This window comes from Syntrophobacterales bacterium (assembly GCA_019429105.1).
In the GTDB taxonomy this organism is placed as follows: domain Bacteria; phylum Desulfobacterota; class Syntrophia; order Syntrophales; family UBA5619; genus DYTH01.
On the sequence record JAHYJE010000027.1, the window covers coordinates 1 to 47,198 of the forward strand.

At 55.0% G+C, this 47,198-nt stretch carries 48 protein-coding genes, 1 tRNA gene, 1 other RNA gene and 1 riboswitch; of the genes, 9 read left to right on the forward strand and 41 right to left on the reverse strand.

The window, feature by feature from the left end; genetic code table 11:
* The 11 genes from K0B01_10015 to K0B01_10065 all read right to left on the reverse strand — a co-directional run.
* Nucleotides 1–419, reverse strand: a 419-nt coding sequence (locus K0B01_10015; GenBank protein MBW6486470.1) for an AAA family ATPase, incomplete at its 3' end; no start/stop codon positions are given.
* A 4-nt stretch (nucleotides 420–423) separates the two neighbouring features.
* On the reverse strand, nucleotides 424–2,406 hold the full coding sequence (locus K0B01_10020; GenBank protein ID MBW6486471.1) for a DUF4445 domain-containing protein: 1,983 nt from the start codon (nucleotides 2,404–2,406) through the stop codon (nucleotides 424–426).
* Between the two features lie 63 nt (nucleotides 2,407–2,469).
* The gene (locus K0B01_10025) at nucleotides 2,470–4,242 is read right to left on the reverse strand and encodes a formate--tetrahydrofolate ligase (GenBank protein ID MBW6486472.1); all 1,773 of its coding nucleotides are present in this window, start codon (nucleotides 4,240–4,242) and stop codon (nucleotides 2,470–2,472) included.
* 548 nt (nucleotides 4,243–4,790) lie between these two features.
* On the reverse strand, nucleotides 4,791–5,579 hold the full coding sequence (modA, locus tag K0B01_10030; GenBank protein ID MBW6486473.1) for a molybdate ABC transporter substrate-binding protein: 789 nt from the start codon (nucleotides 5,577–5,579) through the stop codon (nucleotides 4,791–4,793).
* 91 nt (nucleotides 5,580–5,670) lie between these two features.
* Nucleotides 5,671–7,170 (reverse strand): tripartite tricarboxylate transporter permease, encoded by a 1,500-nt coding sequence (locus K0B01_10035; GenBank protein ID MBW6486474.1) that lies wholly within the window; start codon nucleotides 7,168–7,170, stop codon nucleotides 5,671–5,673.
* A gap of 46 nt (nucleotides 7,171–7,216) precedes the next feature.
* Entirely contained in the window at nucleotides 7,217–7,732 is a 516-nt protein-coding gene (locus K0B01_10040) for a tripartite tricarboxylate transporter TctB family protein (protein ID MBW6486475.1), read from the reverse strand.
* Between the two features lie 93 nt (nucleotides 7,733–7,825).
* A complete protein-coding gene (locus tag K0B01_10045) occupies nucleotides 7,826–8,842 on the reverse strand; it encodes a tripartite tricarboxylate transporter substrate binding protein (GenBank protein MBW6486476.1) in 1,017 nt (338 codons plus the stop codon).
* Nucleotides 8,843–8,897: 55 nt separating this feature from the next.
* Complete coding sequence (locus K0B01_10050; GenBank protein MBW6486477.1) at nucleotides 8,898–10,064, reverse strand: aminotransferase class V-fold PLP-dependent enzyme; 1,167 nt, start codon at nucleotides 10,062–10,064, stop codon at nucleotides 8,898–8,900.
* Nucleotides 10,065–10,137: 73 nt separating this feature from the next.
* Nucleotides 10,138–10,824, reverse strand: a complete 687-nt coding sequence (locus tag K0B01_10055) for a GntR family transcriptional regulator (protein ID MBW6486478.1) — start codon at nucleotides 10,822–10,824, stop codon at nucleotides 10,138–10,140.
* A 234-nt stretch (nucleotides 10,825–11,058) separates the two neighbouring features.
* Complete coding sequence (locus K0B01_10060; GenBank protein MBW6486479.1) at nucleotides 11,059–11,325, reverse strand: MoaD/ThiS family protein; 267 nt, start codon at nucleotides 11,323–11,325, stop codon at nucleotides 11,059–11,061.
* Nucleotides 11,322–12,086: a HesA/MoeB/ThiF family protein gene (locus tag K0B01_10065; GenBank protein MBW6486480.1), complete on the reverse strand. Its 765-nt coding sequence runs from the start codon at nucleotides 12,084–12,086 to the stop codon at nucleotides 11,322–11,324. The genes K0B01_10060 and K0B01_10065 overlap by 4 nt, the downstream gene beginning before the upstream one ends.
* 221 nt (nucleotides 12,087–12,307) lie before the next feature.
* On the opposite strand from K0B01_10065, the gene K0B01_10070 reads away from it, so the two are divergent.
* The 5 genes from K0B01_10070 to K0B01_10090 all read left to right on the forward strand — a co-directional run bounded on the left by K0B01_10070 (nucleotide 12,308) and on the right by K0B01_10090 (nucleotide 17,465).
* The gene (locus tag K0B01_10070; GenBank protein ID MBW6486481.1) at nucleotides 12,308–13,276 is read left to right on the forward strand and encodes a polyprenyl synthetase family protein; all 969 of its coding nucleotides are present in this window, start codon (nucleotides 12,308–12,310) and stop codon (nucleotides 13,274–13,276) included.
* 54 nt (nucleotides 13,277–13,330) lie between these two features.
* A complete protein-coding gene (locus K0B01_10075; GenBank protein ID MBW6486482.1) occupies nucleotides 13,331–14,041 on the forward strand; it encodes a DsbC family protein in 711 nt (236 codons plus the stop codon).
* Nucleotides 14,042–14,060: 19 nt separating this feature from the next.
* Nucleotides 14,061–15,278, forward strand: a complete 1,218-nt coding sequence (locus K0B01_10080) for an aminopeptidase (protein MBW6486483.1) — start codon at nucleotides 14,061–14,063, stop codon at nucleotides 15,276–15,278.
* Nucleotides 15,279–15,360: 82 nt separating this feature from the next.
* Nucleotides 15,361–16,128: an undecaprenyl-diphosphatase UppP gene (gene uppP / locus K0B01_10085; protein MBW6486484.1), complete on the forward strand. Its 768-nt coding sequence runs from the start codon at nucleotides 15,361–15,363 to the stop codon at nucleotides 16,126–16,128.
* A 173-nt stretch (nucleotides 16,129–16,301) separates the two neighbouring features.
* On the forward strand, nucleotides 16,302–17,465 hold the full coding sequence (locus K0B01_10090; protein ID MBW6486485.1) for an RtcB family protein: 1,164 nt from the start codon (nucleotides 16,302–16,304) through the stop codon (nucleotides 17,463–17,465).
* Nucleotides 17,466–17,635: 170 nt separating this feature from the next.
* Here the strand turns inward: K0B01_10090 and K0B01_10095 are convergent, their stop codons facing one another.
* Together K0B01_10095 and K0B01_10100 are read right to left on the reverse strand one after the other, a co-directional pair.
* Nucleotides 17,636–19,261 (reverse strand): NAD(P)H-hydrate dehydratase, encoded by a 1,626-nt coding sequence (locus K0B01_10095; protein ID MBW6486486.1) that lies wholly within the window; start codon nucleotides 19,259–19,261, stop codon nucleotides 17,636–17,638.
* A 38-nt stretch (nucleotides 19,262–19,299) separates the two neighbouring features.
* Nucleotides 19,300–20,079 (reverse strand): SDR family oxidoreductase, encoded by a 780-nt coding sequence (locus tag K0B01_10100; protein MBW6486487.1) that lies wholly within the window; start codon nucleotides 20,077–20,079, stop codon nucleotides 19,300–19,302.
* Between the two features lie 345 nt (nucleotides 20,080–20,424).
* Here K0B01_10100 and K0B01_10105 point away from each other — a divergent pair, with 345 nt between their 5' ends.
* Complete coding sequence (locus tag K0B01_10105) at nucleotides 20,425–21,636, forward strand: NADP-dependent isocitrate dehydrogenase (protein MBW6486488.1); 1,212 nt, start codon at nucleotides 20,425–20,427, stop codon at nucleotides 21,634–21,636.
* Between the two features lie 142 nt (nucleotides 21,637–21,778).
* Here K0B01_10105 and thiE read toward each other — a convergent pair whose 3' ends face one another.
* The 13 genes from thiE to K0B01_10170 all read right to left on the reverse strand — a co-directional run bounded on the left by thiE (nucleotide 21,779) and on the right by K0B01_10170 (nucleotide 32,425).
* A complete protein-coding gene (gene thiE, locus K0B01_10110) occupies nucleotides 21,779–22,444 on the reverse strand; it encodes a thiamine phosphate synthase (protein ID MBW6486489.1) in 666 nt (221 codons plus the stop codon).
* A gap of 57 nt (nucleotides 22,445–22,501) precedes the next feature.
* Nucleotides 22,502–22,603: riboswitch (TPP riboswitch) on the reverse strand.
* A 61-nt stretch (nucleotides 22,604–22,664) separates the two neighbouring features.
* A complete protein-coding gene (locus K0B01_10115; GenBank protein ID MBW6486490.1) occupies nucleotides 22,665–23,384 on the reverse strand; it encodes a (2Fe-2S)-binding protein in 720 nt (239 codons plus the stop codon).
* Nucleotides 23,385–23,395: 11 nt separating this feature from the next.
* Nucleotides 23,396–25,249 (reverse strand): NADH-quinone oxidoreductase subunit NuoF, encoded by a 1,854-nt coding sequence (locus K0B01_10120; GenBank protein ID MBW6486491.1) that lies wholly within the window; start codon nucleotides 25,247–25,249, stop codon nucleotides 23,396–23,398.
* A 5-nt stretch (nucleotides 25,250–25,254) separates the two neighbouring features.
* Nucleotides 25,255–25,716 (reverse strand): NADH-quinone oxidoreductase subunit NuoE, encoded by a 462-nt coding sequence (nuoE, locus tag K0B01_10125; protein ID MBW6486492.1) that lies wholly within the window; start codon nucleotides 25,714–25,716, stop codon nucleotides 25,255–25,257.
* Nucleotides 25,717–25,836: 120 nt separating this feature from the next.
* Entirely contained in the window at nucleotides 25,837–26,832 is a 996-nt protein-coding gene (locus tag K0B01_10130) for a pyruvate synthase subunit beta (GenBank protein ID MBW6486493.1), read from the reverse strand.
* A complete protein-coding gene (porA, locus tag K0B01_10135; protein ID MBW6486494.1) occupies nucleotides 26,832–27,998 on the reverse strand; it encodes a pyruvate ferredoxin oxidoreductase in 1,167 nt (388 codons plus the stop codon). Before porA ends, K0B01_10130 begins: the two co-directional genes overlap by 1 nt.
* A gap of 3 nt (nucleotides 27,999–28,001) precedes the next feature.
* Complete coding sequence (locus K0B01_10140) at nucleotides 28,002–28,295, reverse strand: 4Fe-4S binding protein (protein ID MBW6486495.1); 294 nt, start codon at nucleotides 28,293–28,295, stop codon at nucleotides 28,002–28,004.
* 22 nt (nucleotides 28,296–28,317) lie between these two features.
* Entirely contained in the window at nucleotides 28,318–28,872 is a 555-nt protein-coding gene (locus K0B01_10145) for a 2-oxoacid:acceptor oxidoreductase family protein (GenBank protein MBW6486496.1), read from the reverse strand.
* A 466-nt stretch (nucleotides 28,873–29,338) separates the two neighbouring features.
* Entirely contained in the window at nucleotides 29,339–29,938 is a 600-nt protein-coding gene (recR, locus tag K0B01_10150) for a recombination mediator RecR (protein ID MBW6486497.1), read from the reverse strand.
* Nucleotides 29,939–29,946: 8 nt separating this feature from the next.
* Nucleotides 29,947–30,237: a YbaB/EbfC family nucleoid-associated protein gene (locus tag K0B01_10155; GenBank protein MBW6486498.1), complete on the reverse strand. Its 291-nt coding sequence runs from the start codon at nucleotides 30,235–30,237 to the stop codon at nucleotides 29,947–29,949.
* Nucleotides 30,238–30,348: 111 nt separating this feature from the next.
* Entirely contained in the window at nucleotides 30,349–32,160 is a 1,812-nt protein-coding gene (dnaX, locus tag K0B01_10160) for a DNA polymerase III subunit gamma/tau (GenBank protein ID MBW6486499.1), read from the reverse strand.
* 30 nt (nucleotides 32,161–32,190) lie between these two features.
* Nucleotides 32,191–32,289, reverse strand: an RNA gene (gene ffs, locus K0B01_10165) — signal recognition particle sRNA small type.
* A 42-nt stretch (nucleotides 32,290–32,331) separates the two neighbouring features.
* Nucleotides 32,332–32,425, reverse strand: a tRNA-Ser gene (locus K0B01_10170).
* A gap of 338 nt (nucleotides 32,426–32,763) precedes the next feature.
* On the opposite strand from K0B01_10170, the gene K0B01_10175 reads away from it, so the two are divergent.
* Together K0B01_10175 and rpsT are read left to right on the forward strand one after the other, a co-directional pair.
* A complete protein-coding gene (locus tag K0B01_10175; protein MBW6486500.1) occupies nucleotides 32,764–34,107 on the forward strand; it encodes a hypothetical protein in 1,344 nt (447 codons plus the stop codon).
* A gap of 94 nt (nucleotides 34,108–34,201) precedes the next feature.
* Entirely contained in the window at nucleotides 34,202–34,468 is a 267-nt protein-coding gene (gene rpsT, locus K0B01_10180) for a 30S ribosomal protein S20 (protein ID MBW6486501.1), read from the forward strand.
* Between the two features lie 3 nt (nucleotides 34,469–34,471).
* Here rpsT and K0B01_10185 read toward each other — a convergent pair whose 3' ends face one another.
* From K0B01_10185 to K0B01_10255, 15 genes are all read right to left on the reverse strand, one after another.
* Nucleotides 34,472–35,017, reverse strand: coding sequence for a hypothetical protein (locus K0B01_10185; GenBank protein MBW6486502.1), 546 nt, complete (start codon nucleotides 35,015–35,017; stop codon nucleotides 34,472–34,474).
* 12 nt (nucleotides 35,018–35,029) lie between these two features.
* Nucleotides 35,030–37,615, reverse strand: a complete 2,586-nt coding sequence (leuS, locus tag K0B01_10190) for a leucine--tRNA ligase (GenBank protein ID MBW6486503.1) — start codon at nucleotides 37,613–37,615, stop codon at nucleotides 35,030–35,032.
* 21 nt (nucleotides 37,616–37,636) lie between these two features.
* Nucleotides 37,637–38,092: a transcription antitermination factor NusB gene (nusB, locus tag K0B01_10195; protein ID MBW6486504.1), complete on the reverse strand. Its 456-nt coding sequence runs from the start codon at nucleotides 38,090–38,092 to the stop codon at nucleotides 37,637–37,639.
* Between the two features lie 49 nt (nucleotides 38,093–38,141).
* Complete coding sequence (ribE, locus tag K0B01_10200; GenBank protein ID MBW6486505.1) at nucleotides 38,142–38,612, reverse strand: 6,7-dimethyl-8-ribityllumazine synthase; 471 nt, start codon at nucleotides 38,610–38,612, stop codon at nucleotides 38,142–38,144.
* Between the two features lie 33 nt (nucleotides 38,613–38,645).
* Nucleotides 38,646–39,848, reverse strand: a complete 1,203-nt coding sequence (locus tag K0B01_10205) for a bifunctional 3,4-dihydroxy-2-butanone-4-phosphate synthase/GTP cyclohydrolase II (GenBank protein MBW6486506.1) — start codon at nucleotides 39,846–39,848, stop codon at nucleotides 38,646–38,648.
* Nucleotides 39,849–39,924: 76 nt separating this feature from the next.
* A complete protein-coding gene (locus K0B01_10210) occupies nucleotides 39,925–40,599 on the reverse strand; it encodes a riboflavin synthase (protein ID MBW6486507.1) in 675 nt (224 codons plus the stop codon).
* 5 nt (nucleotides 40,600–40,604) lie between these two features.
* On the reverse strand, nucleotides 40,605–41,129 hold the full coding sequence (nrdR, locus tag K0B01_10215; protein ID MBW6486508.1) for a transcriptional regulator NrdR: 525 nt from the start codon (nucleotides 41,127–41,129) through the stop codon (nucleotides 40,605–40,607).
* Entirely contained in the window at nucleotides 41,126–41,584 is a 459-nt protein-coding gene (locus K0B01_10220; protein ID MBW6486509.1) for a cytidine/deoxycytidylate deaminase family protein, read from the reverse strand. The genes nrdR and K0B01_10220 overlap by 4 nt, the downstream gene beginning before the upstream one ends.
* Nucleotides 41,585–41,627: 43 nt before the next feature.
* On the reverse strand, nucleotides 41,628–42,884 hold the full coding sequence (locus K0B01_10225; GenBank protein ID MBW6486510.1) for a serine hydroxymethyltransferase: 1,257 nt from the start codon (nucleotides 42,882–42,884) through the stop codon (nucleotides 41,628–41,630).
* Between the two features lie 93 nt (nucleotides 42,885–42,977).
* Nucleotides 42,978–43,418: a ribose 5-phosphate isomerase B gene (gene rpiB, locus K0B01_10230; GenBank protein MBW6486511.1), complete on the reverse strand. Its 441-nt coding sequence runs from the start codon at nucleotides 43,416–43,418 to the stop codon at nucleotides 42,978–42,980.
* 2 nt (nucleotides 43,419–43,420) lie between these two features.
* Nucleotides 43,421–44,662, reverse strand: coding sequence for a beta-ketoacyl-ACP synthase II (gene fabF / locus K0B01_10235; GenBank protein MBW6486512.1), 1,242 nt, complete (start codon nucleotides 44,660–44,662; stop codon nucleotides 43,421–43,423).
* Between the two features lie 45 nt (nucleotides 44,663–44,707).
* Complete coding sequence (gene acpP, locus K0B01_10240) at nucleotides 44,708–44,953, reverse strand: acyl carrier protein (GenBank protein MBW6486513.1); 246 nt, start codon at nucleotides 44,951–44,953, stop codon at nucleotides 44,708–44,710.
* 45 nt (nucleotides 44,954–44,998) lie between these two features.
* Nucleotides 44,999–45,946 (reverse strand): ACP S-malonyltransferase, encoded by a 948-nt coding sequence (fabD, locus tag K0B01_10245; GenBank protein ID MBW6486514.1) that lies wholly within the window; start codon nucleotides 45,944–45,946, stop codon nucleotides 44,999–45,001.
* Nucleotides 45,947–45,969: 23 nt separating this feature from the next.
* Nucleotides 45,970–46,155, reverse strand: coding sequence for a 50S ribosomal protein L32 (gene rpmF / locus K0B01_10250; protein MBW6486515.1), 186 nt, complete (start codon nucleotides 46,153–46,155; stop codon nucleotides 45,970–45,972).
* 20 nt (nucleotides 46,156–46,175) lie between these two features.
* Nucleotides 46,176–46,715: a DUF177 domain-containing protein gene (locus tag K0B01_10255; GenBank protein MBW6486516.1), complete on the reverse strand. Its 540-nt coding sequence runs from the start codon at nucleotides 46,713–46,715 to the stop codon at nucleotides 46,176–46,178.
* A gap of 191 nt (nucleotides 46,716–46,906) precedes the next feature.
* On the opposite strand from K0B01_10255, the gene K0B01_10260 reads away from it, so the two are divergent.
* A partial coding sequence (locus tag K0B01_10260) for a DUF2088 domain-containing protein (protein ID MBW6486517.1) occupies nucleotides 46,907–47,198 on the forward strand: 292 nt, incomplete at its 3' end.

The following is a 47,198-nucleotide window of genomic DNA, read 5'->3' on the forward strand; positions in this document are numbered from 1 at the left end:
CGGCTGAAATGCTCCATGCCGGCTTCGTTGTCGATAACGATATAGGCGTAGTTTTTCGTCAGCACATCAACGCACATCCTGGCCACGCTGTTCGCAGCGCAATAGCAGCCGGAGCCCTCCGGACGTCCCATCGCGAGCAGGTCAAAACCCTTGGCTTCAGTCAGGGATTTCTGAATCTGATATTCGAACCAGACGTCCTTCGTCATGCCAACGGGGACATCTGTTCTCATCATTTCGCGCATGTCGCCGATCGTCGTCCGGACATCAACGCCCAGTACCTCGTTAAGGTTGGTGTTGGCATCCGCATCTACCGCCAAAACAGCTCCTTTTTTGTTTTCGAGAATATATCTCAGAATCATCCCGGCAAAGGTAGTCTTGCCCGTCCCCCCCTTGCCGGAAACCGCAATTGTAAAACTCATTTACTTACTTCCCCCTTCTTGCCGGCAGACGTTTCATGACATTCGGGAAGGCATTGACATCCGTGTGCGGCAGAAACAAGGCGGCTACAAATTCATCCATATAGCTGGGATAATTGCTCAACTCTATATTGGTCATCATCAGGGCTATCCGCTCGGTCTCCTTGAGCAGCTCCTGGGAAAAGGAAAGCAGCCGGGCGCCCAGCAGGGAACCGTTCCCGACAAAGGTAAACTTGTCCATTTCCATTTCCGGCAGCAGGCCGATGAAAATAGCCTTCTCCAGATTCAGATGACGACCGAATCCGCCGGCGATAATGACCCGGTCAAGATCCTTGAAACCAAGCCCCACGCTTTGCAGCAGCACCTTGCAGCCGGCGTAGATCGATCCCTTCGTCCGGATCAGGTTCTCAACATCTATCTCCGTAACCACGATATCATCGTTCAGACGGGTGTCCTTCTGAAAGGCCAGCACATATTCGTACCCATCCGGCCCTTTTCTCACCCGCTCCGTTTTAAGGTCCCGATAGAATTTCCCCGCCTGATCGATCACACCCGCCTTAATCAGCTGGGCAACAGCGTCTATTAACCCTGATCCGCAGATTCCGATCGGCTTGACCCGGCCAATCGTAAGAATCATCGGTTCGTAGGTGACGGGGTTGATGCTCACCTCTTCAATGGCGCCGCGCGTGGCCCGCATGCCGAACTTTATGCCCCCGCCCTCAAAGGCGGGCCCGGCTGAACAGGAATCACTGGCAAGCCAGTCCTTGTTGCCGACCACGATCTCGCCGTTTGTGCCGATATCCATATAAAGGGTCAGGTCTTCCCGCTGGAAAATGCCGGAGCCAAGCACCCCGGCTACGATGTCGCCGCCGACGTAGCTTGCGACACAGGGAAAAATATAAACATGCACGTGATCCCCAAGCTTTATGCCCAGATGCACGGCCCGCATGGGCGGGATAAGATTCGCCGTCGGCACGTAGGGCGCAAGGCGAAGGTACTTGGGGTCCAGCCCGAGAAAAAGCTGCGTCATGGTGGTGTTGCCGGCAATAACGAGGTGGGAGACCAGCGATACATCCACGCCGCTTGTTGTCAACAACTCGTCGATGATATTGTTTATCGATTCAACCACCACCTCCTGCAGCTTCTGGAGCCCGCCCGGCTTCTGGGAATAGACGATGCGGGTTATCACATCCTCACCATAGCTTATCTGCGGGTTGTAGTCGGACCCCTCCGCCAGCGCAAAAAGCTTCGCCCCGTCGCAGGCGCCTTCGGCGCACGCCGTCTTGACATCCTGATTGAGATCGAGAAGCTGACCGAAGATCGTCGTTGTGCCAATATCGACAACTATTGAATAATTATGCTGGGTGCGGTCCCCCTGCTCGGCGTTGATCAATTTATATCCCTTGCGGGTCTGCACAAGGGTTACGGTAACCTTCCAGTTGGCATCGCGCAGCAACTGGCTGAGCTTCATAATTAGTCGAAAATCTGTAGAGACGCCTCTAATATTATGCTGTTGTTTTATGGCATTGATCAGGCGCGTCAGGTCGCTGGCATTATCGTTCTTGGTCGGGGGCTCCATTGTCACATAGCGTTTGAAAACGGTCGGTTCAACCTCCCAGCCCTGAACAAGCTGAAACAGATCCTTGGGCGACAGGAGATAGGGATGATCAAATTTCTGTCCTTCCTTCAGCAGAACCGATTTATCAACCTGGGAGTCGAGCGGGATTTCGATCTCGACGTCTTCGCGGATTGTGGTGAGGCAGGCAAGGCGATAACCGGCATTGTAATCTTCCTGGGGGAGCATGGAACTCAACGGGGAGTCAACCTTGCCGTTGATGATTTTGACCCGGCATTTTCCGCAAGTCCCGTTGCCGCCGCAGGAGGCGTTGATATGGATGCCGGCTTCCATCGCCGCCTGGAGCAGGTTTTCTCCATCGTCAACCTTCAGTCTGACACCGCTGGGGCTGAATGTAACGCTGTGCTTCTCCATCACTTACGCTTTCCCATGCTAAACAATAAGCGGGGCGCAATCGCTTGCGCCCCGCTATCTCAATCAGAACAACCCCTTGACCTTGCCTGTTTCTACATCGACATCAACCCGCCTATAGGCCGGGTCGGAGCTGGTGCCCGGCATCAGACTGATCGTGCCGGCCATCGGGCAGAGGAACTTGGCGCCGGCGAAGATCAGGACGTCGCGGATCGGCAGCGTCCAACCCTTGGGCACGCCTTTCTTCGTCGGGTCATGGGTAAGACTTAGATGGGTTTTTACCATCATCGTGCTGTAATCCTTAAGCGCAGGATCGGCCTCGAACTTCTTCGCCTTCGCCTCGGCCTCCGGCGCCCAGGAAACCCCGTCGGCCCCGTAAACCTCGCGGGCGATCAAATCAACCCTCTGGCGGAGCGGCATCTCCAGCGGATAGAGGTATTTGAAATCGACCTTGTCCTTGCAGGCATCGATCACCGCGTCGGCCAATTCCAGCGCGCCGTCCCCGCCTTTGAGCCAGTGTTCGGAAAGGGCGCAGCGGGCGCCGGCCTTCTCCGCGAACTTGCGCACCAGCGCAACCTCCTCCTTGGTATCCGTATGGAATGAATTTATGCAGACCACCGGGTTGATTCCCGATTTCTTGATAACCCCGATCAGGTGCGTCATGTTTTCGAGACCTTTTTCCAGAAGACCGAGATTTTCCTTCGTGTACTCCTCGGGAAGCGGCCGCCCGGCGACAACGGTGGGCCCGCCGCCATGCATCTTCAGGGCGCGGACCGTGGCGGTCAATACCGACACATTGGGAACCAGTCCGCTGGCCCGGCATTTCACATTCCAGAACTTCTCGAATCCGATATCGGCGGCAAAGCCGCTTTCGGTCACATGGTAATCGAACATCTTCAGGCCGATGCGATCGCCAATCACCGAAGACTGACCGACGGCGATGTTGGCAAACGGGCCGGCGTGAACCATGCAGGGCTGGAATTCTACCGTACTCATCAAGGTGGGGTTGAGGGTGTTGCGCATCCACGCGGTCATCGCGCCGGCGACTTCCAACTGCTCGGCGGTAACGGGATTGCCCTTTTTGTCATAGGCAACGATAATATTGCCGATCCTCTCCCGGAGATCCTTGAGATCGCGGGCAATGGCGAGGATGGCCATCAGCTCCGAACTTACGGTAATGCCGAAACGGGATTGCATCAGGTAACCGTCCATCTTGCCGCCCAGCCCCATGATGATATTCCGCAGACCCTGGGCGCAAAAATCGATAACCCAGCCCATCTGAATGTTGTTGGGATCTATGTCGAGACGCTTCAGATTTCTTTTGGCAAGTTCCGCATCGTCATAATTTCTTTCGTGCTGCATCCGGGCGTTGAGCGCTACCATCGCCAGGTTATGGGAATTGGCGATATCGTTGATGTCGCCGGTAAGACCCAGGGAAAACTCCGTCATCGGGATGAGGAGCGCCTTTCCGCCTCCCGCCGCCGTGCCCTTGACGTTCATTGTCGGGCCGCCGGAGGGCTGACGCAGACAGCCGCCAACATTCTGACCCCTTTTGCCCAGTCCTTCCATCAAACCCAGAACCGTAGTGGTCTTGCCTTCTCCCAGGGGAGTCGGGGTAATTGCCGTAACCTCGATATACTTCCCGTCCTTTTTGTCCTTAAGGCGCTTGAGTATTTTCATGTAATCGAGCTTGCACAACTTCCCCATCGGAATAACTTCATCCTTCTGCAGTCCCATCTTTTCCCGCCAATCGTCGGGGGTCGGCATATCCTTTTCCGCCTCCTCGGCAATCTGCCAATCTGCATACTCTCTTGGATCTAAAGCGTCTAACCTGGACATAAATTATCTCCTCTCTTTATTAAAAATACACCGACTTCATAGCTCCATATACCCGTTAGTGTCGTACCGCTTTACCGATATTCACTCGATAAAAACACGCCGCCGCATTACCTTCATTAATAAGGGAGTTGGACAAGTAAAGAATGTAAAAACGTAATGATTTGAAAAACAGGAGTATTTCAGAGATGTCCTTCTGCCTGACTATCTTAAGAACCTCTCCGGAAAATGAAAAAATAATCAAACTTCTAAGACCGTCTCCTTGCATTGTGTAAAAGTGTCCGATATTGTTAAGTATCTATATATAACCCTATCCCCGGTGGCTCATATCAATTAGGTAAATTCCTGTCAAGGAATATTTTTGCCTCCCTGTTTTGAACGACTCCTGCATTGTCGGCATCACCCTTCACCCACTGCATTTATCCCCATCGGGGATTTTATGAGGTGTGGATTACGGCAATTGCCCTTTATTATTTTAAAAGGTTATTGGAAAGTTCTGCTTGCAGAAAAGCACATAGCGGATGGGAAATTCCTTGACCCGCGGCCCAAAATTAGAGCGAAAGCTCAATTTCGCGCGGAATATCGCCCTCCTTGAGGGGCGGGATGAGCGGCGGCTGGCCGGTCGAAAGCAGGATCCGGCCCCCCTCGGCGGAAAGCATGAACCGGACAAAGCGGATCGCGGCCGCCTCATTGCCGACCGTCCCCGGGATTGTGACGGCATTCCGGATCTTTTCACTGAGGTTTACCGCAGCCGGAAAAGACAAAATTTCCACGTCGCCGGCAATCGTAACCGCCGCCGAGCGATACACAATGCCGGCTTCGACCCCGGCGCGCTGCACCGCCCGCAAGACATCGGGAATCGTCCTTTCCGGGGCGGCGCCCGCGATGATCTTTTGCGCCAGGTCAGGATTGCCTTCGAATTCGGACGCCCTTTGGATAAATTCAACGGTCCGGCCGGCGGCCAGATCATTTTCACCGGTCACCCGCGCCAGCGTAATTCCCTCCCGGGCCAAATCTGTCATTTTCCTCAACCCGCAGGGATTGCCCTTTTTTGTAATCACCACCAGCTCGTTACTAGAAAAGACAGCGTACCAGGAGGCGGCGGGCCGGTTGCCGATTCTCTTTTTAAACATCTCCTCTATAATAGCCGGAGCGGAAGACGCAAAAACGTCGCAGCGTTCCCCGTTCTCGATCCGCCCGGCCAGCTCCCGGGAGCGCCCCGAGACAGTATTTACGGTCACTGCGGAGTTGGCAGCCTCAAACGCCCTTTTCAACTCGCCCACCGGCCCGGCCAGCGAATCGGCATGCCAGACTTCGATAACCATTGTTTTCTCCCCCATCCTTGGCCCTCCCCGCTGGGCAATAAGCCGCATCCCTCCGGATACGGCTCGAACCATCACTGGACCCTCACGTGCATCCCCTGCGTCCGAACTACCTGGCTAAGGCCTGACGAAATTTACCCCACGCAAGCGCCATCGCCGGCGAGAACGCCAGGAGGAGCCCGGCGGCCATCATCGCGCCGACAAGCCAGTTTGAAAAGAAAACACTCAACGCACCCTGGGATCCCAATATGGCTTGGCGGAACGAGACTTCGGTCGCGTCTCCAAGCACCAGGGCCAATATCAGAGGCGCCAATGGATAATCCAGCTTTTTAAAGACATAACCTATAACGCCGAATAGCAACATGACCCAGATGTTGAACATGGCATTGTTCACGGTGTAGGCGCCAACCGCACACACCACGACAATGACCGGGGCGATGATCGAGAAGGGGATGCGAAGGATCGCCGCGAACAGCGGCACGGTGAACAGAACGATGACCAGACCGACGACGTTCGACAGATACATGCTGGCGACCAGGCCCCAGACAAAGTCTTTTTGCTCGACGAAGAGCAGCGGCCCCGGCTGCAGCCCCCAGATCATCAGGCCGCCCAACAGCACCGCTGCAGTGGCCGAACCGGGTATGCCCAGCGCCATCATCGGCAGCAACGCCGCGCATCCGGACCCGTGGGCGGCGGTCTCGGGGGCAAGCACGCCTTCCAGTTCCCCGGTGCCGAACTTATCGCCATTCTTCGAGAAGCGCTTGGCAAGGCCGTAGCTCATGAAGGATGCGGCCGTTGCACCGCCCGGCTTGAAACCCATCCAGGCGCCAATGACCGCGCCTGAGAGCAGCGTCAGCCAGTACTTTGGCAGCTTCTTCCACGTCTGCCACACGACCGTCGCGTTGATCTTGGCGTGTACCCCTTCGAATTTGAGACCCTCTTCCATGCTGACAAGGATTTCCGCGACGCCGAACAGGCCGATCACCACCACCAGGAAATCGACGCCCCTGAGCAGCTCGGACCAGCCAAAAGTAAGACGGAGCGTGCCGCTGACGTTATCCATGCCGATTTGCGCCAGGCCAAAGCCCAGCATCAGGGCAATGACCGTCTTGGCGGTGTCCTTGCCGGTGCCGATGAAACTGGCAAAGGTCAGAAAATAGACGGCAAAGAATTCAGGCGGACCGAAGTGCAGAGCAAAATTTGCCACCAGCGGCGCAAGAAAGGTGATCATCAAAACGGAAAAAAGGGCGCCGAAGAACGATCCGGTAAAGGAGGCAGTGAGAGCTTCACCGGCCCTGCCCTGCTGGGCCAGGGGGTAGCCGTCGAACGTGGTGGCCACCGAATGCGATTCACCGGGAATGTTGAACAGGATCGAGGTAATGGCCCCTGCAAACAGGGAGCCCCAATAGATACACGACAGCATGACAATCGCCGAGGTGGGAGACATGGTAAACGTGAGCGGCAGCAGGATAGCCACGCCGTTCGGCCCTCCCAGGCCCGGCAGCACGCCGACGATGACTCCCAGTATAAGGCCGACCGCCATCATGCCGAGGTTATACCAGCTCAGTATAACCGAAAAACCATGGAATAGATTTAACACGTTCTCCATTTGACAGTCCTCCTAAGCGGTCGTGCTTCGCTTCAGTTTAAATAGTTCAGTAGCCGAACAGGGATTCCAGCGGCCCTTTGGGCAGCGGAACCATGAATTGAATTTCAAACGCATAGAAAAGCGCTGCACTTATGCAGACGCTGACCAAGATGACTTTAAGCCAGTTGAACCGGGCCATCACCCGCATGAAACCGCCGATGAACAGGGCGGAGGCGACATAGATGCCGATGAATTGGGTGACCAATACATAGAGAACAGCGGGTATCAGCACGTAAAGCACCTGCCTGAAGCGGTCCCGGGAAACGAAGAGCTCATGATTGCGGTGTTTGCCGAGAAGCGCCCTGAGAAAAACAACCAAGCTTGAAATACCGATGATGGCCCCGGTCCGGAACGGAAAGTATCCCGCCTCAGGCCCTTCAGGAGCCCAACCCATTCCGACTCTATAACCGTCCATCATCATCGCAACGCCGATGAGGAAGATGGCAACGGCCACGACCATCTCCGCTGCCTGATACGTCAACCGGACCGAACGGGGTCGTTCCTGCGTTTGTTTCTGTTCCATGAACACCCTCCCATGACGAACGGAGAAACAGAGCGCCGGACCGGCGGATCGGGCTCCGGTACCCCGACCCGCCGGAACCGGCGTGATTCTCAGCTATTTCTTGGCTACAAACCCGGCTTCGGTCATCAGCTGTACGTGTTTTGCCATATCCTTTTTCAGGAAGTCGACAAACTCGTCTCCGGTGGCATAGTGCCTTGTGAGCGCCATGTTCTCGGTGTAGTCTTTCCACTCCTGGGTGGCAACCACTTTCTTCAACATGTCGGCGTAGAACGCAACCTGTTCCTTGGTGGTTCCGAGCGGCAGGAAGAAGGCGCGCAGCATCTGGTATTGCACATCGACTCCCTGCGATTTGCAGGTCGGGATGTCGGACCAGGCGATGTCCGCAACCTTTTTGTTATAGTCCATGGGATGATTGGAGAAGACGCATAGGGGGCGCGCCTTGCCGGCCCGCCACTGGGCAACGTTCTCGCTGGGGTTGTTGACATTGGAAGTGATGTGGTTGCCGGCCAGTTGGATTTGAGCCTCGCCGCCGCTCTTATAGGGGATATAGGTTATTTTTTTCCCAACGATTTTTTGGAATGCAACCGTGATGATCTGATCTTCCCGCTTCGAGCCGGTGCCGCCCATCTTGAAGGACCCCTCCGGCGCCGCTTTTAAGGCAGTCACATAGTCCTTCACTGTCTTGTACGGCGAATCGGAATTGACCCACAGGATAAAATCATCCTTGGCGATCATTGCCACCGGATTGAAGTTTTCCCAGCCGAGCGGCAGATTCTGAGCGATCGGCAGGGTATAGATGAGGGAGAACGCTACCAGGAGCTTGTGGGGATCTGCCTTGGCCTCTTTGACCTCCATGGCGCCCTCGGCGCCGCTCGCGCCGTTCTTGTTAAAGATCATAACGGGCTGTTTCATCAATTTGTGTTTCAGGATGATGCTCTGGATTGTGCGCGCCATCTGGTCTGACGCACCGCCCGCACCAGCGGGAACAATGAACTCCACCGGCTTGGCGGGTTCCCAAGCAGCCGCAGGAGTTGCCATCGCAACACCGGTCAGCGCCGCCACGACGAGCAGCAGCGCTCCATACCATAATGTTCGGATCTGTCGTTTCATCTTTTCCTCCTTATTAATTAAGCGAAATCAGTTTACGAACCACCTTGGCTCCGATTCAACAGGCAGCCATATACTCCATTGCCGCTACGACACCGCCCTTCTTATGAGCAACACCCGCCAGGGTGAATCCCATCTCCACGCCGCCGAGTGTTCCCAGCAGCATCAGGTCATTCAGATCCCCCAAGTGGCCGATGCGAAAGACCCGATCCTTGAGCTTGCCCAAACCGCTGCCCAAAGACATGTTGAACTTCGCAAGCACCGCCCCCCGAAAGGCGTCGGCCCCTTTCTCCTCCGGCATCAGAACCGTCGTCAAAACCGGGCTGTACTCTTCCGGATTGAGGCAGAGATTCTCAATTCCCCAGGTTTTAAGCGCCCGCCTTGTCGCTTCGCCATGGCGGATATGACGCGCAAAGACGTTTTCCAACCCCTCCTCATTGAGCAGATGAAGTGATTCCCGAAGGCCATAGAGCAGGTTGGTCGAAGGAGAACTGGGGAAGAAGCCATCCTTGTTGACGCCCAGCATCGCCTCCCAAGACCAGTAAGACTTGGGCAGTCGCGCATTCTTTGCCGCGGCAAGGGCTTTGGCGCTGATTGCGTTGAAGCCGAGGCCGGGAGGAAGCATCAGCCCCTTCTGGGAACAGCCGACTGTCACATCTACGCCCCATTCGTCATGGCGGTAATCGGCAGACCCCAGCGAAGAGATCGTATCAACCATGAACAGGGCGGGGTGACCGGCACGATCGATGGCCTTGCGGATCTCCCCGATCCGGCTGAGCACTCCCGTGGAGGTCTCGTTGTGGACTACATTAACGGACTTTATCCGATGATCGCGATCCTCGGAAAGTTTGGCCTCGACCACGGCTGGATCCACCCCATGCCGCCAATCGCCGGGAACAAACTCAACCTCCAGCCCCAGGCGGAGGGCCATGTTTTTCCACAGGGTTGCAAAGTGGCCGGTTTCGAACATCAGCACCTTGTCTCCGGGGGAAAGGGTGTTGACGAGCCCCGCCTCCCAGGCGCCGGTTCCTGACGACGCAAAAATAATTACCGGTTCGGTTGTCTTGAAAACAGGTTTCAGCCCGGCCAAAACCTCCATCCCCAGAGCCTTGAACTCCGGCCCGCGGTGATCGATGGTCGGTTTGGCCATGGCCCTGAGCACCTGCTCGGGAACATTGGTTGGTCCCGGAATCTGTAAAAAATGACGACCACTGGAATACGCCATGCTGTTTGTTCCTCCTTCTGCCGGTTATTAGTTGGTAGTTTTAATCGTTATATCGATGAAACCAAAACTTGCGTTATTGCAGTTTCCCGAGGCTGAGCCGAAGCGCCTCTTCCCCGGAAATCTGGATGTGCCTCTTCATCACCTTTTCACACAAGTCCTCATCCCGAAGCTTCAATGCCAGCAGGATCATGCGATGGCCATCCACGCACCTTTCCCCCACCCCAAAGTTCGTCAGGGTGTTTTTCCGATATCTCAGAACATATTGTCTCATATTGACAATAAAATTATAAAAGCGGCACTTGTACGCGATCATTCCCATCAGGGCATCGTGGAACGCCACATTGGCTCTGGAAAGATCATCAACCTTTTTTTGCAGCATGGCGATTTCCGCCTTGTTTACAATTTCCTGAAGCAGCCCGATCTGCTCATCGGTAATCCGCCTGCAGATCAGCCGGAGGGCATGCCCCTCCAAGGCCGCCCGCAAGGCGAAGATGTCTCTAATCTCTTCAGGAGAATTATCCGGGATGCAAAATCCCCTTTTTCCCAGAGGTTCGATGAATCCATCCTGTTCGAGCCGATGGAGAGCTTCCCGCACCGGCGTTCGGCTCACCCCCAGCTCCGCGGCAAGCTGCTCTTCCGCCAACCGCTCGCCCGCGACGAATCTATTGGAAAAAATTGCCTCCTTCAGTTTTTGATAGGTATTTTCCCGGACGGATAACCGTTGTTGTGCAGGTGGTTTATTCAGCAGGACCTTTTCCATAAATGTATCCAAAATTATAGACAAAACAAAAATTCCGGGCACCAATAATACATTTAAAGATCCCTGTCAATTATTTTTTTAAAATAAATAGCGTTTTATATTAAAGTGATATATCAAAAAATATTTAATTATGGAAAATCGCAGTGATATGCTGCTTGATAGTTACCAGACTATATTGGATACAATATCATTGAGTAATGAAGAAATTATGCAGTGAAAAGCGATGTTTCAACTTCAGCCCCCGGACAGAAAAACTATAATATTCATGGAGTCGCCATCCTTGACTGCATATGCCAGTTCATCCGCGCCAATCCCATGGTCATTTACAAGAACCTCGATATAGCCTTTTATCCTGCCTTTTTTGTCGAACATCTTCTTTTCCATGGCCGGATACTGCTGCAATATCGACCGCAGGCATTCCCCCACAGTATTTCCGTCAACCTCGAGTTGAAGTTCCTTGCCGTCATTAAGAAAAGGGTGGATCATTGTTTTGATGCTCATCTCTTGCCTCCCCCGCAAATTGGACAGTCTTTCTTTCGTTCAATTTCAATAGTGGTAAATTCCATGCCCTCCCCGCTGACAAAGAGCATTTTCCCGGCGAGCAGCTCTCCGAAGCCGGTCAGCAGCTTTATGGCTTCCATGGTCTGCAATGAGGCAACAAGTGCCGCAGTAGCGCCAAAAATCGGGAAAGGAACCCTTTTTCCTCCACCGATGCCCCGCGGATAAATACACTCGAGACAAGGGGTTTTCCCGGGAATGATTGTGGTAAGCTGCCCGTCCAGACCCGTGACGCCACCGTGGATGAAGGGCACGCCTTTTTTCACGCAACTTTCATTCAGAACAAATCGCGTCTCCATATTATCCATGCAATCCACGACCAGATCAACCCCTGCGAGCAATTCCCCGGCATTGTCCGCCGTTATCCTCACATTCAAAGGCCTTATTTCTGTTTTTGAATTCATTGCCGCCAGCTTTCCCGAACCGGAAACTACTTTCAGCGCGCCGACATCCTTTTCCCAGTGCAGCGTCTGGCGATTGAGGTTGGAAAGATCGACAACGTCGCAGTCAATAAGCGTCAGCTTCCCGATGCCCGCATAAATCAGATTCGTAGCATTGGGAGAACCGAGACCGCCCAAGCCGGCGATCAGCACATGGGACCTTTTCAAACAGCGCTGCCCGGCTTCCCCGAAGTCGGGATACATAATCTGGCGCGAATATCTCGTCAGCTCCTTGTCATCCAGTGTTATTTCTTCTTTTTCCATATCTTGCCTCCTGTTTTTTTATATCCTATACAACTCCTCTTTACAACGCCAATAATTTGCCGCCGGCAACGGGCGCCGACAGGCAAAAAAAATATCCGGCATTAGATTTCTGGTTCCGGCTTGTTTGACATTTCTGCCGGCATCATCTATAAAGCCCTTTCTCGACATTTCCGGGAGCGGCACGCTTGAGGATGCGTCGCGGCAACATAAAGGAGAAAGAAATGCAGATGCAGGATGTCTTTAATTATTTCGGCAACGATCTGAAACGGGCAGGGGAATATATGGAAACCTGCCTCGAATCGGAGGTAAAGCTGATCCCGGAAATCGTCCATCACCTGATTGGCGGCGGAGGAAAGCGTTTCCGCCCCCTGTTGCTCCTGGCGGCGGCGGAGCTCTGCGGCTACCGGGGCGAGCGCCGTTACCCGCTTTCCGCAATGATCGAGTTCATCCACACCGCCACGCTCTTTCATGACGACGTCGTTGACCATGCGGAAACAAGGCGCGGGAGGATCTCCGCAAACCGCATCTGGGGCAACGAGGCCAGTGTGCTGATTGGCGATTTCCTGTACTCAAAATCTTTCAAGTTGATGACCGAAGACGGAAACCGTGCCATCCTCAAGCTTATCTCGCAGACGACAAACATGATGTCGGAAGGAGAGGTTTTTCAATTGATGAAGGCGGGGGACGTCAATACCACCGAAGAGGAGTACCTGGCGATTGTCGAGAAAAAAACGGCTATCCTCATCTCCGCCGCGTGCGCCATTGGCGGAATTATCGCCGACGCGAAGGAGGAACAGGTTGCTGCCCTCACCCGCTTCGGCATGGGTTTGGGGACCGCCTTTCAAATCACCGACGATGCCCTCGATTATGTCGGCAAAGAAGAAGAATTCGGCAAGGCGATCGGCCAGGATATCCGAGACGGGAAACTGACCATGCCCCTTATCCGCACCCTCAAAAAATGCACTCAGGAGGAAAAAACCCTCGTGCAGAACGGGGTTAAAAACAGGGATGAAGATTCGGCGGCGGCGATCATGAAGCTGATAAACCGCTATGACGGCATCCCCTACTCGCTGCAAAAAGCCAAAAAATACGTTGCAGAGGCAAAGGGGTTTCTTGCCAAATTTGCTGATTCGGACGCCAAAACAGCGCTCTTTACCGTCGCAGACTACGTTGTCGGACGGCGCGTCTAAAACCGGGGCCGACCTTTAAATCTGTTCGGTTCAATTATTAAAGGAGATTTTCGCATGAAAAAGACATTTGCAATATTGTACAGCTCGTTACTGCTGGCGTTGCTGCCCACAGTAACAGCCGTCGCGGCAACACCGGAAGAATCTTTCCGCAAGAGCTTCCCCGCAATCCGTGCGGATAGCATCAAGCCTACCCCGGTCGCCGGCCTGTATGAAGTTACGGTAGGGAGCCGAATCGTCTATTACGCCCCGGGACAGGAATACCTGGTCTATGGGCCGATTGTAACAAGCAGCGGGGAGAACCTCACCGAAAAGAGATCCGCCGAGCTCATCGGCATAAAATTGAAAGCCGCTCCCCTCGACAAGGCCATCCGAATCGGGAACGGAAAACATCAGATCGTCGAGATCACCGATATTGACTGCCCCTACTGCCGAAAAGCGTCAGCTTACCTTGCCGGCAGAAAGGATTTGACCCGCTACGTTTTTCTGCTGCCGGCAGCTTCGCACAAGGACGCGAAGGCAAAAACGCTGCAGGTCTTCTGCGCCGCTGATCCAGCAAAGGCCTATGAGGAGGCAATGACCGGCAAACTGGACGACATGAAGTTATTGCCCTGCAAAGCGCCGGCTGCGGCGGAGGAACGCCTGAAGGCGCACCAGGAAATCGGCAGGCAGGTGGGCGTGACCGGAACGCCGCTCTTTCTTATAGACGGACAGGTTGTCCTGGGGGCGGATATGGCGCTCATTGAAAAAATCCTGAACACGAAATGAGAAAGGGAGTGTTGCAGTGATGAGAGAAACTCGGGAGATCATGAGCGAGGAATACCTGGAAAGATACGCCGACGTCCTGGTCTGGGGACTGGAAACGGCCCGGAAAGGCCGCTATCGCAAGGGAAACATCATCCTGATTCAGTACGACCGGGCAGCCCTGCGCCTGGCGGAGCTGCTCTATGAAAGGATAATCTCCCGGGGGATGCATCCCGTGCAGCGGAGCAGCCTGTCTTCGGCCATGGAGCTTTCCTTTTTTGAAAAATCGGGGGCCGGTCAGCTCGTTTTTCTGCCGCCGGGGGAAAAGGAGCTCTACAAAAATCTCCATGGCCGCATCTACCTGCACGCTCCCGAATCGCTGACCCACCTGAAAGACGTTGATTCAGCGAAAATCGGCAAGGCGCTGGTCGCCCGCAAGCAGCTCCGCGACATTATCGAGGCGCGCGAACAGCAGGGCGATTACGGCTGGACCCTCTGCACCTTCCCGACCGAGGAACTCGCCCGGCAGGCCCGGACGACTACAGCAGCATATACCGACCAGATAATCAGGGCCTGTTACCTGGATCAAAACAATCCGGTAGAAAAATGGAAGGAAATCAGGCGTAACGCGGCATCCATCAAAAAATGGCTGGGGAGTTTGCGTACAGCCTGGTTTCACATAGAATCAGCCGGCTGCGACCTGTGGATATCTCCCGGGGAACAGCGGCAGTGGCTGGGAGTCTCCGGACACAATATCCCGAGTTTCGAGCTTTTTATCTCCCCGGACTGGCGGGGGACAAAGGGTACATACTACGCAAATCTGCCTTCTTATCGCAGCGGCAACTATGTGGAGGGGGTAAAACTGACCTTTGCAAAGGGGGAGGCAGTGGCAATCAGCGCTCAGAGGGGCGAGGATTTCACCATTCGCCAGCTCGCCATGGACAAAGGCGCCAAACGGCTCGGCGAGTTTTCGCTGACCGATCGGCGATTCTCCCACATCGACATGTTCATGGCCGACACCCTTTTCGACGAGAATTTCGGCGGCGCCCATGGAAACTGCCATATCGCCGTCGGCGCATCCTATACAGACACATTCTCCGGAGACCAAACCTCGATGACTCCGGCCTTGAAGAAAAAGCTGGGCTTCAACGACTCGGCCCTGCACTGGGACATGGTAAACACGGAACCCAAAACGGTCACGGCCCATCTGAAGACAGGCGAGAAGCTGCTGATCTACGAAAACGGCTGTTTTAAGCACTGAGCCTCGGCATCCTGCCCTCACCCGTTTCCGCCTCCATCAGGAAGGGGAAGGGCAGCTTCGTTTTAGATGAACTGGAGATAAAGTGGAGATAGCAACAGCGCTCATTCTGGGCATCGTCGAGGGATTTTCGGAATTTCTGCCCATTTCGTCCACCGGCCACCTGATTCTCGCCGGCAAACTGCTGGGACTTGCGGAAAGTGAGTTCGTCAAGAGTTTTGACATCGCCATCCAACTGGGGGCGATCCTCTCCGTCGTCGTCCTGTATTGGCGAGAGCTGCTGGTTGATTGGGAAACGATCAAAAAGGTGGCCATCGCCTTTCTGCCGACTGGCGTTATCGGTTTTGTTCTCTACAAAATCATCAAAACCATCCTCCTCGGCTCCGCGGCCGTCGTCCTGTGGTCGCTCCTTATCGGGGGAATCGTCCTTATCGTCTTCGAGATGCTCCATCGTGAAAAAGACGACGCGACAAAATCACTCTCCGAAATTACCTATCTGCAGTCGTTTCTGATCGGCGTTTTTCAGTCGCTTGCCGTCATTCCCGGGGTATCCCGTTCCGCGGCGACGATCGTCGGGGGGCTGATCCTCGGCATGAAAAGGACAATGATTGTCGAATTTTCCTTCCTGCTGGCCGTTCCGACGATGCTCGCCGCGACGGTTTACGACCTTTATAAAAACGGCGCCATCTTCTCCGTCTTGCAGCTCAATTACCTGGCAGTCGGGTTTCTGACCTCCTTCATCGTCGCTTTGGCGAGCATCAAATTCCTGATCCGTTTCGTACAGAACCACACGTTCATCCTCTTCGGCATTTACCGCATCGCCCTTGTCCTCGTCTGGTTTGCGCTCTTTTAACCGATCATTTTTGAACGCTTAAGGCAGATAGCCTAATCAACATGATCTCGCAGATGCAAAAAAATTCGCTTTAGAGATGCTCGTCTTTTCCGCGAATCAGTAACCTGTAAGAACCTTTTTTAGACGACCCTGATTATTTGCCACCTCCTGCCGTACAAGAAAGACTCAAAAAGATGAAATACATAGACACGGAAGGAGTTATAATCAAGAGCTGGTGCAACAACCCGGACGTCAACGCCCTTGCCCAGGCGAAGAATCTGGCAAACCTGCCGTTCATCTTCAGACAGGTTTGTCTCATGCCCGACACCCACGAAGGCTACGGGATGCCAATCGGCGGGGTCATTGCCACGAATGGTTTTGTGATCCCCAATGCCGTCGGCGTCGATATCGGCTGTGGAATGCTGGCAACCGCAACGAACCTGACAAAAATTTCTTTGCCGGCGCTCAAGAAAATCCTTGGCAAAATCAGGGAAACTGTTCCCGTCGGCTTCGAACACCAGGAAAAAGCCCAAGATGAAAGTCTGATGCCGCAGATGGAAGATCCGGACCTGTATCCGGAGGTAAACCGCCAATACCGCTCCGCGTGCAAGCAGCTCGGAACCCTGGGCGGCGGCAACCACTTCATCGAAATCCAGAAAGGATCGGACGCCCATATCTGGTTCATGATCCATTCGGGAAGCCGGAATATCGGCCTCAAGGTAGCCAGCCGCTATAACCAGACGGCGATTGCGTTAAACGAACAATGGCATTCCGCTGTCCCGAAGAAATGGGAGCTGGCCTTTCTGCCCATTGAAACGGAGGAGGCAAAGACATACTTGCGAGAGATGCGTTACTGTCTGGAATTTGCTCTGGCCAATCGCAAACTGATGGCCGACCGGGTACGGGCAGCCATCAGTGCGGAAATAACGGATGTGGAATTTGTGGAACCCATCAATATTCACCATAATTATGCGGCCTTCGAAGATCATTTCGGCAAAAACGTCATCGTTCACCGCAAAGGCGCAACCTCGGCGCGTCTTGGAGAGATGGGCATCATCCCCGGTTCCCAGGGAACGGCCAGCTATATTGTAAGAGGAAAGGGAAACCCCGAGAGTTTCATGAGCTGCTCTCACGGCGCCGGCCGTAAAATGGGAAGACGGGCGGCCATCAAAACCCTCAATCTTGAGAGGGAAAAAAAGATTCTCGACGATCAGGGGATTATCCATGCCATCCGCGGCAGGCAGGATCTCGAAGAAGCGGCGGGTGCCTATAAAGATATTGCTGTGGTGATGGCCGAACAGCAGGATCTCGTGGATATCGTAGTCAGGCTGGAACCCTTGGCTGTAATCAAAGGCTGACGCCCTCGTAAAAAGTCGCTGCTCGTCATTGCGACGAGCGTAGCGTCGTGGCAATCTCCTGAGCCAATTGCAAAACTATTTGTCATTCCCGAATGCTTCTATCGGGAATACGGTTTTTCAAGCAGTTAGAACCAGATTATGAACATTAAACTTCGTTTTCCCGCTTAAAATCATTGCGGGAATGACAGAATGTGAGAGTTTTGCAATTGCCTCTCCTGATTATGAAATTTAGCCTTCGTTTTACCTCCTGCGCCGGAAGGATTGCTTTCCGGGGCGCTTTCCTGTTTGAGCGCATAGGGCAGATAGTTCAAAACATCCCGGGCGGTCAAACCCTCCTGCCCCTTGTCGGCGGCGGCCAAATCGCCGGAAAGGCCGTGGAGAAACACCCCCTTGCGCACCGCTTCCGCAAGCGGGAGACCTTGACCGAACATCGCGGCGATGCTCCCGGTCAGCACATCGCCGACTCCGGCAGTCGCCATCCCCGGATTGCCGTTCATGTTGACAAAAACGCGCCCCTCCGGCGTGCCGATCAGGGAGTGGGCGCCCTTCAGGACAATATATACGTGCAGATTCGTGCAGGTATCCTGCAGAATAACGATGCGGTTCTTCTCTATTTCCGCAACCGATTTTCCGGTCAGTCGCGCCATCTCCCCCGGATGAGGGGTCAAAACGGTCGGCCCCGAACGCCCGCTGATAAGCTCCGCACGGCCGCAAACGGCAGTTATCCCGTCGCCGTCGAGCAGAAGCGGTTTTTCCACTGCCGAGACAAGCCCCCGGACAAGCCCCGCGGTTTCTTCGGCAATAGAAAGGCCGGGACCGATGACAACCATATCAACCTTTTTTGCCAGTGCGAGCAGGAAATCCAGGTTTTCAAAAGCGATGCTGCCCGTGTCTGTTTCCGCCTGCGGAACAAAAACGATCTCGCTGCCGTTCATGGCGATGAAGGGCGCGATCGAGCGGGGAGTGGCCAGACGGGCGTATCCTCCCCCGGCCTTCAGAAATGACATTGCGCTGAAATACGGCGCCCCGTAATAGCCCGCGGCGCCGGCGACAAACAGCACATCCCCGAGCGAGCCCTTGTGGGCGGTGGCTGCCCTTTCAGGGAGGGGCAGATCGCTGTTTGTTTCCACCAGGATCGCTTCATCCTCGTACAGGGAGGGGGGAAACGAGATATGCGCCACACTGAGCCTTCCGCAATGCTCGAAACCGGGATAAAGCATGTTTCCGATCTTTGGCAGACCAAAGGTTACCGTCTGGTGGGCGCGCACGGCCGTCCCCAGAACAGCCCCCGTATCGCCGCTGATGCCGGAGGGTATGTCAAGGCTGAGAACCGGCTTGCCGCTACGGTTGATCAGCTCTACAATTTCCCGGTAAACTCCTTCCACCGCGCGGGCAAGACCGGTCCCGAAAAGCGCATCGACAATACCGTCCATCCCGAGAACAGCCGCCTCAATCTCTGCCGCAGCCGTTACCCGTTCCGTCACGATCGGCAGCTTTGCGACAATCTCGTAATTCTTTTTCGCCGCCCCTTGCAGACGTTCCGGGTCGCCGGCAAAAAAGATATGGGGCGTCCCCCCGCCCGAGAGGATATGGCGGGCTACAACCAGTCCGTCGCCGCCATTATTGCCGGCGCCGCAGAAAATGGCATACCGTTTCCCCTTTACCCCCCCTTCACGAAAAAGCGCCCCGCAGGAGGCAAGGCCGGCGTTCTCCATCAAAACCTGCTCGGAAATTCCAAACTTTTCGACAGCATCCCTGTCCATCGCCTGCATCTGGGCAACATTGCTGATTTTCATAATTTACCCCCCCCTAACAACTGACTGCGAAGCAGCTTTTAAAAAGTGCCGGGATACTTGCCGCCGTCAATCAGCAGGTTCTGCCCGGTGATAAATCCCCCGTGAACGCTGCATAAAAAGACGCAGTAAGCGCCGAATTCCTCGGGCCTGCCGAACCGCCCCGTCGGATTTGCGGAAACCCGTATTTTTCGCATCTCTTCATATAAACGATGCTCGGTTTCCGCCAGCGCCTGCGTGTAGGATCGCTGACGCTCCGTTTCAAAATCGCCGGGGAGCAGGTTGTTGAGCGTGACGTTGTGGATAGCTGCCTCGCGGGCAATTCCCGCAACGAAACCGGTGAGACCGGAACGCGCCCCGTTGGAAAGTCCCAGGATGGGGATCGGCGCTTTTACCGCGCTTGAGGTTATATTCACAATCCGTCCGAACCGGCGGGCGATCATCCCGTCAAGCGTATTTTTGATCATAAAGATCGCCCCCAGCATGTTGTTGTTCAAGGCCGCGAGCCATGCCTCCCTGTCCCAGTCACGGAAATCGCCGGGAGGCGGCCCCCCGGAGTTATTGACGATTATGTCCGGCGACGGACAGGCAGCAAGAACCTCCTTTTGGCCCTCGTCGGTGTTGATGTCAACGGCGACGGCCTGAACATTTACGCCCGTTGCGGCGGCTATTTCCGCTCCCGCCGCCTCGATCCTCTCCCTGGTGCGGGCGACAATCGTCACATCGACCCCCTCCCTGGCAAGCGCCAGCGCACACGCCTTGCCCAGCCCCGCGCTCGCCCCGCCGATTATGGCCTTTCTGCCTTCAATCCCGAGCTCCATAATGCCTCCCCGATATTTTCTCCTCAACACCGATGCCAAGCGCATTACCATGCTGAAAAAGTCGGCGCCTTTCTCATTCTGCCGCAACAAGCATCAACGCGGTGTACAAATATGGGAGTCTCCTCCTTCAGCGAGGGCTACTCTACGTAAACTCCTACGGCATCGCAAGAAAAAGTTTTTTGTTCTGCGAGATTGATTCGGCGGGGAAAAGAGTGGAAAACCTTACGGCAATCGGTTATAGGAACGGCGGAAAAAGAGCAGCTCGGATAAAATGGTTTCAATGTGCCCAGCCAGCAGCAACAGACAGCCGCAGGCGACTAAAGATCATAAATAGAGGTGAACGGAATGGCAAAAATAAAGGTGGTTAACCCGATAGTGGAGATGGACGGGGATGAAATGACCAGGGTCATCTGGGCAAAGATCAAGGAAAAACTTATTTGTCCCTGGCTCGACATAGACCTGAAATACTACGATCTCAGCATCATGAACCGCGACGCAACCGGCGATCAGGTGACAATCGCCGCCGCCGACGCAACTCTTCAATACGGGGTTGCCGTCAAATGCGCCACGATCACCCACGACGAGGCGCGGATGAAGGAGTTTGGTTCACCTGCCCTGCTGCGCTCCCCAAACGGCACAATCCGGAACATCCTCGACGGGACCATCTTCCGGGAACCGATCATCTGCAAAAACGTCCCCCGCCTGGTTCCCCACTGGGAAAAGCCGATAATCATCGCCCGCCACGCCTTTGGCGACCAGTATAAGGCAGGCGAATTCCATTTCAAGGGCAAGGGCTCCCTGCGCCTCATTTTTGTTCCGGAAGACGGCAGTCCCAGCATCGCCAAAGAGTGCTTCAAATCAACCGGCGACGGCGTCGCAATGGCAACCTACAACACCGATGAGTCAATCGCCGGCTTCGCCCGCGCCTGTTTAAACTACGGGTTGGCCCGCCGCTATCCGGTTTATCTGTCCACCAAAAATACGGTCCTCAAAATCTACGACGGCCGCTTTAAAAATATTTTCAGGAAGATCTTTGATGAGGAGTTCTCAAAGAGCTTCAGAGATGTCGGCCTTACATACGAACACCGCCTGATCGACGACATGGTTGCCTCCACCATGAAATGGAGCGGCGGCTACCTCTGGGCCTGCAAAAACTACGATGGCGACGTAATGTCCGATCTTGTCGCCCAGGGTTACGGTTCCCTGGGGCTTATGACATCCATCCTGATGAGCCCGGACGGTAGCGCCTTCGAGGCGGAGGCGGCGCACGGCACCATTACCCGCCACTTCCGCGATTATCAGGCAGGCAAGGAGACCTCCTCCAATCCCATAGCCTCAATCTTCGCCTGGACGCGCGGCCTTACCCGCCGCGGCGAACTCGACAGCTCGCCGGAAGTGGTAAAATTTGCACGCACTCTGGAGGAAGTCTGCGTCCAGGCAGTCGAAGCCGGCCATATGACCAAGGATCTGGCGCTTAGAGTCGGCAGCGGCCAGAAGTGGCAAACAACAGATCAGTTCCTCGATACAATAGCTGGCGAGTTGAGAAAGCGGATATGATCTCCCAATAAGTAGCCTGACGCACCATAGGCATCGCTCATTGGGCGGATATTCTTCATGGCAGCAGCATCCCGATCTGTTATCAGAGGTAATCGAAGAGCATGTCCGCGAGGCAGGCAAGCGGCTGGTTTCTATTGCAAAATCATCGCCGCTCTTTAACGGGAATCTCTCGCAAGAGTGAGGCTTTGAGTATATTCGCCAGGGTTTTCGCCGCGCCGGCGATATCGCGCTGCGCCATTATTGTTGAAACAACGGCAACGCCGTCAATCCCGGTTTCCAGCGCCGCCTCGATGTTGCCCAAGCCAATCCCGCCGATCGCCACAACCGGAATCCTGACGTTTGCCTTGATTTTTGCCAATTCTGTAAGCGCTACCTGGTCGGCGTCGGTTTTCGTACCGGTTGGAAAAACCGCGCCGACCCCCAGATAATCGGCCCCCTCGGCCTCCAGCGCCAGCGCCTCTGCAAGCGTACAGGCGGAGGCGCCCACAATTTTTCCCTCCCCGAGAAGCGCGCGGGCAAGCGGAATGGACAGATCGTCAGAACCGAGATGCACCCCGTCGGCCTCACAGGCAAAGGCGATGTCTATCCGGTCATTGATGATAAACGGAATCCCGCATCTGTCCGTAACAGCTTTTATACTCTTCGCAATTTCCAGATATTCCCGCGCCGAGACATCCTTTTCCCGAAGCTGGACAACGGTTGCCCCGCCCTGAATCGCCTCTTCGACGGCGTCCTCGAGACTTTTTCTCCCAAGCCAGCGGCGATCGGTCACCAGATACAATGAATAATCGATTTTTTTTGTTTTCATGCCTGTCCCCTTAAATGAAAAAGGCCGCTCCCAGAAGGGGAACGGCCTTTTTTCAATAGAACGTCCGGCTCATTTCCCTCCGCAGGCATTACCCTGATCAGGTCAAGGGTTGCCGGAAGCCCGACATCTCAGTCCTTATGGACACCCCTAACGAGCAAAAATGTTTAATCAGCGCGGCACATTGTCCACGCTGAAGAAATTTTGTCAAAAAACGATGCCGTTACCGGCAGCTGGAGCAGACCATCAGCTCTTCTAAAGGCACGCCGGTCCGCCCGCTTATGTACTGAAGCTGATCCTCGGGGGCAAAGTAACGGCCGCAGACCTTGCAGGCCGCCATCTTGAAGTCCCGTCCCCAGATCGTCCGGACATCCCCGGCAGGGGAGGTGTGCATCTCTATTTGCCCCGTCGGGCAGACATAGGAGCAGGCGCCGCAGCCGATGCAGACATTGGAAGGCTCGTGAAACGGCGTGCAGACATTCTTTTGCGGGCCGCGGGAGGAAAACCCGATCGCGCTCACCCCGACGATCTTCTCGCATGTCCGGACGCACAAGCGGCAGAGCACGCATTTATTTCCGTCCTCACTTGCCTTGAACCGGGGCTCGGGGCTGATCCCCATATTCTCCGCCATCTGGAAGAGCTGCTCCGATTCCGGGGCGCGGGCAAGAAGGAGCTGGATCACCGTGCGCCGGACATTCATCACCCGCTCGCTTCCGGTTTGGACAACCAGTCCCTCGGCAACCGGGTAGAGGCAGGAGGTGACAACCTTCGTTCTGCTCCCCTCCCCGACTTCCACGCTGCAAAGACGGCACGACCCCGAAGGCTCCAGGGATTCATGGTGGCACAATGTCGGGACAACTATGCCATTTTGTCGGGCCACATCCAAAAGGGTCTGCCCTTCCTCCGCTTGAATCTTTTTGTTGTCTATCGTCAGATTAACCATTTTTTCTACCTTTACCTCACGATGATCGCATCAAATTGGCAGCTTTCCTTGCAGGCGCCGCATCTCGTACATTTATCAGAATCGATTTTGTGGGCCTGCTTCTTTTCGCCGGTCGCGGCCCCCACAGGGCATACCTTCGCGCACAGGGTGCAGCCGGTACACTTTCCCGAATCAACGCTGTAAGTGATTAGCGCCTTGCAGACACCCGCAGGACAGCGTTTTTCCTTGATGTGCGCTTCGTACTCGTCACGGAAATAACGGATCGTACTGAGCACCGGGTTCGGGGCGCTGGTACCGAGGGCGCAGAGGGCGCCGTCCTTGATGCTCGAAGCCAGCGACTCCAGCAGTTCGATATCGCCTTCCCGGCCCTTTCCTTCGGTGATGTCAACCAGGATTTCTTTCATCCGCTGTACGCCTTCCCGACAGGGAACGCACTTGCCGCAGGATTCATTGGCCAGAAAGTTCGTGAAATAGCGGGCCAGATCAACCATGCAGGTACCTTCATCCATGACGATCATGCCGCCGGAGCCCATCATCGAGCCGACTTTGGTGAGTTCGTCATAGTCAACCGGCATATCAAGATAAGCCTCGGGGATGCAGCCGCCGGATGGCCCGCCGGTCTGAATCGCCTTGAATTTCCGGTTGTTGAGAATACCGCCGCCAATATCGAAGACTATCTCGCGCAGCTTCGTTCCCATTGGCACCTCGACGAGGCCGGTATTGTTGATCTTGCCGACCAGCGAGAAGATCTTCGTCCCCTTGCTGCGGTCGGTGCCGATCCCGGCGTACCAGTCGCCGCCGTTGTTGATGATAAACGGGACATTCGCCCATGTTTCCACGTTGTTGAGATTGGTCGGCTTGTCGTAGAGCCCCTTTTCGGTGGCATGAACGTATTTGGCGCGCGGCTCGCCCGCCCTGCCCTCCAAAGAGGCAAAGAGCGCCGACGACTCGCCGCAGACAAAGGCGCCGCCGCCGCGATTCACCTTCAGGTCGAAGGAAAAACCACTGCCCAGAATGTTCTCGCCGAGGAGGCCGGCCTCCCGCGCCTGTTTGATCGCAATATTGATATTCTCAACGGCGAGCGGATATTCGTTGCGGACATAGATATATCCCTCGTTCGAACCGATCGCATAGGCGCCGATTATCATCCCCTCCAGCACAAGGTGGGGGTTGCCTTCGAGCAGACTGCGATCCATATAGGCGCCGGGGTCTCCTTCATCGGCGTTGCAGATCACATACTTGGGAGTTCCTGCCGCCTTGCTTGTCTCTTCCCATTTGCGACCTGCCGGGAATCCGCCGCCGCCCCTGCCCCGCAGGTTGGCCGTTACGACCTCCCGAATAATCTCCCCGGGCTTCATTTTAAGGGCCTTGGCAAGGGCGCTGTAACCGTCAACGGCAAGATAATCCTCCATTTTTTTCGGATCGACCTTACTGTTCATGCCGAAGACAGTTCTGGTCTGCCGCTTGTAGAACGGGACCTCATCCTCTTTGACGTACTTCTCGCCGGTCTGGGGATTGGCATACAGCAGATTATCAATTATCTCGCCCTTCAGGAGCGTTTTTTCGATGATCTCGCCCACGTCGCTTACGCCCACGTGCTGGTAGAAAATATTCTCCGGGGCAAGTATCACCATCGGCCCCCGCTCGCAGAAGCCATGGCAGCCGGTCTTCCGAAAGTCGATTTTTACGGAGAGCCCGCGGCGGTCAAGCTCCTCGCGAAAGGCATCGGCCACGCTCATGGCCCCATGAGCAAGGCATCCCGTACCCACACAGATCGTGATGCGCTGCTGTCGGGAATCACGGGCGGCTTTGATTTTCTCCTGCAACTCTTTCAATTCACTGAAGGATTTAATTTTGCTCGTCATTGTATTTATACCTTCTTCCCTATTTTCTTGAGGAGCTTTGTCGATTTGGCGATGTTCATTTCCCCGTGATACTCGCCATCCACCACAACAATCGGCCCCAGGGCGCAAGCCCCGAGACAACCAACCGTCTCGAAAGAGAACTCCTGGTCCTCGGTCGTTTCGCCATCCTTTATCCCCAGCAGGGTGGTGATGTTGCTGGCGATAAACTCGGCGCCGCGCACATGACAGGCGGTGCCCATGCAGAGGCTGATATGATGGCGGCCCTTCGGCTTCAGGCTGAACGCCTTGTAAAACGTCGCGACTTCGTACACTCGGCTTACCGGAACGCCAAGATTAGCGCTGATTGCCAGCAGGGCATCCTTGGCAAGATAACCGAATTCCTTCTGGACGTCCTGCATGATGGGAACCAGGTAACTTCGGTCCCCGCCGTAACCTTGCACGATCTCCTTTACCTTTTCTTCCATTATCCTTCTACCTCGTCTATTATTTCCGAAGACACGTTCCGCTTGCCGCGGGCTTCGGGAAGAAGTCCCCTCTCCGCGGCTGCCATTTTTATGAACATTAAGCTACGATTTATGAACATTAAGCTACGATTTCACCTGTTCCCTGATCTCCGCACGGGACTTGGAACTCGCTATCTTGATTTTGAGCATCTCCCACTCGATATCGACTCTTTCCTGAATGGCCTTTATCTGATCGGGAGTTACATGCCGAAACCGTCCCTGACCCTTCAGGTAATCCGCCACCGGCCGCCGTTTCTCCGGCACCGGCATGGTGAACCGGTACTTGCCGTCCTCCACCTCGTAAATGGGGAAAACCCCCGTCTCATAGGCAAGGCGGCCGAGCTGGATGCTCGTTTCCGACGGCGAGCGCCAGCCGGTCGGACAAGTGACCAGACAGTGGATGTACGCGGACCCCTTAACCTCACGGGCCTTCTTGACCTTGTTCATGAAATCTATCGGGTAGGCCGGCGAAGCCGTCGCCACGTAGGGGATATTGTGTGCAACCATGATTTCCATAACGTTTTTCTTCCAGACCTGATTGCCGGGAATTTTCTTGCCCGCCGGCGACGTAGTTGTCGAGGCCAGAAACGGCGTCCCGCTGGAGCGCTGGATGCCCGTATTCATATACGCCTCGTTGTCGAAGCAGACATAGAGCATGTCGTGACCTCGCTCCATCGCCCCGGACAGGGCCTGAAAGCCGATGTCCATCGTCCCGCCGTCGCCGCCGATGGCAACGGATTTCACTCTCTTGTCCGGAATCTTTCCCTTGCGGCGCAGTGCCGTCAGGCCCGCCTCCACGCCGGAGCCAACCGCCGCGGCGCACGGAAACGCCACGTGTATCCAGGGGAGCTTCCAGGCAGTCGTGGGATAAAGGCTGGAGATAACCTCCATGCAACCGGTCGCGTTGGTAATGACTGTATCCCGGCCCAGGGCCTTGCACATCAGGCGAATGGCCAGCGCCTCGGCACAACCCTGACAGGCGCGATGACCGGCGCTGAAGAACTCCTCCTTGCTTACCAGCTTGGGGGCGTACAGATCAAAGTTTTCTATAATTGTAGGGCTGTTTGTCAATGTAGTCATTATCCCCTCACTCCGTAAAATTCATAGGGTTCCGCAAGCTTCCCTGCGGCCGCCTTCTTCATCATATCCACAAAATCAACGACCTGTATGTCCCTGCCGCCCAGGCCGATGATGAAATTCACCACAGCGGGACGGGCAGGCTCATCATAAAGGGCGGAGCGGATTTCGGAAAAAACAGGCCCGCCGGGCCCGCCGAAAGATACCGCCCTGTCCATGACGGCCACCACCCGAATTCCCTTTACCGCCTTTTTCAGGTCTTCAAAGGGAAAGGGGCGCCACAGTTTGATCTTTATAAGGCCCGCCTTTATTCCCTGCCGGCGCAGTTCGTCAACCGCGACTTCCGCGGTTTCTCCCATCGATCCCATTGTTACCATGGCCACATCGGCATCCTCGGTCAGGTAAGTCTGCACCGGCTCATATTTGCGGCCGAACAGCTCTTCCCATTCCTTCCATACCTCCTTGATAACCGTAAGCGAGTTGACCAGGGCCGCGTCCTTGGACTTCTGCGCTTCCGCGAAGATATCCGGCATCGCGAGGGTTCCCATCGAAACAGGGTTGTCCGGGTGCAGGGTCGCATAGGGAACATACGGCGGCAAAAATCGATCCACCTCCTCCTGATCGGGCATGAAGAGCGGCTCGACCATGTGGGTAAGCTGAAAGCCATCCATCATTACATCGACAGGCAGCATCACGTCGCGGTGTTCGGCAACCTTGTAGGCCTGAATAACCATGTCCACCGCCTCCTGGCCGTTCTCCGAAAAGAAGGTTATCCAGCCGGTATCGCGCATCGGCATGATATCGCTGTGATCGTTCCAGATATTGATCGGTGAGGAAACTGCCCGGTTTGCCACAATCATGACAATCGGCACCCTCATCCCCGAGGCAATCGGCATAACCTCGCTCATGTAGAGAAGCCCCTGGGAACTGGTTGCCGTGATCACGCGCGCACCGGTTCCCGAGGCGCCGATAGCGGCGCTGAGCGCGGAATGCTCGCCCTCCACAGTGATAAAAGAGGCATCCACCCGTCCATCGTTGACAATATCGGAAAGATGCTCGGCAACATGGGACTGAGGCGTGATGGGATATACGGCTGCCACCTCAAATCGGCACAAGGCGGCCGCCTCCGCCGCTGCAATTGCGACCTCGATTCCTATTCTTTTTCCCATTCCCTACTCCTCCTCATCCGCCATTGCAATGGCGCCTGTCCAGCACTCTTTCGCGCAGATGCCGCACCCCTTGCAGTAGTTTAGATTGGCCTCAAAAAACCCGTCGGCATCTTCTGTAATGCAACCTTCAGGACAGTATATGTAACAAAGACCGCACTTTATGCATTTAACCTTATCCCAGAGCGGGCGCTTCGCCCGCCAGCTTCCCGTATGATACTCCGCAGAGCTCCCCGGGCGGAAAACCATGCAGCCGGGGTTTATCTCCTGCCATGTTTCAGGCCACTTTTTGTCTGACATCGCAATACCTCAAGAATTATTTTTATCCCTCGTTGATAATCCTGACCTCTTCATAGGCGCGCTTCGCGGCGTTCTTGTTTTTTACCGCTATCCTGCCGAATCTTTTGTTGATTGGTTCGGCAAGCGATTCCATCTTCACCACCCCGGTAATCTTGATCACGGCGCCCAGCATGGTCGTGTTGGTAATGGGTACGCCCAGCTCCGCCCGTGCGATCCCGATGGCATCGCAAACGGCGATTTTACCCTCGAATTTGATATTGGCCCTGAGTTCTTCGAGGTTCTTGGTCGTGTTGATAATCAACACCCCCGACCGCTTCAGACCCTCCGCAACATCCACCATTGCGATCAGGCTTTCGTCAAGGACAACGACAACATCCGGGTTGTAGATTCCCGAACGGATCTTTATCTGCTTCTCGTCCACCCGGTTAAAGGCAGCAACCGGCGCCCCGCGCCGCTCCGGACCGAAACTGGGGAATCCCTGGGCAAATCTACCCTCGCCAATGGCCGTCAAAGCCAGCAGCTCTACCGACGTGACTGCTCCCTGACCGCCTCTCCCATGCCATCTTATTTCTAACATTCGTCAAATCTCCCGTGTTAATTGACTTTTATAATAACGCGTTTCTCATATAACACATGGAAACGGCTGTCAACAGCGGATTAATCCGTAAGCACCTTCATTCTCACCGGCACTTTTTTGAATTGCCGTTACAAAACTACTTTGCAAAGCAAATTAAATGCCACTCCCCAAAATTTATTGATATTCCCGTGCGCGCAAAGAACTGTTTAACGGCATAAATAACTGATAACGCTTTATTAGTGCCTGGATAATTATCCTTATCTTGTTAAAGCCGCCGAGTTTCAACACTGCCAGAGACCGTAATAAAACAATGCAATCAGTTCGCATAGCGCACATATCTGGCGGCCACAAAGCGGCACTGCAAATCAAGAGTGGATTACGTGCGTGCTAATAACAAACATTAGTGCGGAAAAAGCACTTAAATTGCATACGGAGACAACTGCCTCAGTCCAAAACCAGCGCTTATTTATGTGATTCTCCTGAATTCGAGGCTCTTGGCAAGCGTCATCTTGTCCGTGTAGCGCAGGTCTCCCCCCATGGGAATGCCAAAGGCTATCCGGCTTACCTTAATATCCCGCTCTCTCAGCAGCCGGGAAATCAGCAGAGCGGTCGCCTCTCCGGATGTATCGGGATTGGTTGCCAGGATAACCTCTTTGATCGGCTGTCGAAAAACGCGCTCCAGCAGTTCCGCGATGCGCAGCTTGTCCGGCCCTATCCCGTCAAGCGGCGAGATCGCGCCGTGGAGGACATGATAAACCCCATGATATTCCCCGCTCCCCTCCAGCGCAATCAGCGAATCCGGATCTTCGACAACGCAAATGAGCGACTGATCGCGCCTTTGATCCGAGCAGATACCGCAGAGTTCTCCTTCCGCCAGATTGAAACAGGCGGAGCAGAAACGGATCTTGCGTTTGACATCGAGCAGACTCTCGGAAAAGAGGCGGACCTCCTCCTCCGAGGAACGCAGCACATGGTTAGCCAGACGCGCCGCCGTCTTCTCGCCTATTCCGGGAAATTTGGCAAACTCTTTGATAAGGTTCTGTATGGGAAGCGCATAGCCTGACATGGAGCGCCCTATGCCAGACCCGGGATCTGAAGACCGCCGGTTATCTTGCCCATCTCGGTTGCCGCGAGCTCCTGCGCCTTGCGAACCCCTTCGTTTACCGCCGCAACTATCAAATCCTGAAGCATCTCGACATCTTCCGGATTTACGACCTCTTTTTCAATCTTCAGCGAAAGAATCATGAACCTGCCGTTGACGGTGACCGAAACCATCCCGCCGCCCGCTGTTGCGTCAACGGTCCGCTCAGCCAGCTCCTCCTGCAGTTTCATGACGTTTTCCTGCATCTTCTTGGCCTGTTTCATTATGTTCCCGAAATTCTGCACCGCTTTTCCCTCCTTGCCTACTGAAATAAGTTCTTCAAAATACCAGCCCCACCAAGGCGACCAAGTTTTCTTTTTCGAGCGGGCGCCTTTTCAGCGCTCGGAGCGGTCATCCTGATCCAGGTCCTCATCCAGCGGCGGCATCTCGGAAATGGTTGCGGCAACCTCTTTATCGCGCACCTTCACTTCCTTTACCTCCGCGCCGGGGAAGACATCGAGAATCTTCCGAACCAGCGGATGAGAGAGCGCCTCACGCCGGATTTCCCTGTTGTGATTATTTTTTTCCGCCAAGTTATTTCCCTTGGGCGCGTTTTCCCCGTTTGCCGGTAAGACAGTTTCTATCTCCAGCCTTGTTTCCCTTTGCCAAAACTGCCGGCAGTAACCGGCCAGTCTATCCTTGCGCTTAACAATATCGTTGTAAAAAAGGTACCCTTTTTCAAAACCGATCCGAAGAATCCCCTCTTCGCAGCAAAGGCATTGACCCTGCTGGAGCTTTGCGGAAAGGGCCGGTTCATGCTCTTTAAGGAACTCCCGGAAGCCGTCCCATCCCTGCCCCACATTCAGACCTCCGCCTGCCGGCCCGACGTTCGGGCTTGGCATGATTCCTTCGCTTTCATCGCCCGCAACACCAACCCCATAGGCCGGGCGCTCCTCCCTTGCTGCCGGCGCCGAGGGTGAACCATATCTTTCTGCAAGGGCGCCCCCGCGGGCCTCCCTGCGCAAGGAAGAAACGGCGCCAATCTTTTCTGTTCCTCCGCCCAGGCGAATCTCCATCCCTTCCATCCGTTCAATGAGCGCTTCCAGCGGGATGATCTTTTCCAGATATGCCATCCGGCAGAGCACCGCCTCCAGATTCAGGCGGGGGTTCTGACTCCGGCGCACGTTCTCCTCCTCGGCCATCAGCAGCTCCAGGAGGCGCTGCAGGGTTCCCGCTTCCCGCCCCTCGGTCTGCTGTCGCAGACGAGCCTTCTCTTCCACGGGGATGTCGATCAGGGCGTCGTTGTCGTTTACAATTTTCACGAGCAGCAGGTTGCGGAAATGGTTCAGCAGGGTTTGATAAAAATAACGCATATCGAGGCCGTAATAGTAGGCCTCGTCGATGATTTTCAGACAGCGGCCGGCGTCCCTGGCCAGCACCGCCTCGGATAAGGCCAGCAGAAAGCGGCGATCGGAGCGGCCGATAATTTCCTCTACCGCCTCATCTGTGATCGCGCTGCCCGCGTATGAAATAACCTGATCGAAGATGCTCTGGGAATCGCGCAGACTGCCATCGCCCGCCTCGGCAATCCAGGCAAGGGCGCTGTCGCTGACGTCGATAGTTTCCGTGGCCGCTATCCAGCGGAGATTTTCCTTGATCTGCTTCTGGGAAATCCTTCGGAAGTCGAAACACTGACAGCGGGAGCGGATCGTGGCCGGCACCTTGTTCGTCTCTGTGGTCGCGAAGATAAAAATAACATGAGCAGGAGGCTCCTCCAGGGTTTTAAGCAGCGCGTTAAACGCCTCCCTGGTGAGCATGTGTACCTCGTCGATGATGTAAATCTTGTAGCGGCCGGATGCGGCGGCGAATTTGACGTTTTCCCGCAGTTCGCGGATTTCGTCTATCCCCCGGTTGGAGGCGCCGTCTATTTCCCGGACATCGATGGCGTTTCCATTCGTGATTTCCAGGCAATGGACGCATTCGTTGCAGGGCGTCGGGGTCGGTCCGGTTTCGCAGTTAAGGGCCTTGGCGAGTATCCGGGCAACCGACGTCTTGCCTACCCCGCGTGGCCCGCTGAAGAGAAAGGCGTGGGCAATGCGATTTTGGGAAACCGCATTTTGCAGCGTCCTGACGACGTGCTCCTGCCCTGTTACCTCTTCAAATTTCTGGGGGCGGCACTTTCGTGCCAGAACGCGGTATTCCTGCACAAACGCTCCTGTAAAAAACGAATGAATAGGGATAGCCGGGTTTATCCGCAGCACACGCCGGTGACTGCTGCCGCTGCTTCCTTCCGGACCTGACGGGGTTAACAGGCCGCCGTCGCACGGGACCCGGCTATCTTTCTGGCAAGAAGGGGCCTGGAAGCCCCCTGATTATCATGGCGGAGAGAGCGGGATTCGAACCCGCGGTACACCTTTGTGGGCGCACACACGATTTCCAGTCGTGCTCCTTCAGCCGCTCGGACATCTCTCCATGTTTTTCCCGGCCAATAATTTTGCCCTTATATGAGCTTAACAATCCGTCTGTCAAGAAATTTGTCGCTGCCGGTCAGCCATGCTGTAAATTGCAGTCATAATGGAAATAAATATGACTCTGACTCCAATTTAAAAAAGGTTTTGCTTTTTTGTCCTTTTGTGGCATATTCCCCGCCGACAATTGTTGCTGGATATAAAATAAGCTGAATAACAACAATATTTTTAAGCACATCCAAATGATATACCTGTATATATGCGTTATCCGTTTTGATCGTTCGTTGAACCTGTTAGGCATGGTGGCAAACAAATCTTAAGAAACAGGACGGGAGAATTAACATGGGATTACAAATCGGCGCTTCGGAAATTATTGCAATAATCATCTTTCTGGCAACAATTACTGTAGTTATAACCGGTTGGTTCGACAGCGTGATCGCGGCTCTTTTGGGAGTCGTGGCCATGATCTGTTTCGGGGTCATGACGGACATCGACGCCTTCAAGTTTGTCGATTGGAATGTGATCGCCATCCTGCTTTCCATCTGGACCATCTCCGGATTTTTCGGCAGATCAGGAGTTCCCGCGTACCTGTCAGCCGTCGTGTTGAAGCTGTCCCGCGGCAATGTTCCCCTGTTTGTAGTCAGCGTCGGCGCCCTGGCCGGCCTCGTTTCGATGCTCATCGATAATGTTGTGGTCGTCCTGATGTTCGCCCCGGTCATCTTCCATGCCTGCCGGCGCTTCAAGCTTCCCGCCTTCGGGCCGGTTCTTTTCATGGGGCTCTGCGCGAATTTCATGGGAACGGCGATGCTTCTGGGAGATCTGCCCCCGCAGATGCTCCACAGTGTTGCCAAAATCGAGTTCTCGGGTTTCATCTGGTTTATGGGAAGGCCCTCTTCCTTTTTCATCCTGCTGATTGCCTATATCATCACCTGCACGGTCTTCTACTGGAAATTCAAGAAGGACTTCTCCGCGATCAAAATGGATATCTCTTCCATGGGAAATGAGAACCCCCTTGATAACATCAAGGATAAGCCCTTCGCGATCATCTCCTGCGGAATTTTTATTCTGACCATCATAGCCATGGCCTTCCGGGAGAAATTTGGCTTTCACCTGGGGTTCATCGCCATGTGGGGCGCTCTGGCCAGCATCCTGTTTTTCACGATTTTCAAGGATCGCTTCACAGTGGAAATCCCCGATGTCGAGGAAATCCTCAAGGAACTCGACTGGCGCGCCATTTTCTTTTATGTCTCACTGTTTGCGCTGGTCGGCGGCCTCGATCACGCGGGCGTGATCAAGGTTGTCGCGGCAGCGATTACCCCGATGATCAAGGAGAGTCTGGTAGTGGGCAGCTCTGTCGTTTACTGGGTCACGGCGCCCATCGTGGGTTTGGTCGAGCACGACGCCTACATCCTGACGATGCTTTATGTCATCCGCGACCTCGGCGCCGAGGGGATAAATCCCTGGCCTCTTTACTGGATGCTGCTTTGGGCGGGCACGCTAGGAAGCAACCTGACGATCGCCGGCGCCCCCGCCTTATTCGTCGCAAAAAATCTCGCCGACAAAGAAGACCAGCGCCGGAGCACTTTGAAGGAGTTTGTGAGCCTCTCTATTCCTTACGTGTTGATTTCCCTGCTTGCCTGCTACATTCCGGGAATGATCATCTGGGTGCTGCCGTTTGCCAAATAGTCTTTCTGAAAAGTTTTATATTATTTTGATCTTGACAGGAAGAGACAACTGATATAGATGTTGCATCCCAAAATATATGAAGGAGGAAGTTTTTTTGGCTACACATAAATCTGCTGAAAAAAGAGACAGGCAGGACGTTAAACGTCTGGAACGCAACAGGGCGGTTAAAGCGAGCGTTAAAACCGCGATCAAGGCCGCGAGGGAAAACATCGGCGCTGGTAACGGCGAAAAGGCTGCGGCTTCTTTGGCAAAAGTCATTCCCGTTATCGCCAAAGCGGCGGCCCGGGGGACGATTCACAAAAACAACGCCGCCCGCAAGATTTCCCGCCTAACCAAACTCGCAAACGCCGTTAAAGCCTGATTTTTAGAAATTCGCCATCATCATCTGATACGCCCTCTCGGCTGAATCCCCCGCCAGTTTGAGAAGGGCGTTTTTTCTGTTTCTTTCCGTCAAGGCCATGTTGGCGACAAGGTAATCGTCTGTCCCGGTTACCGCCCGGTTTTCCCAGATGAGGCGGCCGCTGGCCCGTTCTTCAAAGATAACGGACATCCCGACAGTCATCCGTTCTTCCGCCGCCAGGTTTGATGACTTGTAGGAAAGGGGCGAGATCTGAATGCCGTTGACGCTCCCTCGGCAGATAACATCTGCTTTGTCCCGGCTGTCAGTCAGTTGAAAACGGCCCTCCTGCACAAAGCGATTGATAAACGCGCTGCGAACGATGTTTCCGGCGTAGGCCTCGCTTGTTTTATTGACAAATACCTCCACAAAAAAGGTCCGCAGATGCGGGAGGTTAACTTCCTCTCCCCCCGGAAAATGGTATCCGCAACCGGCCAAAATCAACAAGGCCAGGGATATCAGGAAGCTGTTTCTAACAATCCGGGGGGGAATATTCACTGTTGCGAATCTCATGGCGGCTGTTTTCTACCCCGCGACTACGATGTTTACCAACTTCTTCGGCACATAAACCACCTTGACGATCTGCTTGCCGCTGGTAAGGCCGACAATCCGCTCCTCGGCAAGGGAAAGCGCTTTGATTGCCTCTTCCTCCTCATCGGCGGCCACGGTTATCCGGCTTCGGACCTTGCCGTTGATCTGCAGCACGATCGTGATTTTTTCCTCGGAGGCAACCCCATGATCGAACTCAGGCCAGGCTGCGTCTAAAAGCGGCCACTTTCCCCCGATCATGGCCCAGAGCTCTTCCGTGACATGGGGGACAATCGGGGCAAGGAGGGTGATTACCGTCTCCACCGTCTCCCGGACAACGGCAAAACCCGTTTGATCGTCTTTGGGGGGCCGCGGCAATTGATACAGGGCATTGACCAGTTCCATTACGGAGCTGATCGCCGTGTTGAAATGGAATCTCTCCTCAATATCGGCGGTCACCTTGCGGATCGTCTGATGGGTCTTGCGGCGCAGCGCCTTGAGCTCCCCGGCAAGCGGCTGTTTCCCGTCGAACGGCTTGACATCCTTGATATCATCGAGATAATCGCCGATGATTCTCCAGATCCTGTTGAGAAAGCGGAAACCTCCTTCCACCCCCTGGTCGCTCCATTCGAGATCCTTCTCCGGGGGCGACGCAAAAAGGCAGAAGACCCTCACCGTATCGGCGCCGTAGGTGTTGATCAGGTAATCGGGATCGACGACGTTCTTCAGCGACTTCGACATCTTTTCCGTCTTGCCGATTGCCACATCCTGGCCGCAATGGGTGCATTTTCCCTCGTTGACCTCTTCGAGGAAAAGATAGCCGTGCGTCGGGCAGCGCATTGTCTCCTTGCAGACCATTCCCTGGGTCAGCATATTGGTGAACGGTTCGTCAACGCCCACTACGCCGAAATCCCTCAGCATCTTCGTATAGAAGCGTGAGTAGAGCAGGTGCAGGATCGCGTGCTCTATCCCCCCTATGTACTGATCAACCGGCATCCAGTAGTCTATTTTTTTTCTGTCCAGCCCCGGTTTGACGTCATGATCGGCGCTGCAGAACCGCTCAAAATACCAGGATGACTCGACAAAGGTGTCCATCGTATCGGTTTCGCGTCGGGCTGGTTTGCCGCAACGGGGACAGGTCGTTTCGACAAAAGACCGGTGCCTGGCAAGGGGAGAGCCTCCCGCGCCGCCGAACGCCACATCCATCGGCAGCACCACCGGCAGTTCCGCCTCTGGCACCGGCACAACCCCGCAATCTGAACAGTTGACCATTGGGATCGGGGCGCCCCAGTAACGCTGGCGGGAGATTCCCCAGTCCCGCAGGCGGTACTGGATCGTCTTTTTGCCCCGGCCGAGCCCCTCCAGATGAGCGGCAATCGCCTCGAGAGCCGAGCGGTTCCCCGTTCCGTCAAAATGGCCGGAGTTCACCAGCACGCCGTCCCCGTCGTAGGCCTCCGTCATTGTTTGAACGTTCAGGGTGCGATCCGGGGGCTGGATGACAACGATCAGCGGCAGGTCATATTTTCGGGCAAATTCGAAGTCGCGCTGATCGTGGGTAGGAACGGCCATGACGCAGCCGGTGCCGTAGTCGGCCAGAACAAAGTTTGCCGCATAGATCGGCATCTTTCGTCCTGTTACGGGATTCAGGCAGTGGCTGTCCAAAAAAACGCCCTCTTTTTCGTAGTAGTCGGAGGTGCGCATCTTCTTGTCCTGCTTCTTTATTTTCTCAACAAAAGCGAGCACTGCCGCTTCATTCGGCTTGCCGTGGGCCAGCTCAAGAACCAGTGGATGCTCTGCTGCGACCAGCATGAACGTGGCGCCGTAAATCGTATCCTGGCGGGTTGTAAAGACCTTGATCTCGCCGTCGCCTTCGGCCATCGGGAAAGATGCCTCGCAACCGTAGCTTTTGCCGATCCAGTTTTTCTGCATCGCCAGCACACGCTCCGGCCAGCCGGGCAGCTTGTCGCAGTAATCAAGCAGCTCCTCGATGTAATTGGTGATCCGGAAAAACCACTGTTTCAGATACCGCTCATTAACCTCGGCGCCGCAGCGCCAGCAGCACCCGGACTCGACCTGTTCATTGGCAAGCACCGTCTGACACTGCGGGCACCAGTTAACGGTGGAGTCCTTCTGATAGGCCAGTCCTTTTTCGTACATCCACAAGAAGAAGAGCTGCTCCCATTTGTAGTACTCCGGCTCGCAGGTCGCAAGCTCCCGGTCCCAATCATAGCTGAAACCCATTCGCTTGAGTTCCCGCTTCATGTTTTTTATATTGTCGTGCGTCCAGACGGAAGGGTGGATGTCGCGTTCGATGGCGGCGTTCTCCGCCGGAAGGCCGAAGGCGTCCCACCCCATCGGGTGGAGAACGTTGTAGCCCCGCATCCGCTTGTACCGGGCCACGACATCGCCGATTGTGTAGTTGCGCACATGGCCGATATGGATCCGGCCGGAGGGATAGGGAAACATCTCGAGCAGATAATACTTCTTTTTATCAGGATCTTCGGTGACCCGGAAGAGCTGCTCGTCCTCCCAGCGCTTTTGCCACTTCTCTTCTATTTCCTTGGGGTTGTATTTTATTTCCATCAAGTCGCTCCGATAAATATGTCAATTCCCGCCTTCGCTGCCGCCCGCTTCGTTTTTGCCGGGCAATTTTTCGTAGAGGGCGTCCAGAATGCCGTTAATGAACGATCCTGAATTTTCCGAGCCGTAGATCTTGCCCAGATCAATGGCCTCGTTCAAAGTTACCTTCGGCGGGACATCCGGACAAAACAACAGTTCATAAACGGCCATTCGCAGGATGCTCTTATCGACGCGCGACATGCGGCCGATTGTCCAATTCTCGGAATTGCCGCTGATCAGCTTGTCGATTTCCAGCCGGTTTTTCCATGTTCCCGCGACCAGTTCGTGGGAAAATCTCTTTATTTCTTCCGACATTTCCCCGGAAGTGTTGTCGAAATTGGCCCAAAAAAGGGCAATAGCATCGTCCAGCTCTCCCTCCTGGGTGTCTAACCCGTAAAGAATCTGAAGCGCTATTTCCCTTGACTTCCGCCTTTTGTGCATTCGTTCCTCTAACTTCGCCGGTCTTGTCCTGCGAATCTGTCGAAATGGTCTATAGGGAAAGGTTTCTGAACAGATCAACCATTTCTATCGCCGACATGGCGGCATCCCAGCCCTTGTTTCCCATCTTGGCGCCGGCTCGTTCAATAGCCTGCTCAATGGTGTCGGTTGTCAAAACTCCGAAGGAAATCGGCACTTCCGTTTCCAGACCGACCATGGCGATCCCTTTGGCAACCTCGGAACTGATGTACTCAAAATGGGGGGTGGCGCCCCGGATGACGGCGCCCAGACAGATGACGGCGTCGTATTTGCCGCTTTTTGCCATCTTTTTCGCGGCCAGCGGCAATTCAAAGGCGCCGGGCACCCGCACGATTCGGATATCTTTTTCCGCCCCGCCCGCCCTTGTAATCGCGTCTATCGCCCCGTCAATCAGGCGCGCACTGATAAAGTCGTTGAACCGGCTGGCCGCGATTCCAAACCGCATTCCCTTTGCAACTATCTTCCCCTCGATAATTTCCGGCATCTTTCTTCTCCTTTGCTTAGGAAAGGCCTCTTTCTATAACTTCAGTATATGCCCCATTTTGTTTTTTTTGGTCCGCAGGTATTTTATATTATTGTCATTTGGCTTTATCTCGATCGGCACCCGCTCGGTAACGGTCAGTCCGTATCCGTCAAGACCGACGATCTTCTTGGGGTTATTGGTCAACAGGCGCATCCTTCTCACCCCCAGATCGGCCAGGATCTGGGCGCCTATTCCGTAATCCCTCAGATCCTCTTTAAATCCAAGACTGATATTGGCCTCCACGGTGTCGAGCCCCTGATCCTGAAGATTGTACGCCTTCATTTTATTGACCAGCCCGATTCCACGGCCCTCCTGGTGCATATAGACAAGCACCCCTTTGCCCGCCTCATCGATCATCTGCATTGCCCGGTGCAACTGGTCGCCGCAATCGCACCTTTCGGAACCGAAAACATCGCCGGTCAGGCATTCCGAATGCACCCGCACGAGAACCTCGTCCCCGGGGCTTATCTCCCCTTTTACCAAGGCCACATGCTGGATGTCGTCCACATCGTTTTCATAAACGATGACCTTGAAAATGCCGCCGTACCGCGTCGGGACCGTGGCCGTCGCCGCCCGGCGGATCAGCGATTCGTGCTGCATGCGAAAGTCGATCAGATCCTTGATCGTCACGATCTTGAGGCCGAACTCCTTGGCGAAGATCTCCAGATCGGGCATCCTCGCCATCGTGCCGTCGTCCTTCATAATCTCGCAGATAACCCCGGCCGGCTTCAGTCCGGCAAGCCGGGCCAGATCAACGGAACCTTCTGTCTGACCGGTGCGTACCAGCACCCCTCCCTTGCGGGCGCGGATCGGGAAAATATGCCCGGGGCTGACCAGATCGTCCGACTTCGCATTGTCGGCAACCGCGGCCAGGATTGTCGTCGCGCGATCCGCCGCCGAGATGCCCGTTGTCACCCCCTGCTTGGCCTCGATGGAGACGGTAAAGGCGGTATTGAATCGGGAGCGGTTATCCCTGACCATCGCCGGCAGACGCAGGTTGTCGGCCGCTTCCTCGGTAAGGGTCAGACAGATCAGCCCCCGACCGTAGCGGGCCATGAAGTTGATCGCCTCCGCCGTGACAAATTCCGCCGCCATGAACAGATCGCCCTCGTTTTCACGATCCTCGTCATCCACCAGGATAACCATCTTGCCGCTGCGGATATCAACCATTGCCTCTTTGATGCTGCTTACACCCATGATATCTCCCCTGAAATTATCTCAGCCCCGCCCGTTGAATTATCAGGCCAGAAGCTTGATTTGCCTGTCATTCCCTTTATTTTATAAACCCGTGGCGGGACAGCATCTCCAAACTGATTCCCTCTTTTGCGCCCACTTCCGGCAAAACCGCATCGCCCTGGTTGCTGCCTTTTACAAGCTTCTCTATGTACCTGGCGATGATGTCGGTTTCAATATTGACGTCATCCCCTCCCTTTTTTATCCCGAGAGTTGTCCCGGCGGCTGTATGCGGGATGACGTTAACATAAAATCTGTCTTTTTCACAGCGATTGACGGTAAGGCTGATTCCGTCCACGGTGATCGACCCTTTAACCACGACATACCGGGCCAGTTCGGGACTAATTGCAAACCCGAAGAGCAGAGACCCGGAACGGGTCGTTTTCTCGATTATTTTTCCTGTCCCATCGACATGGCCAAGGACAATGTGCCCTCCCAGACGGTCGCTTAACCGCAGCGCCTTTTCGAGATTTACCGGTCGTCCCGGTTGCAGATTGCGGAGGGTTGTTTTAGCCAGTGTTTCCGCGGAAACGTCCACCGTGAAAGCCCGTCCGGAAATGGCGGTGACCGTCAGACAGGCGCCGTTTACCGAAATGCTGTCCCCCGCCTTTACATCGTCAAGCGGCAACGCGGTTTCTATTTCCAAAAGGGCGTCCTCTCCCCGGCTCGCCATCCGCCGGACTGAACCCATCGCCTCAGTTATTCCCGTGAACAATATCATCACCCCGGATTGTTCTTCTTCTCCTTTTTATGAACGCCAAGCTGCGCTTTATGGACATTGAGCGTCCCTTTTTTCTTGCGCAGAATATCCTTCAATTCTTCAAAAAAATCACTTACATCGCGAAATTCCCGGTAAACCGAGGCGAAACGGACATAGGCAACGCCGTCGAGCTGCTGGAGCTCCTGCATGATCGTTTCGCCGATCACCTGAGAGGGGATCTCCTTGCCCGGGAATTCCTGGCAGACATGCTTGACATTTTCCACCACAGCCTCGATGGAATCCGTGCTTATCGGACGTTTCTCGCAGGCCTTTTTAATCCCGGAGCTTATCTTCATCTGGTCGAAGGACTCCCGGCGGCCATCTTTTTTAACGACAACCGGCAGCATTTCCTCAACAAATTCGTGGGTTGTAAAACGCCTGCCGCAACCGAGACACTCCCGTCTGCGTCTTATTTCGTTTCCGTCCCGGCTGATTCTGGAGTCTGTAACCCGGTCTTCATAATAGCCGCAAAAAGGGCACTTCATCGCAACGACACCTCAATCCCCGCTTCAGCCAACATCTCTTTCGCCAGGGGATCATGATAGTCGTTGCTGACTACAACGCGCACAACCCCGGCGTTAATCAGCATTTTTGCACAGATGCTGCACGGGTAGTTAGTGCAGTACAGGGTGGCGCCCTTCGTGCCGGCCCCATGCAGGGCGGCCTGAATAACGGCGTTTTGTTCAGCGTGCAGCCCCCGGCAGAGTTCATGACGCTCGCCGGAAGGAACCTGACACTGCTCCCGCAGGCACCCAACCTCGCCGCAGTGCCGGATCCCGGTGGGGGCGCCGTTGTATCCGGTGGAAAGGATAAAGCGGTCGCGGACAAGCACGGCGCCTACATGGCGGCGCAGACAAGTCGAGCGTTTGGCGACAACCCCGGCGATTTCCAGGAAGTAATCATCCCAGGGGGGACGTATGTTTTGCTGCTCTCTTTCCATTGGCGGCCACTGCCTTGTCTATTGGAAATCAACGGGGATTCCTTCAGCGATTCTCCCTTATCCTTTGTGGATAGAGGGGGAAACGTTCGCACAAAACGCTTACCTCCTGACGCACCTCGGCAAGCCGTTTTTCGTCGTGGATATTCTTCAGCACGGATGTGAAGAACCCGGCAATCTGCTTCATCTCCGCTTCTTTCATTCCCCGCGTTGTCAGGGCGGGGGTTCCGATACGGATTCCGCTTGTTGTTTGCGCCCCCCTGGTGTCGTAGGGAATGCGGTTTTTATTGATGGTAATGCCGGCCCGGTCAAGGGCTTCCTGCGCCTCGCTTCCGGAGATGCCGACACTCGTTAAATCTACAAGCAGCAAATGATTATCGGTGCCGCCTGTCACTAAGCGGAGGCCATCGGCAAGCAGTTCATCGGCCAGGGTTTTGGCATTTTTCAAGATCTGCATCTGGTAGAGGCGAAACTCCTCGGTCAGGGCCTCTTTCATGGCTACCGCCTTGGCCGCGATAATGTGCATCAGCGGGCCTCCCTGCATGCCGGGAAAGATGCTTTCGTCCAATTTCTTAGCGTATTGACTTTTGCAGAGGATAAGCCCGCCACGGGGTCCGCGGAGGGTCTTGTGGGTGGTCATGGTCACGAACTCGCAGCACGGCACCGGGGACGGATGAAGGCCGGCGGCAACCAGACCGCCGATGTGAGCGATATCGGCCAACAGCAGCGCCCCGGTCTCGTCGGCGATCTTCCGGAATTTCTCGTAATCGATAATCCGGGGATAGGCGCTGGCGCCGACCACGATGATCTTGGGTTGATGCTGCCGGTTCAGGGCGGCAACCTGATCGAAGTCGATGGTTTCCGTTTCCCGGTCCACCCCGTAGAAAAAGCTCCTGTATAATTTCCCGGAAAAACTGGCCGGGCTTCCATGCGACAGATGCCCGCCGTGGGAGAGGTTCATGCCCAGAATCGTATCGCCGGGCTTCAGAACTGAACAATAGACGGCCATGTTGGCCTGAACGCCGGCATGCGGCTGGACATTGGCGTGTTCGGCGCCGAAGAGTTTTTTGCTCCGGTCAATCGCTAGCTGCTCCACGATATCGACAAATTCGCACCCGCCGTAATACCGATGTCCCGGATATCCCTCGGCATACTTGTTTGTCATAACGCTTCCCTGGGCCTCCAGCACCGCCTCGCTGACAAAATTCTCCGAGGCGATCATCTCCAGCTTCCCGGCCTGTCTTCTCGTTTCCCGGCTGATTGAATAAGCGACTTCCGGGTCGGCCTGCATCAAATAGGACATCTGTCTTCTTTCCTCCTGCGATAATGAATATACAACGTTTTCCCGTTACAAGAACCGTCTCCCCCTTTACGGCCATCAACCAGTCGTTTCCCGCTACCCTTGGGTTATCTTGTCTAAACGCCGTTGATGACGCCCCCCCTCAAAGGGCGTCTCGAGCCATGTCTGAAGAATTTTTGCGGCGGTCTCCGGATCGGTCTTTCTCCCGGCGAGCACAAGGATGTTGGAATCGTTGTGCAGGCGGCTCAGACGGGCCGTTTCCGGATCAAGACAAAGCGCGCCCCGGACGCCGGGAAAGCGGTTGGCGACAATCGACATCCCGATCCCGGAGCCGCAGATCATAATTCCCCGGGTAAAAAGCCCCGTTGAAACAGCCTCTGAAACCTTTTTACCGAAATCAGGGTAATCCACCGCGGCCTCACTGTCTGTACCGACATCGGTCACAAAAAACCCGCGGCCTTCCAGAAACGGCTTGAGCGCCTCTTTCAGCGCAAAGCCCGCATGATCCGCTCCAATTATGATCTTATCAGCCGTCACAACTACCCCTCGAATTTTCTTAGGACAAGCACCGCATTCACCCCGCCGAAGCCGAAGGTGTTGGACATGGCGGTTTTAATGTTTATTTTTCTCGCCACACCGGGGACATAGTCCAGATCACAGAGAGGGTCCGGGTTGTCGAGGTTGATCGTCGGCGGGACAAGCCCCTCGTTGATCGCCTTAAGGCAGAGGATCGCCTCCACCGCGCCGGTCGCGCCGAGCATATGGCCGGTCATCGATTTTGTCGAGCTGACCGGAATCTCTTTGGCGTGTTCGCCAAAGACGGTCTTTATCGCCTCTGTCTCATAAGAGTCATTCAGATTCGTGGAGGTTCCGTGGGCGTTTATGTAATCAATTTTCGCGCCGTCGCTTTGCGCATCCGCCAGGGCCGCCCTCATGCAGCGGGCCGCGCCTTCGTGGCCCGGGGGCGGGGCAGCCATGTGGTAGGCATCGCTGGTCAGTCCATAGCCGACGAGCTCTCCGTGGATCCGCGCACCCCTTTTCCGCGCGTGGGAAAGCTCCTCCAGAACGACCACCCCGGAACCCTCGCTGACAACAAAACCATCGCGATCAACATCGAAGGGGCGGCTTGCCTTTTGCGGTTCTTCGTTCCTGGTGGAAATCGCCTGCATTGCGTTGAAGCCGGCGATGCAAAGCTCGGTGACCGCCGCTTCCGCGCCGCCGGCAATCATCGCGTCGGCATATCCGTCGGCAATAAGACGGGCGGCGTCGCCGATGGCGCAGGCGCCGGAGGAGCAGGCGGCAACGGGACAGTTGATCGGACCCTTGGCCCCGAATCTTATCGAAACATGACCGGCGGCAAGGTTGGACAGGACAGCCGGAATGGTGAAAGGCGATAGCCTGCGGAGCGGTCCCAGCAGCATCCCCTCTTTGGCCTTTTCTATCGTCGCCAGCCCCCCGATCGCCGAGCCAATAACGACCCCGGTGCGCTCGGCGTTGTCTTCCTGAATGATCAGCCCCGAATCGGCCATGGCCATGGTTGCGGCGGCGAGCGCGTAGATTATAAAGCCGTCTAAACGCCGCACCTCTTTTCTGTTGAGATACTCCAGAGGGTCAAACCCCTTCAGTTCGCCGGCAATCTTTGTCTCTACATGCTTGACATCGAAGCTCGTTATCCGGTCGATGCCGGATTTCCCCTGACAAATTCCCTGCCATGTCTCCGCCAGGTTATTGCCCAGCGGCGTCACTGCGCCCATCCCGGTAATGACTATTCTTCTTTTCAAAAATCCCCCTTTTCTACTGTCCTCAAGCTCTGTAAAAATTCGGGGTTACCCGTTCCAGACAACGTTTTTGCTATGGAGAAATTCCGTAACATCCTTGATGGAACGGATCTTTTCGAGTTCGTTGTCGGCAATCTGAATGTTGAAGGTCTCCTCCATCTCCATTATCAGTTCAACCAGATCAAGGGAATCTGCCCCCAAATCATCAATGAAAGACGCCTCGGGAACGCACTCCTCCCTTGTAACATTCAACTGCTCGGCAATAAGGTCGATAATTTTCTCATCCAGTGTCATCGGAATTCTCCTCCTTCAATCAGGGTTCGCCCTTCCGGGGCATTTTTACAGTTTGTTCAGCGCCGCCGCTGTTGCTTCCAGCGAGTTTGGGTCCTCCCCGTTAAGGAGGCGAAACCGCCTGTCGATCCGCCTGATCAGCCCGGAGAGAATCCTTTTGGGTCCGAGTTCCACGATAGTATCGACGCCCATTACGGCCATTTTTAACACCGTGTCCCGCCAGAGAACGGGAGTTCGTATCTGCCTTGCCAAAAGCCCCCCGGTCTTCCCGGCGCTGTGGAAGACGGAGGGATCGCAATTCGGAATAACCGGGGACGAACAATCCCGGAATTCCACTGCGGCCAGGACGGAGGCAAACTTTTCGGCTGCCCCGGCAAGCAGACTGCAATGGCAGGGGACGCTGATCGGCAGGATGACAGCGCGCGCGCCTTCCTTCTGCCCGGCGGCAGCTGCCGCCGCTGCAATCGCGGCCGTATGACCAGAGATGACTATCTGCCCGGGGGAGTTTTCTATCGAAACCTCAACAATGCCATTGCCTGCGCTGGCAGTAACGCGGCAGATCTCTTCCACCTCATTCCGTTCCAGCCCCATAATTGCCGCCATTGCCCCTTCGCCAACGGGAACGGCCTCCTGATGAAGCTGCGCCCGTTTCTTGACAAGCATTAGACAGCTCCGCAAATCCAACGCTCCGGCCGCATACAACGCCGAATATTCACCCAGGCTATGGCCTGCCAGAACAACCGGCTTTTCCTCAACCATGCCGGAAAAAACCCGCCAGGCGGCAATCTCCACAGTAAGAATGGATGCCTGAGTATTAACGGTAAGATCAAGGAGTTCTTGGGGGCCCTTGAAACAAAGTTGCGCCATATCCGTGCCGAAAACATCCGACGCCTCAGCGAAAAGGTTCCGGACTGCCGGATATTCACGGTAGAGCTCCTCCCCCATTCCTGGATATTGAGAACCCTGTCCCGGAAAAACGAGTGCAAATTTGCCCATAAGAAAACACCCGCTCAGTTAATTCAGGAGGCCTTTTCCAGCGGCACAACTTCCCTGCCTTTGTAGGAGCCGCAGGTCGGACACACATGGTGCGGCAGCTTGGGCTCATGACACTGAGAACATGTCGATAATGAAGGCGTTTTTAAAAAATCGTGCGCCCTTCTCATGTTTTTTCTTGATTTGGAATGCCTTTTAACTGGATTTGCCATCTTTATTACTCCTCTTTGATTTAATGTTCCAACTTAATATTTTTTAAAACAGCGAGCCTTTCGTCGCTTGCCTCGCTCCGGCAGTCGCAGGTTGTGTTGTTGAGATTGGCGCCGCAATTGGGGCACAAACCCCGGCATGTTTCCTTGCAGAGCGGCTTCATGGGTATCAGCAGCATGACCTGCTCAAAAATAATCTCATCGAGATCGATGATCTCCCCCTGATAATACTGAAAATCGAGATCCGCGGCGTTCAGCTCCGCCTCCTCGCCCGGTGCAGGCAGCGCCGGGGAAAAGGTGTAGTTGAAGGGCGCCTGCAGCGACAATTCCGTCATTTCGAGGCAGCGACCGCAGGGGATCTCCGCTTGCACCTGGATCGTCCCCTCAACATAGACGTTCTCGCCAATCTTGCGCACCATACAGGAAAAGTCGAGCCGCTGCAGTAAAAAACCGCCCGCGTCATCTTTCGCCAAAAATTGGCGGAACCATTCGCCGTTCCTGTCAAAATTCAGGCTCAGCCCCTCTTCGGGGATGGTATTGACATTGATCTTCAAAAAACTCACCCTTCTGCCTATCGGAGACGGCCTTCCCCTTTTCCGGGGCACCCGATAAAGGGTTGAAGTAGATTATAAACAGCATGAATTGTCAAGAATAATTTCATCAGGACGGTTCGTTCTTGACAGGCCGGCATCTTCCGGATAGAGTCCTCGCCGTTCTTTTTGTTTAGACGTAAGGCGCTTGACAGGAGGCTGGAATGCAAAACGAGATGCTCGAATGTTCCCGTGAAGTTGATATGGGAAGTTGGAAGGAGATGCCGCTGGAGTATGGGCGCTACCAGCTCTTTGTCCGCGTTCCCCCGGAGTGCGAGCTCATCGGCATGAAGCCGATCCCGGTTGTCGCCGATCCCGCGGCCGCCTACCGGGAGGCGCTTTTGCATCCGCAGGGCTGCCCAACGCTCGGCGAGATTATCAGGGCGAAGGACAAGCCGCCCGAGCAGCTCACGGCAGCTATCGCCGTTTCCGATATTACCCGGCCGGTTCCCTACA

Excerpts from the sequence above, each read along its gene's own strand:
- K0B01_10095 (MBW6486486.1), bottom strand. The coding sequence starts at position 19,261 with ATGAAAATCAGCAATGTTGCCCAGATGCAGGCGATGGACAGGGATGCT.
- ribE (MBW6486505.1), bottom strand. The coding sequence starts at position 38,612 with ATGCCGGAAATTATCGAGGGGAAGATAGTTGCAAAGGGAATGCGGTTT.
- K0B01_10140 (MBW6486495.1), bottom strand. The coding sequence starts at position 28,295 with ATGTCAGACAAAAAGTGGCCTGAAACATGGCAGGAGATAAACCCCGGC.
- K0B01_10185 (MBW6486502.1), bottom strand. The coding sequence starts at position 35,017 with ATGAGATTCGCAACAGTGAATATTCCCCCCCGGATTGTTAGAAACAGC.
- K0B01_10045 (MBW6486476.1), bottom strand. The coding sequence starts at position 8,842 with ATGAAACGACAGATCCGAACATTATGGTATGGAGCGCTGCTGCTCGTC.
- thiE (MBW6486489.1), bottom strand. The coding sequence starts at position 22,444 with ATGAAAACAAAAAAAATCGATTATTCATTGTATCTGGTGACCGATCGC.
- K0B01_10100 (MBW6486487.1), bottom strand. The coding sequence starts at position 20,079 with ATGGAGCTCGGGATTGAAGGCAGAAAGGCCATAATCGGCGGGGCGAGC.
- K0B01_10130 (MBW6486493.1), bottom strand. The coding sequence starts at position 26,832 with ATGACTACATTGACAAACAGCCCTACAATTATAGAAAACTTTGATCTG.
- K0B01_10220 (MBW6486509.1), bottom strand. The coding sequence starts at position 41,584 with ATGGAAAGAGAGCAGCAAAACATACGTCCCCCCTGGGATGATTACTTC.
- K0B01_10155 (MBW6486498.1), bottom strand. The coding sequence starts at position 30,237 with ATGAAACAGGCCAAGAAGATGCAGGAAAACGTCATGAAACTGCAGGAG.
- modA (MBW6486473.1), bottom strand. The coding sequence starts at position 5,579 with ATGGGGGAGAAAACAATGGTTATCGAAGTCTGGCATGCCGATTCGCTG.
- K0B01_10225 (MBW6486510.1), bottom strand. The coding sequence starts at position 42,884 with ATGTCCTATTTGATGCAGGCCGACCCGGAAGTCGCTTATTCAATCAGC.
- K0B01_10120 (MBW6486491.1), bottom strand. The coding sequence starts at position 25,249 with ATGACGAGCAAAATTAAATCCTTCAGTGAATTGAAAGAGTTGCAGGAG.
- K0B01_10070 (MBW6486481.1), top strand. The coding sequence starts at position 12,308 with ATGCAGATGCAGGATGTCTTTAATTATTTCGGCAACGATCTGAAACGG.
- K0B01_10175 (MBW6486500.1), top strand. The coding sequence starts at position 32,764 with ATGGGATTACAAATCGGCGCTTCGGAAATTATTGCAATAATCATCTTT.
- K0B01_10035 (MBW6486474.1), bottom strand. The coding sequence starts at position 7,170 with ATGGAGAACGTGTTAAATCTATTCCATGGTTTTTCGGTTATACTGAGC.
- acpP (MBW6486513.1), bottom strand. The coding sequence starts at position 44,953 with ATGACACTGGATGAGAAAATTATCGACCTTATTGCCGAGCAGTTGAAT.
- K0B01_10025 (MBW6486472.1), bottom strand. The coding sequence starts at position 4,242 with ATGTCCAGGTTAGACGCTTTAGATCCAAGAGAGTATGCAGATTGGCAG.
- nusB (MBW6486504.1), bottom strand. The coding sequence starts at position 38,092 with ATGCACAAAAGGCGGAAGTCAAGGGAAATAGCGCTTCAGATTCTTTAC.
- K0B01_10050 (MBW6486477.1), bottom strand. The coding sequence starts at position 10,064 with ATGGCGTATTCCAGTGGTCGTCATTTTTTACAGATTCCGGGACCAACC.
- K0B01_10080 (MBW6486483.1), top strand. The coding sequence starts at position 14,061 with ATGAGAGAAACTCGGGAGATCATGAGCGAGGAATACCTGGAAAGATAC.
- K0B01_10065 (MBW6486480.1), bottom strand. The coding sequence starts at position 12,086 with ATGGAAAAAGAAGAAATAACACTGGATGACAAGGAGCTGACGAGATAT.
- K0B01_10055 (MBW6486478.1), bottom strand. The coding sequence starts at position 10,824 with ATGGAAAAGGTCCTGCTGAATAAACCACCTGCACAACAACGGTTATCC.
- nrdR (MBW6486508.1), bottom strand. The coding sequence starts at position 41,129 with ATGAAGTGCCCTTTTTGCGGCTATTATGAAGACCGGGTTACAGACTCC.
- K0B01_10145 (MBW6486496.1), bottom strand. The coding sequence starts at position 28,872 with ATGTTAGAAATAAGATGGCATGGGAGAGGCGGTCAGGGAGCAGTCACG.
- K0B01_10105 (MBW6486488.1), top strand. The coding sequence starts at position 20,425 with ATGGCAAAAATAAAGGTGGTTAACCCGATAGTGGAGATGGACGGGGAT.
- K0B01_10060 (MBW6486479.1), bottom strand. The coding sequence starts at position 11,325 with ATGAGCATCAAAACAATGATCCACCCTTTTCTTAATGACGGCAAGGAA.
- fabD (MBW6486514.1), bottom strand. The coding sequence starts at position 45,946 with ATGGGCAAATTTGCACTCGTTTTTCCGGGACAGGGTTCTCAATATCCA.
- K0B01_10205 (MBW6486506.1), bottom strand. The coding sequence starts at position 39,848 with ATGGGTGTAAGCAGCATCAAAGAGGCAATGGTTGATATCCGCAGCGGC.
- K0B01_10040 (MBW6486475.1), bottom strand. The coding sequence starts at position 7,732 with ATGGAACAGAAACAAACGCAGGAACGACCCCGTTCGGTCCGGTTGACG.
- porA (MBW6486494.1), bottom strand. The coding sequence starts at position 27,998 with ATGGGAAAAAGAATAGGAATCGAGGTCGCAATTGCAGCGGCGGAGGCG.
- leuS (MBW6486503.1), bottom strand. The coding sequence starts at position 37,615 with ATGGAAATAAAATACAACCCCAAGGAAATAGAAGAGAAGTGGCAAAAG.
- K0B01_10115 (MBW6486490.1), bottom strand. The coding sequence starts at position 23,384 with ATGGTTAATCTGACGATAGACAACAAAAAGATTCAAGCGGAGGAAGGG.
- K0B01_10075 (MBW6486482.1), top strand. The coding sequence starts at position 13,331 with ATGAAAAAGACATTTGCAATATTGTACAGCTCGTTACTGCTGGCGTTG.
- K0B01_10020 (MBW6486471.1), bottom strand. The coding sequence starts at position 2,406 with ATGGAGAAGCACAGCGTTACATTCAGCCCCAGCGGTGTCAGACTGAAG.
- rpmF (MBW6486515.1), bottom strand. The coding sequence starts at position 46,155 with ATGGCAAATCCAGTTAAAAGGCATTCCAAATCAAGAAAAAACATGAGA.
- K0B01_10090 (MBW6486485.1), top strand. The coding sequence starts at position 16,302 with ATGAAATACATAGACACGGAAGGAGTTATAATCAAGAGCTGGTGCAAC.
- recR (MBW6486497.1), bottom strand. The coding sequence starts at position 29,938 with ATGTCAGGCTATGCGCTTCCCATACAGAACCTTATCAAAGAGTTTGCC.